General features: G+C 68.1%; 51 protein-coding genes and 1 tRNA gene (2 of these 52 only partly in view). 28 read left to right on the top strand and 24 right to left on the bottom strand.

Annotated features, from left to right (window positions below):
• The 5 genes from BLT73_RS05720 to lpxB all read left to right on the top strand — a co-directional run.
• Positions 1–117, top strand: partial view of a hypothetical protein gene (locus BLT73_RS05720; protein ID WP_090521651.1) — the end only. It extends 2,010 nt beyond the left edge of the window; the window shows 117 of its 2,127 coding nt (coding positions 2,011–2,127); the start codon falls outside the window, past its left edge; the stop codon is at positions 115–117.
• A gap of 78 nt (positions 118–195) precedes the next feature.
• Positions 196–672 (top strand): 3-hydroxyacyl-ACP dehydratase FabZ, encoded by a 477-nt coding sequence (gene fabZ / locus BLT73_RS05715; RefSeq protein ID WP_090521650.1) that lies wholly within the window; start codon positions 196–198, stop codon positions 670–672.
• Complete coding sequence (gene lpxA / locus BLT73_RS05710) at positions 665–1,447, top strand: acyl-ACP--UDP-N-acetylglucosamine O-acyltransferase (protein WP_090521648.1); 783 nt, start codon at positions 665–667, stop codon at positions 1,445–1,447. Before fabZ ends, lpxA begins: the two co-directional genes overlap by 8 nt.
• Positions 1,444–2,238, top strand: a complete 795-nt coding sequence (locus BLT73_RS05705) for an LpxI family protein (RefSeq protein WP_090521646.1) — start codon at positions 1,444–1,446, stop codon at positions 2,236–2,238. Before lpxA ends, BLT73_RS05705 begins: the two co-directional genes overlap by 4 nt.
• Positions 2,239–2,284: 46 nt before the next feature.
• A complete protein-coding gene (lpxB, locus tag BLT73_RS05700) occupies positions 2,285–3,439 on the top strand; it encodes a lipid-A-disaccharide synthase (protein WP_090521644.1) in 1,155 nt (384 codons plus the stop codon).
• Here the strand turns inward: lpxB and mnmA are convergent.
• Positions 3,424–4,578 (bottom strand): tRNA 2-thiouridine(34) synthase MnmA, encoded by a 1,155-nt coding sequence (gene mnmA, locus BLT73_RS05695; RefSeq protein ID WP_281246291.1) that lies wholly within the window; start codon positions 4,576–4,578, stop codon positions 3,424–3,426. The two genes, lpxB and mnmA, sit on opposite strands and share 16 nt — an antisense overlap.
• 135 nt (positions 4,579–4,713) lie before the next feature.
• Between mnmA and sciP the strand changes: the two genes are divergently transcribed.
• The 6 genes from sciP to BLT73_RS05670 all read left to right on the top strand — a co-directional run bounded on the left by sciP (position 4,714) and on the right by BLT73_RS05670 (position 12,330).
• Positions 4,714–4,998, top strand: a complete 285-nt coding sequence (sciP, locus tag BLT73_RS05690; protein ID WP_090521926.1) for a CtrA inhibitor SciP — start codon at positions 4,714–4,716, stop codon at positions 4,996–4,998.
• An 85-nt stretch (positions 4,999–5,083) separates the two neighbouring features.
• Positions 5,084–5,794, top strand: coding sequence for a response regulator transcription factor CtrA (gene ctrA / locus BLT73_RS05685; RefSeq protein WP_090521639.1), 711 nt, complete (start codon positions 5,084–5,086; stop codon positions 5,792–5,794).
• Positions 5,795–6,392: 598 nt separating this feature from the next.
• Positions 6,393–8,786: an NAD-dependent DNA ligase LigA gene (gene ligA / locus BLT73_RS05680; protein ID WP_090521637.1), complete on the top strand. Its 2,394-nt coding sequence runs from the start codon at positions 6,393–6,395 to the stop codon at positions 8,784–8,786.
• Positions 8,765–10,882, top strand: coding sequence for an ATP-dependent DNA helicase RecG (recG, locus tag BLT73_RS05675; protein ID WP_090521636.1), 2,118 nt, complete (start codon positions 8,765–8,767; stop codon positions 10,880–10,882). Before ligA ends, recG begins: the two co-directional genes overlap by 22 nt.
• A 71-nt stretch (positions 10,883–10,953) precedes the next feature.
• Positions 10,954–11,091, top strand: a complete 138-nt coding sequence (locus tag BLT73_RS17235; protein WP_176804937.1) for a hypothetical protein — start codon at positions 10,954–10,956, stop codon at positions 11,089–11,091.
• 147 nt (positions 11,092–11,238) lie between these two features.
• A complete protein-coding gene (locus BLT73_RS05670; RefSeq protein WP_090521925.1) occupies positions 11,239–12,330 on the top strand; it encodes a patatin-like phospholipase family protein in 1,092 nt (363 codons plus the stop codon).
• Here the strand turns inward: BLT73_RS05670 and BLT73_RS05665 are convergent.
• Genes BLT73_RS05665 through BLT73_RS05650 form a run of 4 tightly spaced genes read right to left on the bottom strand, consistent with a single transcriptional unit; the run spans position 12,249 to position 17,399 of the window.
• A complete protein-coding gene (locus BLT73_RS05665) occupies positions 12,249–12,989 on the bottom strand; it encodes a DUF502 domain-containing protein (protein ID WP_090521634.1) in 741 nt (246 codons plus the stop codon). The genes BLT73_RS05670 and BLT73_RS05665 overlap by 82 nt on opposite strands.
• 49 nt (positions 12,990–13,038) lie before the next feature.
• Positions 13,039–13,968 (bottom strand): pseudouridine-5'-phosphate glycosidase, encoded by a 930-nt coding sequence (locus BLT73_RS05660; protein WP_090521632.1) that lies wholly within the window; start codon positions 13,966–13,968, stop codon positions 13,039–13,041.
• Positions 13,965–14,870, bottom strand: a complete 906-nt coding sequence (locus BLT73_RS05655; RefSeq protein WP_090521631.1) for a PfkB family carbohydrate kinase — start codon at positions 14,868–14,870, stop codon at positions 13,965–13,967. Before BLT73_RS05655 ends, BLT73_RS05660 begins: the two co-directional genes overlap by 4 nt.
• 45 nt (positions 14,871–14,915) lie before the next feature.
• A complete protein-coding gene (locus BLT73_RS05650) occupies positions 14,916–17,399 on the bottom strand; it encodes a penicillin acylase family protein (RefSeq protein ID WP_090521629.1) in 2,484 nt (827 codons plus the stop codon).
• Positions 17,400–17,530: 131 nt separating this feature from the next.
• On the opposite strand from BLT73_RS05650, the gene BLT73_RS05645 reads away from it, so the two are divergent.
• The gene (locus tag BLT73_RS05645; RefSeq protein WP_090521627.1) at positions 17,531–18,397 is read left to right on the top strand and encodes an NAD(P)-dependent oxidoreductase; all 867 of its coding nucleotides are present in this window, start codon (positions 17,531–17,533) and stop codon (positions 18,395–18,397) included.
• A gap of 281 nt (positions 18,398–18,678) precedes the next feature.
• On the opposite strand, the gene BLT73_RS05640 is transcribed toward BLT73_RS05645, so the two are convergent.
• Positions 18,679–19,836, bottom strand: a complete 1,158-nt coding sequence (locus BLT73_RS05640; RefSeq protein ID WP_090521626.1) for an LLM class flavin-dependent oxidoreductase — start codon at positions 19,834–19,836, stop codon at positions 18,679–18,681.
• An 84-nt stretch (positions 19,837–19,920) separates the two neighbouring features.
• On the opposite strand from BLT73_RS05640, the gene BLT73_RS05635 reads away from it, so the two are divergent.
• A complete protein-coding gene (locus BLT73_RS05635; protein WP_090521624.1) occupies positions 19,921–20,622 on the top strand; it encodes a GntR family transcriptional regulator in 702 nt (233 codons plus the stop codon).
• 7 nt (positions 20,623–20,629) lie between these two features.
• Positions 20,630–21,760 (top strand): Gfo/Idh/MocA family protein, encoded by a 1,131-nt coding sequence (locus BLT73_RS05630; RefSeq protein WP_090521622.1) that lies wholly within the window; start codon positions 20,630–20,632, stop codon positions 21,758–21,760.
• A gap of 26 nt (positions 21,761–21,786) precedes the next feature.
• Here BLT73_RS05630 and BLT73_RS05625 read toward each other — a convergent pair whose 3' ends face one another.
• Entirely contained in the window at positions 21,787–22,158 is a 372-nt protein-coding gene (locus BLT73_RS05625) for a hypothetical protein (protein WP_090521621.1), read from the bottom strand.
• Positions 22,159–22,469: 311 nt separating this feature from the next.
• Here BLT73_RS05625 and BLT73_RS05620 point away from each other — a divergent pair, with 311 nt between their 5' ends.
• The 4 genes from BLT73_RS05620 (at position 22,470) to BLT73_RS05605 (ending at position 25,153) form a co-directional block, all read left to right on the top strand.
• Positions 22,470–23,060, top strand: coding sequence for an NADPH-dependent FMN reductase (locus tag BLT73_RS05620; protein WP_090521923.1), 591 nt, complete (start codon positions 22,470–22,472; stop codon positions 23,058–23,060).
• A gap of 82 nt (positions 23,061–23,142) precedes the next feature.
• On the top strand, positions 23,143–23,475 hold the full coding sequence (locus BLT73_RS05615) for a GNAT family N-acetyltransferase (RefSeq protein WP_090521619.1): 333 nt from the start codon (positions 23,143–23,145) through the stop codon (positions 23,473–23,475).
• A 3-nt stretch (positions 23,476–23,478) separates the two neighbouring features.
• Complete coding sequence (locus tag BLT73_RS05610; protein ID WP_090521616.1) at positions 23,479–24,126, top strand: isochorismatase family protein; 648 nt, start codon at positions 23,479–23,481, stop codon at positions 24,124–24,126.
• Between the two features lie 52 nt (positions 24,127–24,178).
• Positions 24,179–25,153: a glutathione S-transferase family protein gene (locus tag BLT73_RS05605; protein ID WP_090521614.1), complete on the top strand. Its 975-nt coding sequence runs from the start codon at positions 24,179–24,181 to the stop codon at positions 25,151–25,153.
• Between the two features lie 68 nt (positions 25,154–25,221).
• Here BLT73_RS05605 and BLT73_RS05600 read toward each other — a convergent pair whose 3' ends face one another.
• Genes BLT73_RS05600 through BLT73_RS05590 form a run of 3 tightly spaced genes read right to left on the bottom strand, consistent with a single transcriptional unit; the run spans position 25,222 to position 28,151 of the window.
• Positions 25,222–26,748 carry a tripartite tricarboxylate transporter permease gene (locus BLT73_RS05600; RefSeq protein WP_090521612.1) on the bottom strand — a complete coding sequence of 509 codons (1,527 nt, stop codon included), beginning with the start codon at positions 26,746–26,748 and terminating at the stop codon, positions 25,222–25,224.
• Between the two features lie 3 nt (positions 26,749–26,751).
• Positions 26,752–27,195: a tripartite tricarboxylate transporter TctB family protein gene (locus tag BLT73_RS05595; protein ID WP_218132505.1), complete on the bottom strand. Its 444-nt coding sequence runs from the start codon at positions 27,193–27,195 to the stop codon at positions 26,752–26,754.
• Entirely contained in the window at positions 27,192–28,151 is a 960-nt protein-coding gene (locus BLT73_RS05590; protein ID WP_090521610.1) for a Bug family tripartite tricarboxylate transporter substrate binding protein, read from the bottom strand. Before BLT73_RS05590 ends, BLT73_RS05595 begins: the two co-directional genes overlap by 4 nt.
• Positions 28,152–28,256: 105 nt before the next feature.
• Here BLT73_RS05590 and BLT73_RS05585 point away from each other — a divergent pair, with 105 nt between their 5' ends.
• Genes BLT73_RS05585 through BLT73_RS05575 form a run of 3 tightly spaced genes read left to right on the top strand, consistent with a single transcriptional unit; the run spans position 28,257 to position 31,308 of the window.
• Positions 28,257–28,922, top strand: coding sequence for a response regulator (locus BLT73_RS05585; protein WP_090521608.1), 666 nt, complete (start codon positions 28,257–28,259; stop codon positions 28,920–28,922).
• A complete protein-coding gene (locus BLT73_RS05580; RefSeq protein WP_090521606.1) occupies positions 28,919–30,313 on the top strand; it encodes a sensor histidine kinase in 1,395 nt (464 codons plus the stop codon). Before BLT73_RS05585 ends, BLT73_RS05580 begins: the two co-directional genes overlap by 4 nt.
• The gene (locus BLT73_RS05575; RefSeq protein ID WP_090521604.1) at positions 30,283–31,308 is read left to right on the top strand and encodes an ABC transporter substrate-binding protein; all 1,026 of its coding nucleotides are present in this window, start codon (positions 30,283–30,285) and stop codon (positions 31,306–31,308) included. Before BLT73_RS05580 ends, BLT73_RS05575 begins: the two co-directional genes overlap by 31 nt.
• A gap of 51 nt (positions 31,309–31,359) precedes the next feature.
• On the opposite strand, the gene metE is transcribed toward BLT73_RS05575, so the two are convergent.
• Positions 31,360–33,642 (bottom strand): 5-methyltetrahydropteroyltriglutamate--homocysteine S-methyltransferase, encoded by a 2,283-nt coding sequence (gene metE / locus BLT73_RS05570; RefSeq protein WP_090521919.1) that lies wholly within the window; start codon positions 33,640–33,642, stop codon positions 31,360–31,362.
• Positions 33,643–33,742: 100 nt separating this feature from the next.
• Here metE and BLT73_RS05565 point away from each other — a divergent pair, with 100 nt between their 5' ends.
• A complete protein-coding gene (locus BLT73_RS05565; RefSeq protein ID WP_090521603.1) occupies positions 33,743–34,615 on the top strand; it encodes a LysR family transcriptional regulator in 873 nt (290 codons plus the stop codon).
• Between the two features lie 150 nt (positions 34,616–34,765).
• Here the strand turns inward: BLT73_RS05565 and BLT73_RS05560 are convergent, their stop codons facing one another.
• Positions 34,766–35,707, bottom strand: a complete 942-nt coding sequence (locus BLT73_RS05560) for a ring-cleaving dioxygenase (RefSeq protein WP_090521601.1) — start codon at positions 35,705–35,707, stop codon at positions 34,766–34,768.
• Positions 35,708–35,825: 118 nt separating this feature from the next.
• Between BLT73_RS05560 and BLT73_RS05555 the strand changes: the two genes are divergently transcribed.
• The 4 genes from BLT73_RS05555 (at position 35,826) to BLT73_RS05540 (ending at position 40,063) form a co-directional block, all read left to right on the top strand.
• Positions 35,826–36,767 (top strand): LysR family transcriptional regulator, encoded by a 942-nt coding sequence (locus tag BLT73_RS05555; RefSeq protein ID WP_090521600.1) that lies wholly within the window; start codon positions 35,826–35,828, stop codon positions 36,765–36,767.
• A gap of 47 nt (positions 36,768–36,814) precedes the next feature.
• Complete coding sequence (locus BLT73_RS05550) at positions 36,815–37,099, top strand: hypothetical protein (protein WP_090521598.1); 285 nt, start codon at positions 36,815–36,817, stop codon at positions 37,097–37,099.
• 352 nt (positions 37,100–37,451) lie between these two features.
• On the top strand, positions 37,452–38,444 hold the full coding sequence (locus tag BLT73_RS05545) for a sugar transferase (protein ID WP_090521597.1): 993 nt from the start codon (positions 37,452–37,454) through the stop codon (positions 38,442–38,444).
• A gap of 383 nt (positions 38,445–38,827) precedes the next feature.
• Positions 38,828–40,063 carry a lipid II flippase MurJ gene (locus BLT73_RS05540; RefSeq protein WP_176804935.1) on the top strand — a complete coding sequence of 412 codons (1,236 nt, stop codon included), beginning with the start codon at positions 38,828–38,830 and terminating at the stop codon, positions 40,061–40,063.
• Here BLT73_RS05540 and BLT73_RS05535 read toward each other — a convergent pair.
• The 8 genes from BLT73_RS05535 to BLT73_RS05500 are packed head-to-tail and all read right to left on the bottom strand — an operon-like array spanning position 40,060 to position 50,159.
• A complete protein-coding gene (locus BLT73_RS05535; protein WP_090521593.1) occupies positions 40,060–40,944 on the bottom strand; it encodes a sulfotransferase family protein in 885 nt (294 codons plus the stop codon). The genes BLT73_RS05540 and BLT73_RS05535 overlap by 4 nt on opposite strands.
• Positions 40,941–42,098 carry a glycosyltransferase gene (locus BLT73_RS05530; protein ID WP_245727093.1) on the bottom strand — a complete coding sequence of 386 codons (1,158 nt, stop codon included), beginning with the start codon at positions 42,096–42,098 and terminating at the stop codon, positions 40,941–40,943. The genes BLT73_RS05535 and BLT73_RS05530 overlap by 4 nt, the downstream gene beginning before the upstream one ends.
• Entirely contained in the window at positions 42,095–43,306 is a 1,212-nt protein-coding gene (locus BLT73_RS05525) for a glycosyltransferase (protein WP_090521915.1), read from the bottom strand. The genes BLT73_RS05530 and BLT73_RS05525 overlap by 4 nt, the downstream gene beginning before the upstream one ends.
• Positions 43,303–44,649: an O-antigen ligase family protein gene (locus BLT73_RS05520; protein ID WP_245727091.1), complete on the bottom strand. Its 1,347-nt coding sequence runs from the start codon at positions 44,647–44,649 to the stop codon at positions 43,303–43,305. The genes BLT73_RS05525 and BLT73_RS05520 overlap by 4 nt, the downstream gene beginning before the upstream one ends.
• A gap of 39 nt (positions 44,650–44,688) precedes the next feature.
• A complete protein-coding gene (locus tag BLT73_RS05515) occupies positions 44,689–45,888 on the bottom strand; it encodes a polysaccharide deacetylase family protein (protein WP_090521590.1) in 1,200 nt (399 codons plus the stop codon).
• Positions 45,888–47,459 (bottom strand): GumC domain-containing protein, encoded by a 1,572-nt coding sequence (locus BLT73_RS05510; protein ID WP_176804933.1) that lies wholly within the window; start codon positions 47,457–47,459, stop codon positions 45,888–45,890. Before BLT73_RS05510 ends, BLT73_RS05515 begins: the two co-directional genes overlap by 1 nt.
• A gap of 10 nt (positions 47,460–47,469) precedes the next feature.
• A complete protein-coding gene (locus BLT73_RS05505; RefSeq protein WP_090521587.1) occupies positions 47,470–48,855 on the bottom strand; it encodes a beta-galactosidase in 1,386 nt (461 codons plus the stop codon).
• Positions 48,852–50,159, bottom strand: a complete 1,308-nt coding sequence (locus BLT73_RS05500; RefSeq protein ID WP_176804931.1) for a polysaccharide biosynthesis/export family protein — start codon at positions 50,157–50,159, stop codon at positions 48,852–48,854. Before BLT73_RS05500 ends, BLT73_RS05505 begins: the two co-directional genes overlap by 4 nt.
• A 212-nt stretch (positions 50,160–50,371) precedes the next feature.
• Here BLT73_RS05500 and BLT73_RS05495 point away from each other — a divergent pair, with 212 nt between their 5' ends.
• Positions 50,372–51,487 (top strand): glycosyltransferase, encoded by a 1,116-nt coding sequence (locus BLT73_RS05495; protein ID WP_176804929.1) that lies wholly within the window; start codon positions 50,372–50,374, stop codon positions 51,485–51,487.
• Positions 51,488–51,736: 249 nt separating this feature from the next.
• Here BLT73_RS05495 and BLT73_RS05490 read toward each other — a convergent pair whose 3' ends face one another.
• The 4 genes from BLT73_RS05490 to glpX all read right to left on the bottom strand — a co-directional run bounded on the left by BLT73_RS05490 (position 51,737) and on the right by glpX (position 56,005).
• A complete protein-coding gene (locus BLT73_RS05490) occupies positions 51,737–52,804 on the bottom strand; it encodes a hypothetical protein (RefSeq protein ID WP_090521582.1) in 1,068 nt (355 codons plus the stop codon).
• 212 nt (positions 52,805–53,016) lie between these two features.
• Positions 53,017–53,091: transfer RNA gene (locus tag BLT73_RS05485), tRNA-Glu, on the bottom strand.
• A gap of 102 nt (positions 53,092–53,193) precedes the next feature.
• The gene (gene recJ / locus BLT73_RS05480) at positions 53,194–54,933 is read right to left on the bottom strand and encodes a single-stranded-DNA-specific exonuclease RecJ (RefSeq protein ID WP_090521581.1); all 1,740 of its coding nucleotides are present in this window, start codon (positions 54,931–54,933) and stop codon (positions 53,194–53,196) included.
• Positions 54,934–55,039: 106 nt separating this feature from the next.
• The gene (gene glpX / locus BLT73_RS05475; protein ID WP_090521579.1) at positions 55,040–56,005 is read right to left on the bottom strand and encodes a class II fructose-bisphosphatase; all 966 of its coding nucleotides are present in this window, start codon (positions 56,003–56,005) and stop codon (positions 55,040–55,042) included.
• Positions 56,006–56,231: 226 nt separating this feature from the next.
• Between glpX and cysS the strand changes: the two genes are divergently transcribed.
• On the top strand, positions 56,232–56,695 hold the beginning of the coding sequence (gene cysS / locus BLT73_RS05470) for a cysteine--tRNA ligase (protein WP_090521578.1). The gene runs 901 nt beyond the window's last position; 464 of the gene's 1,365 nt are visible here — the first part of the coding sequence; the start codon lies at positions 56,232–56,234; its stop codon lies beyond the right edge, outside the window.

Below are 56,695 nucleotides of genomic sequence, written 5' to 3'. Positions count from 1 at the left end.
GCAGAGACGGTGACCGGCCTGTCGCGCCGCCCGCTGCTGCCCGGCTGGATCTGGCTGGCGCTGATCGCCGGCACCATGCTCACCGGCTGGCTGGTGGAGGGACGCCGGCGCGGCTGAGCGGCGGCGCGCCGCCTTGCCAATCCGCCCCGCGCTTTGCTAGCAGAGTTTCCAACCCATCTCGAAAGGCAGTCAGACATGGCCGACACCATCCCGACCGACGCCGATATCGGCCTGATCCAGCGGATCATCCCGCATCGCTACCCGTTCCTGCTGATCGACCGGGTGCGCGACATCGTGCCGAACAGCGCGGGCGTTGGGATCAAGAACGTAACCTTCAACGAGCCGCATTTCCAGGGCCATTTCCCCGGCCAGCCGGTCATGCCGGGCGTCACCATCGTCGAGGCGATGGCCCAGACCGCGGCGGTGGTGGTGGGCGTCAGCCTGGATCTCGCCGACAGGGGGATGAAGACCTATTTCATGGCCATCGACAAGGTGAAGTTCCGCCGCATGGTGGTGCCGGGTGACGTGCTGGAACTGCATGTCGAGGTGAAGCGCGGCGGTGGCAAGATCTGGAAATTCGCCGGGCGCGGCACGGTCGATGGCGAGCTGGCCTGCGAGGCCGAATTTACCGCGATGATGGACCGGCCGGCGACAGGCGGCGTGGATGGCTGATGCGCTGATCCACCCTTCTGCCGTGATCGCGGAGGGGGCCGTTCTGGGCCAGGGGGTCCGCATCGGCCCGTTCTGCGTCATCGGGCCGCGGGTCCGTCTGGGCGACGGGGTGGAGCTGAAATCGCATGTGGTGATCGGCGGTGACACGTCCGTCGGCGCTCAGACGGTGATCTATCCCTTCGCCTCGATCGGGCAGGATCCGCAGGACCTGAAATATCGCGGCGAGGACACCCGGCTGGAGATCGGCGCCCGCAACCGGATCCGCGAATACGTGACGATGAATCCCGGCACAGAAGGCGGCGGCGGGGTGACGCGTGTGGGCGATGACGGGCTGTTCATGGCGTCGTGCCATGTCGCGCATGACTGCCGCATCGGGGATCGGGTGGTGCTGGTGAACTCCGTCGCCGTGGCCGGGCATTGCGTGATCGGGGACGACGTGATCGTCGGCGGGCTGTCAGGCATTCATCAATTCGTGCGCATCGGACAGGGCGCCATGATCGGGGCGCTGTCGATGGTCACGGCCGATGTGCTGCCCTTCGGGCTGGTGCAGGGGCCGCGCGCGCATCTTGACGGGCTGAACCTGGTCGGGTTGAAGCGGCGTGGCGCGTCCCGCGCCGAGATCGCCGAGCTGCGCCGTTTGCTGGCTGATCTGAGCCGGGGCGCATTCCGCGAGCAGGCCCGACAGGTGCAGGCCGACGACCACGGCGCGATGGCGCAGGAGATGCTGGATTTCATCCTCGGCCCGTCCGATCGCAGCTTTCTGAAACCGCTATGAGCCGCACCGCCATCATCGCCGGGCAGGGCGCGCTCGCCCCCGCCGTCGCCGCCATGCTGGACGATCCCGTGATCGCCGCGCTTGACGGATTCGCGCCGCCGCTGCCGCATCAGAGCTTCCGGCTGGAGCGGCTGGTGCCGTTCTTCGACTGGCTGTCCGAGCAGGGCGTGGAGCGGGTCACCTTCGCCGGTGCCGTGCGCCGTCCCCGTCTGGACCCCGAGGCGTTCGATCCCCGCACGGCCAGCCTGGTGCCGCGCATCCTGGGCGCGATGCAGTCGGGCGACGACGCCGCGCTGCGCGAGGTGATCGCGCTGTTCGAGGAATGGGGTTTCACGGTCGTCGGCACGCCGGAGATCGCGCCCGACCTGGTCCCCGCGGCAGGGATGCTCTGCGGTGAGCCGACGGCGGGTGACATCTCCGATGCCGATTGCGCGGCGCGGATCGTGGCCGGGCTGGGTGGGCTGGATATTGGCCAGGGGGCAGTGGTGGCGCAGGGTCTGTGCCTGGCGGTGGAGACCCTGCCGGGCACCGCGGCGATGCTGGATTTCGTGGCCCGCCACCGCGACATGCGGCCGCGCCCGAACGGGCCGCGCGGGGTGTTCTGGAAGGCGCCGAAACCCGATCAGGACCGGCGGATCGATCTGCCCTCGCTCGGGCCCGACACGGTGGACGAGGCGGCGCGGGCCGGGCTTGCGGGCATTGCCTGGCAGGCGGGGGGCGTCATTCTGCTGGACCGGGAACAGGCTGTGGAACGCGCGCGCGCCGCGGGTGTTTTCCTGTGGGCGCGCTGAGCACAGGGCGCGCCGGCTTTGCGGCTGCGAAACGGGGGAGAACGCGATGCGCCTCTTCGTGATAGCGGGCGAGATATCCGGCGACCGCCTGGGCGGCGCGCTGATGTCGGGGCTGAACCTGCTTGCACCGGGCATCGCCTATGACGGCATCGGCGGGGCGGAGATGCAGGCACAGGGCCTGTCCAGCCGTTTCGCGATGGAGGAGCTTTCGGTGATGGGCATCGCCGAGATCCTGCCGAAATACCGCCATCTCAAGCGCCGCATCGCCGAGACGGCTGCCGCCGTGGCCGAGACGGCACCCGACGCGCTCATCACCATCGACAGCCCCGATTTCTGCCTGCGCGTGGCGGCTTTGGCGCGGGCGCAGGGCTATCGCGGCCCCGTCATCCATTATGTCGCACCCTCGGTCTGGGCCTGGCGGCCGGGCCGGGCGGCCAAGATGGCGAAAATGGTGGATCACGTCCTGGCGCTGCTGCCCTTTGAGCCGCCCTATATGGAAGAAGCGGGGATGAGCTGCGATTTCGTCGGCCATCCCGTGGTGTCGGAGGCGCGGGCCAGCACATCGGAAGGCGCAGCCTTCCGGCAGCGCCACAGCATCGACGCCGATGCGCCGGTGGTGTTGTGCCTGCCCGGCTCTCGCCGCAGCGAAGTCTCCCGCCTGGCCCCGCGCTTCGACGAGGCGCTGATCCGGGTCCGCGACCGCATCCCGGAACTGCGCGTGGTGATCCCCACCGTGCCGGGCGTGGCGCGGATGGTGCGCGACATGACCCGCCGCTGGCCGACCGCCCCCATCGTGGTCGAGGATGCGGGTGAGAAGCGGGCGGCCTTTGCCGCGTCCGATCTGTCGCTGGCCGCCTCTGGCACGGTCAGCCTGGAGTTGGCGGCGAATGGCGTGCCGATGGTGATCGCCTATGACATGGCGCCGCTGTCCCGCTGGCTGATCGGGATGCTGCTGAAGACCGACACGGTGACTCTGGTCAACCTGGTCAGCGAGACCCGCGCCGTGCCGGAGTTCCTGGGCGCGAATTGCCGCCCCGGCCCGATCGCCGCGGCGCTGCAGGACTTGCTGGAAGATCCCGCGCAACGCGCCGCGCAGGCCGATGCGATGGCGCAGACCATGATCCGGCTGGGGCAGGGCGGCGCGCCGCCCGGCCTGCGCGCCGCGCAATCGGTGCTGGATGTGCTTCAGCGGCGCGGCTGAATCCAGCCGCCCCCGAGGACGCGCGTGCCGCCGGTTTCGTAGAAGACGCAGGCCTGGCCGGGGCTGACGCCCTCCTCGGGATCCAGCAGTTCGACCTCTGCGCTGCGTGGACCGGTCGCACGCAAGATGGCACCGCGCGGCGGGCGGGTCGAGCGGATGCGGACCGAGACCTCGCGGGCGGGCCCCTCGAACGGACCGTCCCCGATCCAGTTCACCTCGCCCACCGGCACGATCCGGGTGGACAGCGCCTCGCGCGGGCCGACGATGACCCGGCGCGTGTCAGGGTCGAGCTTCACCACGTAAAGCGGATCGCCGAGCCCGCCGATGCCCAGCCCGCGTCGCTGGCCGATCGTGTAATGGATCACGCCCTGATGCGTGCCCAGAACATTGCCGTCCATGTCCACGATCTCGCCCGGATCGGCCGCGCCCGGCCGCAGCTTCTCGATCACCGTGGCGTAGTTCCCGTTTGGCACGAAGCAGATGTCCTGGCTGTCCGGCTTGTCCGCCACCGACAGACCGTAACGCGCCGCCATCTCGCGCGTTTCCGCCTTGCTGGCCAGATGACCCAGCGGGAAGCGCAGGAAATCAAGCTGCTCCTGCGTGGTCGAGAACAGGAAATAGCTCTGATCGCGGTTCTGGTCCGTGGCCATGTGCAGCTCGGCCCCGTTCGGGCCCATCTGGCGCTGGATGTAATGGCCCGTCGCCATGCAATCCGCGTCGAGATCGCGCGCGGTGTCCAGCAGGTCACGGAACTTCACCCGCTCGTTGCAGCGGATGCAGGGCACGGGCGTCGCCCCGGCCAGATAGGAATCGGCAAATTCGTCGATCACGGATTCGCGGAACTTGTTCTCGTAATCCAGCACGTAATGCGGGAATCCCACGCGTTCCGCCACGCGGCGCGCGTCATGGATGTCCTGTCCCGCGCAGCAAGCCCCCTTCTTCGCCAGCGCCGCACCATGGTCGTAAAGCTGCAGCGTCACGCCGATCACATCGTAACCCTGTCCGGCCAGATGCGCCGCCACGACAGAGCTGTCCACCCCGCCCGACATGGCCACCACGACGCGGGTCCGGGACGGAGGTTTGGCGAAGCCCAATGAATTCAGCTCCGTATCGGAGCGGATGTCGTTGACAAAGTTCACGTAATGTCCTTTCTGGGCCATCTGGAACTGGCCGAATTTGCAGAAAATTTAAGGAAAGAGCACGCCTTTCTCAAGGGGCAGCTTCATTCCGACTTAAGCTGTGAATGGCAGACATACGGCAGAAAGGAGCCGCCGATGTATCTGCGAAAATCCAACGGGCCGCGCACCGTGACCCTGCCCGATGGCAGCGTGCTGTCCCTGGCTGACCTGCCGCCGCCGGATACGCGATGGGTGGCCAGCCGCAAGGCGGTGGTGGTGCATGCCGTGCTGCACGGGCTGATCTCCGAGGAGGAGGCGCTGAGCCGCTACGGGCTGACGAAGGAGGAGTTTGAAAGCTGGTGCGCCGCCGTCGCGCGGCACGGAATCGGCGCGCTTCGGGTCACCGCGCTCCAGAAATACCGCGGTCCGAAAGACAATTGATTAAAAATCATGCTTTGTGGTAACCCTATGTTAACTATTGCGAACGAAGCTGAATGGCGAAGTGATTAAAGATTGGGGACCGACAATGCGCATACTCATGGTTGAAGACGATCCTTCTACCGCCCGCAGCCTTGAAATGATGCTGAGTCACGCCAGCTACAACGTCTTTCGCACGGATATGGGGGAAGAAGGGGTCGATCTCGCCAAGCTGTATGATTACGACCTGATCCTGCTGGATCTCGACCTGCCGGACATGAGCGGGATCGACGTGCTGCGCCAGATCCGCCGCTCCAAGGTGGACACGCCGATCCTGATCCTGACCGGCTCCGACGATACCGAAATCAAGCTGCGCGGCTTCGGCTTCGGGGCCGATGACTACATGACCAAGCCCTTCCACCGCGAGGAGCTGGTGGCGCGCATCGCCGCGATCATCCGCCGCTCCAAGGGCCACAGCCAGGCAGTGATCCAGACCGGCGACCTGACGGTCAATCTCGACATGCGCTCGGTGGAGGTCAACGGCAAGCCGGTGAACCTGACCGGCAAGGAATACCAGATCCTCGAACTTCTCAGCCTGCGCAAGGGCACGACGCTGACCAAGGAGATGTTCCTGAACCATCTCTATGGCGGAATGGACGAGCCCGAACTGAAGATCATTGACGTCTTCATCTGCAAGCTGCGCAAGAAGCTCTCGCAGGCGCTTGGCGGCGAAAATCACATCGAGACAGTCTGGGGCCGGGGCTATGTGCTGCGCGACCCCGATCCCCGCGACGCCGAGAAATTCGCCATCGGCGCGTGACCCGGCAGATTGAGGGGGCGGGTTGACGGGGCAGGTTGACGGGGCAGGTTTATGCCCCCGCCCGTCGGCCCCTGCGCGCGCAGGCGGGCGCAGCCTTTGACGCTGTCCGCTGAGGTCACGGCACGGGCAGGCGGCCCTCCCGGGGCGCGCGGCGCGCGGGCGGGTGTGGGCCGTCGCGCGGGCGGGCGTGGGTCGTGATGGGCGGCACCGTGTTTTTTCGTCCTGCGACGTGCTTTCAATCGCGGTGCAAGTGAAGATCACTTCGTAGCTGTTCCGGCTTGGATCACCTGTTCGCCGTGCTGGGATTATGTCCTCGCGGCTTTCGGAGGGACCACATCACAACGGCCCCACGGAATACCTTGCAGCCGCCCAAAGGTTCACCTCACAGCCGTCCCAGGGATCACCCGACAGCCGCTGCAAGGACCATGCCTCCACCGCCGCGAAAGGACCATGTCTCCACCGCCGCCGGGACGACCTCTCCACAGCGCAAGGATCACCTCGACGCGGCCGCGGCATCTGGTCAGCAAAACGGTCACGGTCTATCACCTCATGACAGGCCCGGCTTGCGCGCCGGGGCATCGATGTGGGGGTTCACTCTATGACCAAAGCAAAGCGCGGATCGCCGGGATCGGCCGGGCAGGACGGCAAGACGGCGGCGAGCACCCGGAAAAACGCAGCGGGGTCCCGCGCGGCGAGCCAGGAACAGCACCCTGACGCGGCGGAGCATGATCCGCAGGACATCGCGCCGGAACTGACCGACGCGGCGGCGGCGGCGCTTGACGACAGCGAGGCCGCGGACCGCATCGCGGCGCTGAGTGATGCGCTCAACCGGGCCAACACGGAGTATCACGGCCAGGATTCACCCAGCATCACCGATGCCGCGTATGACCGCGCCAAGCGAGAGCTCGCGCGACTGGAACAGGCCTTCCCCGCGCTCGTCCAGCCCGACAGCCCGACCGGCAAGATCGGCGCCGCGCCCTCGGCCGCCTTCGGCAAGATCACCCATGCCATGCGGATGATGTCGCTCGCCAACGCCTTCGACGACAGCGATGTCACGGATTTCGTCGCCCGGATCCGCAGCTTCCTGGGGCTGTCCCCGGACGCACCGCTGGCGTTTACCGCGGAACCCAAGATCGACGGTCTGTCGCTGTCGCTGCGATACGAGAACGGCCGCCTGGTCCATGCCGCGACCCGCGGCGACGGCACCACCGGCGAGAACGTGACGGCAAACGCCCGCACCATCGCCGATATTCCGCAGACCCTGCCGGATGACGCGCCGGAGCTGCTGGAGGTGCGCGGCGAGGTCTATATGTCGCATGACGATTTCGCGGCGCTGAACGCGGGCGAGGGCGCGCGGGTCTTTGCCAATCCGCGCAATGCCGCCGCCGGATCGCTGCGCCAGATCGACCCCGAGGTCACCGCGCAGCGCCCGCTGAAATTCTTCGCCTATGGCTGGGGCGAGCTGAGCGCGCCGCTCTCCGACACGCAACATGGCGCGGTGGCGCGGCTCGCAGCACTGGGGTTTCAGACCAATGCGCTGACCCGGCTCTGCCAGGACACGGGCGAGATGCTGGCCCATTGGGCCGAGATCGAGGCGCAGCGGGCCAGTCTCGGCTATGACATTGACGGGGTGGTCTACAAGGTCAACGACCTGGCCTATCAGGCCCGGCTCGGCCTGCGCTCGACCACGCCGCGTTGGGCGCTGGCGCATAAATTTCCCGCCGAGACCGCCTGGACCCGGCTGAACGGGATCGAGATCCAGGTCGGCCGCACGGGCGCGCTGTCGCCCGTGGCGCGGCTCGACCCGGTGACGGTGGGCGGCGTCACCGTGTCGAACGCCACGCTGCATAACGAGGATTACATCGCCGGGATCAATTCCAGCGGCGAGCGGATCCGGGACACGGATATCCGCGTCGGCGACTGGGTGAAGATCTATCGCGCCGGTGACGTGATCCCGAAGATTTCTGACGTCGATGAGGATAAGCGGCCAGACGGCGCACAGCCCTTCGTTTTCCCCGAAACCTGCCCCGAATGCGGGTCGGATGCGATCCGCGAGCCGGGAGACGCGGTGCGGCGCTGCACCGGCGGGCTGATCTGCCCGGCACAGGCAATTGAAAAGCTGCGTCATTTCGTCTCGCGACCTGCTTTTGACATCGAGGGGCTGGGGAACAAGCAGATCGAGGCGTTCTATCGCGACGACACGCTGCCGGTCCGCACGCCCGCGGATATCTTCACGCTGGAGAGGCGCGATTCCGAAAACCTGTCGCGGCTGAAGAACCGCGATGGGTGGGGCGAGACCTCGGCCCGCAACCTGTTCGCCGCGATCGAGGCGCGGCGGCAGATCCCGCTGGCGCGGCTGATCTTTGCGCTCGGCATCCGGCATGTGGGCGAGGTGGCGGCGGCCGATCTGGCCCGGCACTATGGCGACTGGGACAGTTTCGTGACCGAGATCGACGCGGCGGTCCCGGCAGCGGAGCGCCATGTGGCGGCCGAGGAGGCGGTGCTGCGCGAACGCGCGCAGGCCGAGGCGGAGGGGCGGCGGGCGCGCATCACGGCGACCCGCGATGCGGTGCTCGCGGCGGATCCCGCGCTGCCGGCCGCATCTCTTTCTGCCTATGACGCGCTGACCGGGATCGACGGGATCGGCGCGGTGGTGGCGCAATCGCTCTGCGCGGCCTTCTCGCAGGAGCGGGAGCGGGCCTCGATCGACGCGCTCGTGGCGTTGCTGGAGGTGCAGGACGCCGCACCGCCCGCGACCAAGGACAGCGACATCGCCGGCAAGACCATCGTGTTTACCGGCACGCTGGAAAAGATGACCCGCGCCGAGGCCAAGGCGCGGGCCGAGTCGCTTGGCGCCAAGGTCTCGGGCTCGGTGTCGGCCAAGACCGATCTGCTGGTCGCGGGTCCCGGTGCCGGATCGAAGGCCAGCAAGGCCGCCGAGCTGGGCGTGGAGGTGATCGACGAGGATGCATGGCTGAGCCTGATCGGATAGCGCCGAAAGGCCGGCCGCCGGTGCTGTTCCCGCTGTTTGCGGGGGTGGAGACGCTGCCCGGCATCGGTCCCAAAGCGGCGGAGGCGCTGTCCAATATGGGCGTCACGCGGCCGCGTGACCTGATCTTCACCCTGCCCAATGCCGGGGTGACGCGCCGCGCGGTGGATCGCGTCGCCGATCTGCGCGCGCCGGAAATCGCGACGATTCGGGTCAGCGTCACGCGCCACGCCGCGCCGACCGGGCGGGGGCGGCCCTATCGGGTGATCTGCGCGGACGGGCAGGGCGGGGATCTGGTGCTGGTGTTCTTCCATCCCCGCCGCGACTGGCTGGAACAGCAATTGCCGGTGGGACAGACCCGCATCGTCTCGGGCAAGGTGGAGCTGTTCGACGGCATCGCCCAGATGGTCCATCCCGATCATATCCTGCCAGAGAACGCCGCGCCGCCCGCTGATTACGAGCCGGTCTATCCGCTCAGCGCCGGGATCACGCAGCGCCAGATCGGCAAGGCCGCGGCGGCGGCGCTTGAGCGGGCGCCGGAACTCGGGGAATGGATCGACCCGGAGCTGCTGCGCCGCGAGGGATGGCCGGATTGGCAGACGGCACTGTCGCTGGCCCATGCGCCGCGATCACCTGCCGATCTGTCACCCACCGCGCCGGGGCGCGCAAGGCTAGCTTATGACGAGCTGTTCGCCCATCAGATCACGCTGGCGCTCGCCCGCCGGCAGAGTCGTCGCCGCAAGGGACGCCAAAGCCGGGGCGACGGCGCGTTGCGCGCGCGTGTGCTGGCCGGGTTGCCCTGGCCGCCCACCGGCGCGCAGAGCCGCGCCGTGGCCGAGATCGCGGCCGACATGGCCGAGCCGATGCGCATGAACCGGCTGCTTCAGGGCGATGTCGGGGCTGGCAAGACGCTGGTGGCGATGCTGTCGCTGCTGATCGCGGTAGAGGCGGGCGGGCAGGGGGTGCTGATGGCCCCGACAGAGATCCTGGCGCGTCAGCATCTGCGCGCGCTGATGCCGCTGGCTGAGGCGGCGGGGGTGCGGATCGAGGCGCTGACCGGCCGCGACAAGGGCGATGCCCGGTCCAATATCCTGACCGATCTGGCCGAGGGGCGGATCGACATCCTGGTCGGCACCCATGCGGTGTTCCAGGACGAGGTGCGCTTTGCCGATCTGCGGCTGGCGGTGGTGGATGAGCAGCATCGCTTCGGCGTGGCGCAGCGGGTGAAGCTGGCCGCCAAGGGCGAAGCCGCGCCGCCCGACGTGCTGGTGATGACGGCGACCCCGATCCCGCGCTCGCTGGCGCTGTCGCAATATGGCGATCTGGACGTTTCGGTTCTGGACGAAAAGCCGCCGGGCCGCCAGCCGATCACCACGGTGATGCTGGATGACCGCCGGATGGACGAGATCGTGGACAGGGTTGGCAAGGCCATCGCCAGCGGCGCGCGGGCCTATTGGGTCTGTCCGCTGGTCGAGGAATCCGAGCTTTCGGATCTGACCGCGGCCGAGGCGCGGTTTTCCGCGCTGCGGGCGCGGTTTGGCGACCCAGTGCGGATGGTGCATGGCCAGATGCCGGCCGAGGAACGCGACGCAGCGATGGCGGATTTTGCCGCCGGGCGCGCGCAGATCCTGGTGGCGACCACGGTGATCGAGGTGGGGGTGGATGTGCCCGAGGCGTCGATCATGGTGATCGAGAGGGCCGAGAGTTTCGGGCTGGCGCAGCTTCATCAGTTGCGCGGCCGGGTCGGGCGCGGTCAGGCGGCGTCGAGCTGTGTGCTGATGTATCACGCGCCCTTGTCCGAGACGGGGGCGAAGCGATTGCAGACCCTGCGAGAGACCGAGGACGGGTTCCGCATTGCCGAGGTGGATCTGGAGATGCGCGGCGCGGGCGATCTGATCGGCACGGCGCAATCCGGCCTGCCTCGGTTTCGGGTGGCCGATCTGGAACGGCAGGCCGGGCTGATGCAGATGGCGCAGCGCGATGCCCGCGCCTTCCTGGAGCGCGATCCGGAGATGCAGGGCGAGCGGGGCCGGGCCGTGCGGGTTCTGCTATGGCTGATGGAGCAGGACCAGGCCATCCACCTCATCGCTGCCGGTTAAATGTTCTTAAAAAGTTCTTGCCGAATCGCCGGGAACATGAGAACAAAGGGGCAACTCGAAGGGAGCTTGCCATGACCCGCGCCGTGAAATCCGTTCTGACCGCCGAAGATGCCCCGCTGCGCGAGCTTGTCTCCGATGCGCTTGGCGTCATCGCGATCTGCGTCTCCACGGTCGCGGTGCTGTGGCTTCCTGCGATCCTGTCTGCCTGACCTGTTCCGCACGGGCTTCCCCGGCCCCGGATCAGATCCCCTGCGGGTGGCGCGGCCTCTGGCCCGTCACCCGTTTTTTCATGCGGCGTTGCGGCCTGGCGCTGAATCGCCTACGAGTGCCTGCCGGGACGAGTGCAGGACGGTGACATGGATCAACGCAGGATCAATCTGGCCCTTCAGGGCGGCGGGGCGCATGGCGCCTTCACCTGGGGCGTGCTGGACCGGCTGCTGGACGAGGACTGGCTGGACATCGCCGCGATCACCGGCACCTCTGCCGGGGCGTTGAACGGGGCGGCCTTGCAGGCCGGTCTGGCGGCGGTGCCGGGGCGCAACGGGCGGCGCGCGGCGCGCGAAAACCTGCGCCATATCTGGCGCGAAGTGGGCGAGGTCAGCGATTCCCGCGTCGTGCGCTGGCTGCATTCGCTGTTTCCCGTCCCGCGCAGCTTCGAGCGGCTGACCGAGATGTTTTCGCCCTTCGCCTGGTTCGACAATCTGACCCGGCTGTTCAGCCCCTATGATTACGGGCCGTTCTATTCCAACCCGCTGCGCTCCATCCTGCTGACCATGCCCTACCCGGAGATGGGCAAAAGCTGCGACACACGGCTTTTCGTCAACGCCACCAATGTCCGCACCGGGCAGGCGCGGGTGTTCGGCGGCGAGGAGGTGACGGTGGATGCGGTGCTGGCCTCGGCCTGCCTGCCGACGATCTATCGCGCCATCAAGATCCATGATCCGATCACCGGCGAGATGGAGGAATACTGGGATGGCGGCTATTCCGGCAATCCTTCTCTCTGGCCGCTCTACCGCCCGGATCTGCCGCGCGACATCGTGGTGGTGAACATCAACCCGATGCGCCGCGACGAGGTGCCGCACACCCCGGCGGAGATCGCCGACCGGGTGAACGAGATCAGCTTCAACACCGCGCTGCTGTCAGAACTGCGCGCGATCAACTTCGTCAAGCGGCTGCATAATGAGGGCCGTCTTGAGGGCAAGGTGATGAAGAACGTGCTGCTGCACATGATCCTCGACGACACGCTGATGAACGATCTGAGTGCGCGCACCAAGCTTTTGCCCAATCCGGGCATGCTGGAACGCATGTTCACCGCCGGGCAGGCTTCGGCGCATCGCTTCATCGAGGATCATGCCGATGATCTCGGTCAGCGCGATTCGGTGGATATGTCCGCGCTTTTCCCGCGCGCCGCCGCGGTGGCATTGGTCGAGGAGTTGTCGGACGGGTAGACGAGCCCGCCCGAGATCACCAGCTTGGCGGCCTCCTCCGGCGTCATGTCGAGGATCTGGACATCCTGCTCGGGCACGAACAGCAGAAACCCCGATGTCGGGTTCGGCGTGGTCGGCACGAACACCGCCAGGAACCGCCCCTGGCCGCGGCGCGCTGCCATCTGCGCGACCTCGCCCTTGGCCGGTCCGGCGACAAAACCCAGCCCCCAGACGCCGCGGCGCGGATATTCGATCAGGCAGGCCCGGTCGAACTTGCCGTCGCCCTGGCTGAGGATCGTCTCGGCGATCTGCTTGATGCCGCCATAGATCGCCCCGATGATCGGCATGCGCGCGAAAAGCGATTCACCCGTGCCGATCACCAGCTTGCCGAACCAGCCCCGCGCCATCCAGCCGATCAGCAGCGTCACGATCAGGAACACCACCACGCCCAGCCCGCGCAGGTCGATGCCGATATAGTTCTCCGGCCGCCAGCGGGGCGGGATCAGCGGCAGCACCCAGCTGTCCATCCAGCCGGTCAGCGTCCAGATCAGCCAGACGGTGATCCCGATCGGCGCGATCACGATCAGCCCGGTCAGGAACGAGGCGCGCAAGGCGGCCAGCGGGCCGCTGCGCCGGCGCAGCAGGCGGGCAGGGCGGTTCGGCGGAGGGGTGTCGTTCATCGGCGGCAAAAATCCTTCGGCGCGAAGGTTATACCTGGCCGCGGCGCCGTCAAGATGCCGCGCGCAGACGGGCGGCCTCTGCCGCGATCCGGGCGGCCAACCGGGCGTTGTTCAGCACCAGCTCGATATTGGCCGACAGCGAACGCCCCTCGGTCAGTTCGAAGATGCGTTGCAGCAGGTAAGGGGTCACGGCCTTCGCCCCGATCCGGTGGCGCGCGGCATCGGCGAGCGCCTGATCGACGATCGGCGCGATCTCGGCGCGCGGGATTTCGGCCTCGGGCGGGATCGGGTTGGCGACAAGCTGACCGCCGGGGATGTTCAGTGCCGCACGAACGGCCGCCGCGCGGGCGATCTCGACCGGGTCGTCCATCCGCAGGGGCGCGGTCAGCCCGGACTCGCGCGACCAGAAGGCCGGAAGCTGATCCTGGCCGAAGGCGATGACCGGAACGCCGAGCGTCTCCAACACCTCGAGCGTCTTGGACAGATCCAGGATCGCCTTCGCCCCGGCGCAGATCACCGTGACCGGGGTCTGGGCGAGTTCGTTCAGATCGGCGGAAATATCGAAGCTGGATTCCGCCCCGCGATGCACCCCGCCGATGCCGCCCGTCGCAAACACGCCGATCCCGGCCAGATGCGCACAGATCATCGTCGCCGCCACGGTCGTGGCACCCGTCCGCCCGGTGGCGGCGCAGACCGCCAGATCGGCGCGGGACAGCTTCATCACCTGCGCCTGCGGCATCCGGGCCAGTTGCTCCATCGTGGTCTGGTCGAGCCCGATCTTGATGCGACCCGCGACCACGGCGATGGTGGCGGGGACCGCGCCGCCCGCGCGGATCTCCGCCTCGACCCGGCGCGCCATCTCCAGGTTCTGCGGATAGGGCATGCCGTGGGTGATGATGGTGGATTCGAGCGACACGACCGGATCGCCTGCCTGCAGCGCGGCGGCGACCTCTGGCGTCGTGTCGAGCGGCTGGGTCATGGCATGTCCTTTCCCGAAACATGGGCTGCGGCCGCCTGTGCGGCCTTCTCGAGCGCGGTGGCGCGGTCGGCCCCGCTGCGCTCGGCGGCGATATGGGCGGCGAGGAAACTGTCCCCGGCGCCGGTAACGCGGGCGATGGTCACGGCCGGCGGGGCGGCGGACAGGATCTCCTCGCCGCTCAGCCCGTCTGCGACCGGATAGCCGCCATCGGTGACGATCACCCGCCGCATGCCCAGGTCCAGCATGGCGCGGGCGGCGGATGCGGACTCGGGCAGGTCTCGCCCGGCCAGCACCTCCGCCTCGAAGCGGTTGAGATAGAAACAGCCATGCGCGGCGCCGATCAGCGGGGCCAGCCGCTCCGCCTTGCCGGGGCTTGCGGGCACGATGCGCAGATCCGCGGATTGCAGGCCGGGTTCCTGCGCGATGCGCGAGAGCTGCGTGGTGGTCAGATTGCCGTCGATGACCGCAACCCCCTTCCAGGGCCGGTCGGCCGAGGCCAGCCGCCCGTCACGGATCGGGGCCAGCACCATCTCGCCCGCATCTTCCAGCGAATGCGCATCGGCAATGGCGGCGATCAGCCCGTTGGCATCCTCGATGGCCATATAGACATCGGTCGGGCCGCCGTCGCGGCACAGGAAATCGGTGACGACTCCGCATTGCGCGACCGCCCCGATCAGCGCCTCGCCCTCGGTGTCGCGACCGACGGCCGACAGGATTCCCGGCACCATGCCCCACCGCGCGAGCGCCAGTGCGACATTCAGCGCCACCCCGCCCGGCACATGGGAAATCCGGCCCGGCATGTCATTGCCCTGCGCCATGACCCGGCTGCTGCGGCCGATCACGTCCCACAGCATCGCGCCGATGCACAGAAGATCGAGCCGGTTCGGTTCGCTGTCGCTCATGCCCGGATCTCTACGCAACGGCGCGGGATTTGCAAACCCCGGCGCTCATCGCGCGGCGGGCTCGTCCCCGCCCGCCCGCGGCTGTCCGGCGGGCAGAAGCCGGGTGATGCCGGTGGCCGCCGCGCGCGCCAGCTCCGGGTCGAGCGACATGGTCACGTATTCGCCGCGCCGCCACCGCACCGCCAGATCGTCATAATGGCGCGAGAAGGGATGGCCGGACTGGCCCGAGGCGATGATGAAGACCGAGCTGTCCGGGTCGGCCAGATCATAGACCCCGCGATAGCCGGGGCCGGAGACCGGACGGAAGGGCTGCGCCCCGCTGCCCAGCAGGGGCGCGCGGGCCAGGGTCGAATCCCCGCCCGACAGCGACTGGCGCAGATTGGCGATCCAGCCGAGACGCGGGATCGGGCCGAGCGCGGGGTGGATCTGGATCGCCTCGTGCGAATCCCCCCATCGCCAGCTTGTCACGTCCGGCCCGAAGCGTTCGGTCAGGTTGACGATGGCCGCATCCAATGCCTGCCGCGACAGGGTCGAACAGGTCTCCACCGCCGCCGATTGGCGGATGTCGCACCACGCCGCAGCGCCGTTGCGGTTGCGATAGACACGCTCGATGAAACCGGGTTGCAGCGCGGTGATCCGGTCGGCCAGCGGTCCCAGATCGTCGCGGATCAGCCGGTCCTGAAGGGCCGACAGCCAGGCGGCGTAGATAAGCGGCTCGGGCAGATGCTCGCTCATCGCGCCGTCCCATTCGGCCAGCAGGCGCAGCGCATCCTGGCGCTGCCGTTCGGGCGTGCCGGGCGCGGCGGGCTCTCCGGTGAACCACAGATCGGCGCCGATCAGCGGCAAGAGCGCACGGGCGGCGGGGCTGACAATGTCGAGTTGGGTTTCGATGAAGCTGTCGCGGCTATGGACCTCGCGCCCGTCCAGCAGGCGACGCAGCCGCGCCTCGCGCAGGGCGGAATCGCTGTCGAAGCCGAGTGGCATCTCGCCCTGCAGCGGCGGCAATACCCCGGCGGCGAAATTCACGCCGTTCTCGGTGGCGTCGCTGCGTTCGGCGGGCAGCACGTCCTGCCAGCGATTCGCCGCGATCCAGCCGGGCGTCGGCATCCGGCCCAGCGTGGCGTGTTCCGGGCTACGCTGCGGCAGCGCGCCGACCAGCCGTTCCTCGACCCCGTCGCGATCGGCCAGCGTCAGCGTCACCGCCGGGGCCACCCATTGCCGTGCGGCCGCCATCGCGCCGTCGCGATCCGGCGCCGTCATCACGCCGATCAGCGCGCTCAGCGTGGCGTCCTCGGCCGTGGCCCCGGTCCATCGCAGTGCCGCGGCAAACCCCTCCGGCGTGACCGATCCCAGCCCGAAACTGGCGGCCGACAGAAGCGGACCGTTCGCGGTCTCGCGCAAGATGATGGCGCGGTCGGGGATGTCGCGGATTCGGATGATCTCGCGCCTTATGGCGAAGTCGCGCCAGCCCTGCACCCCGCGATAGCGGTCCTTGTCGCCCGGCTGCACCTCCTCCATGTAGAGATCCGCGTCATCGATCTGGGCCGGCACGATCCCCCAGGCCAAATCATCTGAGCGGCCCGAGAAGATTGCCGGGATGCCGGGAATGGTGGCGCCGATCACGTCACCCGATTGCAGCGCCAGCCGAGCCAGGTACCACAGCGACGGCATGGTCAGCGCCGATTGGGGATCATTGGCCAGAAGCGGCTGACCCGCCGTGGTCCGGCCTGCATCCGCAGCGAAGGCCGTCGCGGAGAGGCCGGAAAACGGCGTCAGATAGCCGGCCAGATCCAGCGGCCAGCCTTCGCCCGACTCTGGCGCCGCACCGGAGATGCGCGCACCGGGAAACAGGCTGGCATAGTCGGGCAGCGCCGGCTCTCCCAGCCCGGCCATCAGATCCTGACCCCGTTCGGGCGCCGCAAGCGAGAGCTGCGCCCGCAGCACCTCGCTGCGCAACTGCCGGCTGCTGGCGGCGGCGTAGAGTTTCAGGATGGCCAGCGAATCCGCCGGCTGCCAGAAGGCAATCTCGTCGGGCAACAGGAAGAATTCCGGCGCGCCGCGGCCAAGCGCGTCGCGATTGACGATGGCGACCCACTGGTTCACCCCGTCCGCATAGGCCTGCAGGGCGGCCCGCGTCTGCGCGTCCTGCGCCGCGAGCGCCTGCCGCGCCGCGCGCGCCAGCCCCAGCCGCCGGGCCAGATCATCCGCCGGGAAGGCGCGCAGGCCATAGATCTCCGCCAGCCGCCCCTGCGCTGCGCGCCGCAGCACGGTCATCTGGAACAGCCGGTCCTGCGCGTGCGCCAGGCCGAGCGCGAAGAACGCATCGCGGTCATTGCCGGCGAAAATATGCGGGACATTCTCGGTCGAGCGCACGATCTCGAGCTCCTCCGCGATGCCTGAGACGACATGGCTCGCATTGTAATCAGGCAGCGAGCGCACGGCGAAATACCACACCAGCACCGCCGCGAGGCACAGCCCGACGATCAGACCGATGGTCAGCCGCAAGGTCCAGCGGAACAGGGTCAGCATCGTCGGGCAGAATCCTTCGCAGCACGGCCTCGCTTGACCGCGGGGCCGGGGGGTGGTGTCTTGGCGGCTGTAGTAGGCCAAGCGGAATTGGCTTTCAACGCGGGATATGTCTTCGACGGGAGGGGGCGAACATGGCCAAGCTGGCATTTCTGGGACTGGGTGTGATGGGGTATCCGATGGCCGGGCATCTGGCGAAGGCGGGCCATGAGGTCACGGTCTATAACCGCAGCGGTGCAAAGGCCGATAAATGGGTCTCGGAGTTCGGCGGCAAGGCCGCGCCCACCCCGCGCGAGGCGGCATCCGGCGCCGAATTCGTCATGGCCTGCGTCGGCAATGACGATGATCTGCGCAGCGTCTGCACCGGGGATGACGGCGCGTTCGCGGGCATGGAGAAGGGCGCGGTCTTCGTCGATCACACCACCGTGTCGGCGCGGGTGACGCGGGAACTGGCGGAGGCGGCGGCGGCTGGCGGGATCGGCTATGTTGATGCGCCGATCTCGGGCGGGCAGGCGGGGGCCGAGAACGGCCAGCTCTCGGTGATGTGCGGCGGCGATCAGGCGGATTTCGACCGCGCCGCGCCGGTGATCGACGCCTATGCCAAGATCTGCCGCCTGATGGGGCCGGTGGGCGCGGGGCAGACCACCAAGATGTGCAACCAGATCGCCATTGCCGGGCTGGTTCAGGGCCTATCGGAATCGCTGCGCTTCGCGGAGGCTTCGGGGCTCAAGATCGAGGATGTGGTCGAGGTCATCAGCCAGGGTGCCGCCGGAAGCTGGCAGATGGAGAACCGCCACAAGACCATGGCGGCGGGCGAGTTCGATCACGGCTTCGCCGTGGACTGGATGCGCAAGGATCTGGGGATCTGCCTGGCCACCGCCGATGATATCGGGGTGAGCCTGCCGGTCACGGCCCTTGTCGATCAGTTCTACAAGGAGGTGCAGGGGATGGGCGGCAATCGCTGGGATACCTCGTCGCTGATCGCGCGGCTGCGGCGGTGAGCGCGGCATCTATTCGCATGCGCTGATCTCGGATCAGGCCGACAAACGACAAGATTGTGCGGACTCACCGGCTGAGATTCAGACCCGGCCCGGAACAAGGCGCATCGCGCCGCCGGGCCAGCGGCCGACCGCCCCGTGGGCGGCCGCTTCTTTGCCGGTCCGCGCCGAACAGCCGTTCGATGTTGCTGCACGATAAAGGTTCCTACCTCAAAGGCCGGATGCGGCCACCCGAGGTCGGCCGCTGGCCCTCTGTCTGGAGTGGGTCATCACTGGCTGTAAGGTTACCGCCGCACTCCATTCCCAAGCGGCGTATCCGGCATCCCGTCCGGCACCCGCCCGTATTCCTGCGGCAAGGAGCAGGTCTTCAGATGCGGCATCACCAGCCGCCCGAAATGCGCGCATTCCTCCAGATGCGGATAGCCCGAGAAGATGAAGGCGCGAATGCCCATCTTCTGATACGCCTCGATCTCGGACAGCACCTGATCGGCGGAGCCAACAAGCGCCGCGCCGCAGCCCGACCGCGCCCGGCCGATCCCGGTCCACAGTTGCGGCTCGATGAACCCCTCCATATCGGCAAGTTCGCGGTTCTTCGCCTGATGCGACACGCCCAGAGAGCCGGAATCCAGCGCCCGTTCCCGGATCGCGCGGCCCTGTTCGTCATCCAGTTTCGAGACCAGCTCGCGCGCGTACTCCTTCGCCTCGGCCTCGGTCTCGCGCACGATGACATGGACGCGCAGGCCGTAATCCAGGGTGCGCCCGTAGCGCTCGGCCACCGCATTGACGGCCCGCATCCGCCCGGCCAGATCCTCCTTCGTCTCCGGCCACATCAGATAGACATCGCAATGCTGCCCGCAGAGTTCGAGCGCGTCGGGCGAATAGCCGCCGAAATACAGCAACGGCCCGCCATTCTGCTGATAGGGTTTCGCCGGATCGGTGGGCACGCCCCGGAACTGATAGACCTCGCCCTCATGGTTGATCTCGTCCTGCGTCCAGGCCTGTTTCAGGATTTCCACCACCTCGCGCGACCGCTGATAGCGAAAGGCGCTCTCGGCCTTCTCGCCCGGAAAATCGCTGCTGATGATGTTGAGCGTCAGCCGGCCTTGCAGCATGTGATCCAGCGTGGCGACGGTGCGGGCCAGCATGATCGGCTGCATCTCGCCGCAGCGCACCGCGGCCAGCAGGTTGATCCGGTCGGTGATCGGCGCGCAGCCCGCCACGAAGCTGAGCGTGTCCTGCCCGACCTGGTAAGATGACGGGCACAGGATATTGCGAAACCCCTGCGCCTCGGCGGTGGTCACGATCTCGGAACAATGATCCCAGCTTGAGCGCAGCGCACCATCAGGCACACCCAGATAGCGGTAATCGTCCGAACACAGCGCGGAGAACCAGGATATCTCGGCGCGCTCCAGATCGGGGGAGGTGATCGGGACAATGCTCATGGCGGCGTCTCCGCTGGGAAGTTTCCCCTTGCGTAGCAGGCCGGTTCAGGTAGATCAATACTGTATCAATTTATCCGGGCGGACATGGACAAGCACAGCGCATTGCCGCGCTATCTTCAGCTCAGCGAGATGCTGGCCCGCGACATCGCCGCAGGCCATCTGCTCGATGGGGAGCGCCTGCCGCCGGAGCGGGTGCTGGCGGCGCGGCTGAAGACCTCGGTCGGCACGCTGCGCAAGGCATTGGCGGAACTGACGCAGCGTGGTCTGCTGGAACGGCGGCAGGGATCGGGCAATTACATCCGCGCCGTCGCGGACCCGCAAGGCGTCTATGCCTTCTTCCGCATCGAGCTGCTGAGCGGCGGCGGGTTGCCCACGGCGCGGCTGCTGTCGCTGGATCTGATGCGCAAACCGGCGGATCTGCCGGATTTCGGCCGGTCCGATCACGCCCATCGCATCCGCCGTCTGCGCTTTCTGAACGATCTGCCCTGCGTGCTGGAGGAGATCTGGCTGGATGCCGGATATGCCCCGCGCCTTGCCGCGAAGGATCTGTCGGAATCGCTCTATCTCTTCTACCGCAGGCGGCTGGATCTGTGGATCAGCCATGTCGAGGACCGCGTCTCGACCGGCGCACTGCCCGGCTGGGTGCCGCCTGCGTTCGGGCTGTCACCGGGCAGCGTCACCGGGCTGGTGCAGCGGGTCGGTTTCGATCAGCAGAATTGTCGTGCGGAATTTTCCCGCAACTGGTTCAACCCGCAGCACTGCCATTACGTGTCACGGATCAGATAGGGGCATCATGTCGGACAGGATCAGCTACGGGATTATCGGCTGCGGGATGATGGGGCAGGAGCATCTGCGCAATATCCAGTTGCTGCCCGATACACGGATCGCCGCGATTTTCGAGCCGGACGGCCGGATGCGGCAGGCGGCGGCGCTGATCGCCCCGGACGCAGCGTTCTGCGACACGCTGGACGATCTGCTGGCGCGGGTCGATCTTGATTGCCTGGTCATCGCGTCGCCCAATCTCGACCATATCGGCCAGCTTGAACGCCTCGCCCAGACCCGCCATCTGCCGGTGCTGATCGAGAAGCCGCTGTTTACCCGGATCGAGGACCGCGCCCGGCTGGAGGCGCTGCACCGAGGCTATCAAGCGCCGATCTGGGTGGCGATGGAATATCGCTACATGCCGCCGATCGCGGTGTTCCTGCAGAAGATGCCTGCGGTGACGGGCGGGCTGCGGATGTTGTCGATCCGCGAGCACCGCTTTCCCTTCCTGCCCAAGGTCGGGGCGTGGAACCGCTTCAACCGCAATTCCGGCGGCACGATGGTCGAGAAATGCTGCCATTTCTTCGACCTGATGCGGCTCGCCACCGGTTCCGAACCGCGGCGGGTCATGGCCAGTGCCGGGCAGGCGGTGAACCATCTGGATGAGCGGTACGGCGACGAAACGCCGGATGTCTGGGATCACGGCTTCGTCATCGTGGATTTCGACAACGGCGTGCGGGCCATGCTGGATCTGTGCATGTTCGCAGAGGGCGCCCGCTTTCAGGAGGAGATCGCGGCCGTCGGCCCGGCGGGCAAGATCGAGGCGCTCGTCCCCGGCCCCGGTCGCTTCTGGCCGGCCCATCTGGGCGATCCGCCCGTCGCCCAGATCGTGGAAAGCCCGCGCCAGCCGCGCGGCCCGGTTATCAGCGGCGTACCGGTGGATCCGGCGCTGCTGGCGGCGGGCGATCATAACGGGGCGACCTTCTATCAGCATCAGCGGTTCAACGCGGTGGTGCGGGGCGCGGCGCAGCCGGAAGTCGGGGTCGAGGACGGGATGAAGGCGGTGCTGATGGGGCTGGCGGCACAGGAATCGGCGCTGTCCGGCCAGGCGGTGACGCTGGATTTCGGCGCGGGCGGCGCGGATCTGGCCCGCCGCGCCTGATCGCGCCTTGCCGCGCCGGTCAGCCGTCAGAGATAGCTGTCCTCCTCGGCCCGCTCCTCGTCATCGCGGATGGCGCGTTCAAAGCCATAGGAGAACAGGATGAAGGCGCAGGGCAGCAGCAGCAGCGCGAACAGCCACGTTTCCAGATGCAGCAGCCGCGCAAGCGCCCAGGAGAAGGGTTGCGGCAGCATCAGAAGATGCGATTGATAGACCCCGAACGGGGTTTCCAGCCCGTCCGGCGCCAAGCCGAGAAGCTGGCCAATCTCATGGCTGTGCCCATCAGAATGGGCAATAACGTGAGCCAGATTATAGATCGCGAGACTGAAGCTTACCAGCACCAGCAGCGCCGAGAGCCCGGCCACGATCCAGAGTTTGCGAAATAGCTTGTTGTCAGTCATCTTACCCAATGTTCCAGGACGGAAACGAGCAAACCGCAGGCGAACACAAGGCAACCGTCTATAGTCGAAAATGATAGTCATGCTTACGAGTTGCTGTAAAGGGCGAAAACCCCGGATTCTAATAACTTAATGATAGGCCGCTCAGGGCTGCATGTGACGCTGCGGCAGATCGGGCGGGGTGGAGTCGGCCGGTGTTCGCCCAGGCCGAATGCCGGTTTTCCCACCGCGTGGCTGGAACGCGGATGCGGCGCTGCGCATTCTTCCGGGAGAGCAACATAAAGGCCGGATTTGGCCCGGATGAGGAATATCACATGAGCACACCGAAAATCGCCGTCATCATCAGCTCCACCCGCGAGGCACGTTTCGCGGACAAGCCCGCCGCCTGGCTGATGGAGCAGGTGAACGGGCGCGACGACATGGAATTTGAACTGCTCGATCTCAGGGATTTCGATCTGCCGTTCTTCGACGAGGCCGCCTCGAATGCCTGGATGCCCAGCGAAGATCCCAAGGCCGTCGCATGGCAGGACCGGATCCGCGAGTTCGACGGCTATGTCTTCCTGACGGCGGAATATAACCACTCGATCACCGGGGCGCTCAAGAACGCGCTCGACCAGGCCTACAAGGAGTGGAACCGCAAGCCGGCCGGTGCGATGGGTTACGGCGGCGTTGGCGCCGCGCGCGCCATCGAGCATCTGCGCAACATCGCGGTGGAACTTCAGATGGTGCCGCTGCGCAACGCGGTTCATCTCGGTGGCGGCGAGTTCATGAAGGTCAGCCCGCTTGGCCAGGACGGCCCGATGTCGGGGGTCACGGAGGTGCTGAAGCCCTCGCTCGACGCGATGCTGGATGAGCTGAAATGGTGGGCCGATGCGACCATGGCGGCACGGGCGAAGGACGACTGACAGGATCCGGCGGCCGGGGGCGGCGTCCGCGCGCCCCCCGGCCGCCCGCAAAGGGTATTTTTGTGAAGAAGAGGTGACTGGAATGAGCGATATTCGGATCACGCGCGAGGATGGCGAGGGCACGGGGCGTTACGTCGCGCGCCTGCCTGGCATCGCCGGCGAGGGGGAAATCACCTTCACCCGGCAAGAGGAGGGCATCATTAGCGCCGATCACACCGGCGTGCCCGACACGATGGAAGGGCAGGGCGTGGCCAAGGCGCTGCTGGAGTTCATGCTCGACGATGCGCGCGAGAGCGGCTTCCGCATCGTGCCGATCTGTCCCTTCATCCGCGGGCAATATGAGAAACACCCGGAATGGGCGGATCTGTTCACCACCCGGCCCGGAGAGAAACCCAAACTGCGCGCGAAAGGATAAGCCATGGCCAAGACCGAAGCCGAACCCGTCCGCGATCCGCAATCGGATCATCTGCTGACGCCGGAGAATTGCGCGGTGGTGCTGATCGACTATCAGCCCGAGCAGTACCGCACGATCAACTCCGCCACGACCGAGGAGATCAATCTGAACGTCATTGCGCTGTGCAAGCTGGTGAAGGCCTATGATTTGCCGGTGATCGTCTCGACCGTCGGCGTTGATATGGGGGTGAACACCGGCACGCCCGAGGAGATCCTGGCCGAGTTGCCGGGTGTCACCGAGATCGACCGGACCGGGGTGAATTCCTGGGAGGACGCGGAGTTTCGCGAGGCGGTGAAGGCCACCGGGCGCAAGAAGATCGTCATGGCCGGTCTGTGGACCGAGGTGTGCCTGGCCTTCCCGACGCTGGACATGATCGAGGACGGCTTCGAGATCTATCCGGTCGCCGACGCGGTGGGCGGGATCTCCATCACCGCGCATCACCAGGGGCTGGAGCGGATGCGCGAGGCGGGGGCCACGCCGGTCACCGCGATCCAGTTCGGCTCGGAGCTGATGCGGAACTGGGCGCGGGAGTCGTCGCAGAAGTTTCGCGAGGTGCTGCAATGGTACTTCCCGAAGAAGAACGAGCTGATGGAACAGGGCAAGATCGGCTGATCTGCCCGCAACGCGCCGGGGCCTCTGCGCCCCGGCCGAGGAAAGGTACCCGATGGGACAGTTGGTGGACGGCGTCTGGAAGGACGAATGGTATGACACGGAGAGCACTGGCGGGCGCTTCAAGCGCACGACGACCGCCTGGCGGAACTGGGTCACGCCGGACGGCACGGCGGGCGAGTCGGGTGAGGGCGGATTTGCCGCCGGGAGCGGGCGCTATCACCTCTATGTCAGCCTCGCCTGTCCCTGGGCGCATCGGGCGCTGATCTTCCGCGCGATCAAGGGGCTGGAGGATCACATCTCGGTCTCGGTGGTCCATCCCGACATGCTGAAGGAGGGCTGGGAGTTCCGCACAGATTTTCCCGGTGCCACGGGCGACGAGCTGTTCGGCGCCGCCTATCTGCGCGACATCTATCTGCGCGCCGACCCCGATGCCTCGGGCCGGGTGACGGTGCCGGTGCTGTGGGACAAGCAGCAGAACACCATCGTCAGCAATGAAAGCGCCGAGATCATCCGCATGTTCAACAGCGCCTTCAACGGGCTGACCGGAAACGCGGATGACTACTACCCCGAGGCGCTGCGGGGCCGCATTCACGAGATCAATGACCGCGTTTACGACACCGTGAATAACGGCGTCTACAAGGCGGGGTTCGCCACTTCGCAGGAGGCCTATGACGAGGCGGTGCGGCCCTTGTTCGACAGTCTCGACTGGCTGGAGGGGATCCTGGCCGAGAACCGCTATCTCACCGGCGAGACGCTGACCGAAGCGGATTGGCGGCTGTTCACCACCGCCGTGCGCTTCGATCCGGTCTATCACACGCATTTCAAATGCAACCGGGCCTGGCTGCGCGAATATCCCAACCTCTGGGGCTGGACGCGGGAACTTTATCAGATGCCGGGCGTGGCCGGGACGGTCGATTTCGACCATATCGGGCGGCATTACCATTACAGCCACGACATGATTAACCCGCATCGCATCATCCCGATCAACCCGCAGATCGACTGGGACGAGCCACACGGGCGCGGCTGAGACACGCGTTCCCAAAGCAAAGGGCCGCCGGGGATGCCGGCGGCCCTTTCTGGCGGACTGACGGAGCTTCAGTCCACGTTCATCGTCGGATCGCTCTCCGGCATGGGCGGCTTTTTCAGCAGCCGGCGCAGGAAGATCGGCGCGACAAAGCCCAGAACCGCGGCGATCCACAGCCCGACCGCGATGGGAGAGCTGAACAGGAACGTCCAGTCCCCGTTCGACAGCACCATGGCGCGGCGGAGGTTGTCCTCCATCGCGTTGCCCAGAAGGATGCCCAGGATCACCGGCACGGTGGGCATGTCCAGCTTGCGCATGACGTAACCCAGCACGCCGAAGCCGACCATCATCAGCATGTCGAAGCTCGACCCGGTGAGCGAATAGATCCCGACAAAGGCGATCATCGTCACCCCCGGCAGCAGCACCCAGGCGGGGACCGACAGGATATGGACGAAGACCTTCACCATCGGCACGTTCATCAGGAGCAGCACGATATTGGCGATCAGAAGTGCCGCGATCAGCGACCAGATCACCTCCGGGCGCTCGGTGAACAGAAGCGGGCCGGGCGTGATGTTCAGCGTCAGAAGGAGCGCCAGAAGAACGGCGGTGGTCCCCGATCCCGGCACGCCGAGCGTCAGCATGGGCACGAGCGCACCGCCGGCGGCGGCGTTGTTGCCGGCCTCGGGTGCGGCCACGCCCTTCGGGTTGCCCTTGCCGAAGCTGTCCTTGTCACGCGCGACGGATTTCTCGGCCATATAGGCGAGGAACGAGCCGAGCGATGCGCCTGCACCGGGCAGCACGCCCGAGACGAACCCGATCCCCGTGCCCCGCGCCATCGCGCCCGAGCTTTGCCGCAGCATCCGCCAAGGCACGGCGATCTTGCCTAGCTTGACGCCGATGGCGCTGTCCTTGCCGTGGGTTTCGATGAAGAAGAACACCTCGGCCACGGCGAACAGGCCGACAATGGCGACGAGGAAATCGACGCCGTCCATCAGATGCAGCTCTCCGTACGTGAAGCGCGGCATGCCGGTGGTCTTGTCCAGCCCGATCATGGCGATGGCCAGACCGATGGCCGCCGCCATGGCCGCCTTGGCCTGGTTGTTCGATCCCATCCCGCCCAAGGTGCAGAAGGCGAGCATGTAGAGCGCGAAATACTCTGCCGGGCCGAATTTGAACGCAACCTGCGCCAGATAGGGGGCGAAGATCATCAGCCCGATCGTGGCCACGAAGGCCCCCACGAAAGAAGCCACGCCCGAGACGACAAGCGCCTCTCCGGCCTGGCCCTGCTTGGCCATGGGATAGCCGTCAAGCGTGGTCATCATCGCCGGTTCATCGCCGGGGATGTTCAGCAGGATCGAGGAGATCCGCCCGCCATACATCGCCCCGTAATAGACCGAGGTCAGCAGCACGAGTGCGGAAATCGCATCGAGCCCCATCGAAAAGGAGATCGGGATCAGCAGCGCCACGCCGTTTGACGGCCCCAGCCCCGGCAGCGCGCCGATGATCGTGCCGACGAAACAGCCGATCACCGCCAGCAGCAGCGTGTAGGGGGAGGCGGCGATTTCAAAGCCCATCGCCAGATTGCCGAGAATATCCATGGCTCAGAACCCCCAGCCGGCAGGCAGGCCGCGAAGGCCCAGACCCAGAACAAGACGGAACAGCACCCACAGCCCGATGCCGAGCCCGACGCCGGTGATCGCGGCGCGGAGCGGACGCCCGCCGATCTGCCAGCTCAGCACGCCGGAGGCGAAGGCGGTCGGGATGATGAAGCCAAGCGGCCCGATCGAGTAGGCATAGGCCACCAGCACGGCAAGCGCGATGCCCAGTTGCAGCACCATCGGCCCGGCGGGCCATTCGGCCTCCGGGTCGGGGCGGAGCACCATCACCAATGCGCAGAGGATCATCACCCCCGCGATCATGTAGGGAAACAGGCGAGGTCCGACCGGATCGGACATGAAGCTGGTCTGAATCGCACTGGCGCTGAGGATATACCCCAACGCCACCACGATCATGACCGCTCCGAAGATTCGGTCGCCGCGCATCATTGCAGCAGCCCGATCTCGCGCGAGACATCCTGGATCTGGGCGATATTGTCGGCCACGAAGGCCTCGAAATCGGCCCCGAAGATGTCATAGGGGGCCAGCCCGTTCTCTTCCATCACGGTCTGCCACTGGTCCGAAGCACCGACCTGCTGCAGCCAGTCGACCCATTTGTCGTAGTCTTCGTCGCTGATCCCCTTGGGCACATAGACGCCGCGCCAGTTCATCGCCACGCTGTCGATGCCCTGTTCCTTGGCAGTCGGCACATCCTCGAAGCCCGGCACGCGCTCTTCGGACAGCACCGCGATGGGGCGCACATCGCCCGAGGAGATGAAGCCGGTGATCTCCGACAGATCGCCGGTCATCGCCTGGGCGAAGCCGCCCACGGTCTGGGTGATCGCATCCGCGCCGCCGTCAAGGCCGATATACTTGACCGCGCGGGCATCCTCGAACCCGGCCGCGTCCAGCATCATCAACACTTTCAGATGGTCGAATCCGCCCACGGCGGAGCCGCCTGCGAACGCCACGGCAGAGGGATCGGCCTTCACCGCCTCGACCAGATCGTTCAGCGTCTGATATTCGCTGTCATTGGCGACCACGATCACGCCCGGATCGCCGCCGATCGTGCCGACCCAGCGGACCTGATCGGCGGTCGCACCGGCAAAGGCGTTCTGCGCCAGCCGCGTGGTGGTGGCGGAGGAGGCCGCGACAAACACATCCGGGTCTTCGTTGCGGTCGCCCACCACATGGGTATAGGCGACGCCGCCACCGGCCCCGGTGATGTTGGTGACCTGCACCATGTTGGGGACCAACCCCAGCTCGGTCATGATCCGGCCGATCTGGCGGCAGGTGAAATCCCAGCCGCCGCCGGGATTGGCCGGGGCGATGCATTCTTCAGCGAATGCGGGAAGGGCGGCGGTGGTGCCGAGCGCGAGAATCGCGGCGCGGGTCAGGTTTCTCATGGTATCCTCCCAGGGAAATGGGCGCCCGGAGGCGCGGTCTTGCGACGGTTAAGATTTGGTGAAAAGCTGACACGAAGCTGTCATCGGGCGAAAAAAGTTAAGAAGATGAGATTCCTGCTGGTCGAGGATAGCGACGCATTGGCCGAGGCGGTCGCGTCCCGGCTGGCGCTTGACGGCCACGGGGTGGACCGCGCGGCGACGCTGGCTGAGGCGGAAATCTTCATGGACTCGGCGCCGTATGATCTGGTTTTGCTGGACATCTCGCTGCCCGATGGCGACGGGCGGACCTTTCTGGCGCAGCAGCGCCGGGCCGGGCGCGAGACCCCGGTCATCATGATGACGGCGAGTGCCTCGGTGACTGACCGGGTGGCGACGCTGGATCAGGGCGCGGATGACTACCTGACCAAGCCCTTCGATTTCGAGGAGTTGCAGGCGCGGTGCCGCGCGGTGCTGCGCCGCCATTCCGGGGTGGCCGACAGCCGGCGGCAGTTTGCCGGCTTCACCTTCGATGCGCTCGGCGCGACGGTCACGGTGGGCGGCGAGGTGCGCGCATTGCGCGCCCGCGAATTGCGGCTGCTGGAGATCCTGCTGTCGCGGCCCGGCCAGACCTATTCCAAGCCGCATCTGATCGACCGGCTGTTTTCCTTTGACGAGGAGGTCAGCGATAACGCGATCGAGGTCTATATCGGCCGGCTTCGCCGCAAGCTCGACGGGTCGGGCGCGCGGCTGGAGACGCTGCGCGGCGTCGGCTACCGGCTGATCCCGGAATGAAGGCGCCGGGATTTCCCGGTCTGGGCGCGCAGGCCTCGCTGCGGCGGCGGCTGGCGGTGCAGTTCATCCTGCTTTCGGCGCTCCTCGTGCTGGCGCTGTTTCTGGCGATCCGCTTCACCTCCGAACGGGCCTCCCGCGCCAGTCAGGACGCGATGCTGGGTGCCGCGGTGATCTCGGTCGGGGACGGGGTGCGCGCGGCGGATGAGGGGCTGGTCTTCGATCTGCCCTATGCCACCTTCTCGATGCTGGGCGCGATGGGAGAGGAGCGGATCTTCTACAGCCTCAGCATCGGCAGCCGCGTCATCACCGGCTATGAGGGGCTGCCGCCCCCGCCCGCGCCGCCGGCCGGGCTGACGCCGGTGTTCTGGGGCGGCGATTACCGTGGCAGCCATTTGCGGCTGGCGGCCATCACCCGGCAGGTGTTGCTGGACGATGCGATGCAGGAAATCACCGTGGTGCTGGGCCAGACCCGCTACGGCCAGGCGGCGATTGCGCGCGACACGGCGCGCAGCGCGCTGTGGATCGGGCTGGTGCTGTTGCTGCTGGCGGGACCGCTGGCCTGGTGGGCGGCGCGCATGGTGATCCGCCCGGTGGACCGGCTGGCCGGCGCGGTGACGCGGCGCGGCCCGCATGACCTGCGCCCGCTGCGCCATCCCGCCCCGCGCGAATTGCAGCCCTTCGTCGCGGCGCTGAACGGCTTCATCGCCCGGCTGCGCGGCGCGCTGCAAATGGCCGAGACCTTCATCTTCGAGGCCGCGCATCGCATCCGCACACCGCTGTCGCTGGTGCGCAGCGAGGCGGAGCTGGCGCTTGCCGAAACCAGCGACGAGGCGACGCGGCAGCGCCTGCGCCGGATGCTGCGGGCGATCGGCGAAAGCAGCCGCTCGGCCAGCCAGATCCTCGATCACGCCATGGTCGTCTATCGCAGCGACCAGTTCGCCGCCGCGCCGCTGGATCTCTCCCAGCTTGTGCAAGCCGCGTTGCGGGCCATGCAGCCCCTGGCCGAGATGCGGGATATCGAGCTCTGCCCGGACGGGCTGGATCGCGCCTGTCCGGTCCTGGGCGATGAGCGGATGCTGGAGGCCGCGATCCGCAATATCCTGGACAATGCGCTGAAATATTCCGATCCCGAGGGGCGCGTGACCGTCACGCTGGCGCAGCGCGACGGGCGGGCCATGCTGGAGGTGCTGGACGAGGGCCGCGGACTGGCGCCGGGCGACCACGATCTCGGCGGGCGGTTCCGGCGCGGATCGAATGTCGGCAATGTCGTCGGCTCCGGCCTGGGCCTGACCATCGTGGGCGAAGTCGCGGACGCCCATGGCGGCGAATTTCACCTCACCTCAAGACCGGAGAAGGGCTCATGCGCCAGATTCTCGCTGCCATTGTCCTGACTGCGCTGCTCGGCGGTGCCGCCGCAGCATTCGAGGTCGAGAAGGAGCAGGTTTTCGGGCCGGAGGGCGGCGAGGAGATCCGGGTGATCTCGACCACCGATCTGGAATCCATTGCGGGCGTGATGCAGGGGTTCGCGGAGGACAATCCGGGGCAGCGCGTCCGCTATCTGCAAGCCTCCAGCATGGAGCTGTTCCGCGCCGTGTCCGAGGAGCTGGCTGAATTCGATTTGGTCATGTCCTCGGCGATGGATCTGCAGATGAAACTGGCCAATGACGGATTCGCCGCCTCGGTCGATCCGCGCCGGAACGGGCTGCCATCCTGGGCGCAATGGCGTGACCAGTTGTTCGGGGTGGCGCTTGAGCCGGTGCTGACGCTTGCCTCGCGCCAGGCGCTCGGCGATCTGCCGGTGCCGCGCACACGGCGCGACCTGATCGCGATGCTGCGCGAATATCCCGATCGCTTCGACCGCCGCATCGCCAGCTATGATCCGCAGACCTCTGGGGTGGGGTATTTCCTGATCTCGCAGGACAGCCAGCAATCGGAAGGGTTCTGGCGGCTGGCAGAGGTGATGGGCCGGCTGAACGCGCGGCTCTTCTGCTGCTCGGGCGAGATGATCGAGGAATTGCGGGCCGGGCAGGTGGCCGTGGCCTATAACGTGGTGGCGAGCTATGCCGCGCGCTACGCCCCCGACGATCCCGATCTGGTGCGCCTCGCGCTCGAGGATTACACCTTCGCGATCATCCGCTCGGCGCTCGTGCCGCGCAACGCACCCAATCCCGAGGGCGGGACGGCGCTGCTCTCCTATCTCCTGTCGGACGAGGCGCAGCGCGTCGTGGCGGCGGCGTCGGGTGTGGCGCTGATCCCCGGCACCGGGGCGGAGCCGTCGGTGCATATGCGCCCGATCCGACTTGATACCGGCCTGCTGGTCTATGATGACAGGCTGCGCCGCGCCGGGCTGCTGGCGGAATGGAATGCCGCCATGGTCCAGCCGTAGCGTGGCGGTGGACCGGGCCATCCCATTGCGCGGCACAGCCCGGCCCATCGTTCAGGCAAGGGCGGGTTCGGCCAAAGCGGTTTCCGCCCGCAACGCCTTCGCGGCCTCGACCATATGGCTCAGCGTCGTCTCGACCTCCGGCCAGCCGCGCGTCTTCAGCCCGCAATCGGGATTGACCCAGAGCCGGTCGGCCGGGATCAGCCGCGCGGCTGCGCGCAGCAACTCGGCCATGTCCGCCGCATCCGGCACGCGCGGGCTGTGGATGTCCCAGATACCGGGGCCGATCTGGTTGGGATAGTCGAAGTCGCGGAACGCCTCGAGCAGATCCATATCGGATCGCGACGCCTCGATGGAGATCACATCGGCATCCATCGCCGCGATGGCAGGCAGGATGTCGTTGAACTCGGAGTAGCACATATGGGTGTGGATCTGGGTCTCGTCCGCCACCACCGAAGCCGCCAGCCGAAACGCCTTCACCGCCCAGTCGAGATACTCCGCCCGCTCGGCCCGGCGCAGCGGCAGGCCCTCGCGCAGCGCCGCCTCGTCAATCTGGATGATGCGCAGACCGGCGCGTTCCAGATCCGCCACCTCGTCGCGGATCGCCAGTCCGATCTGGCGGCAGGTGTCCGCGCGCGGCTGATCGTCGCGCACGAAGGACCATTGCAGGATGGTGACCGGCCCGGTCAGCATTCCCTTCATCGGCCGCTCGGTCTGAGCCTGCGCAAAGCTGGCCCAGCCCACCGTCATCGGCGCCGGGCGCGAGACGTCCCCGAAGATCACCGGCGGCTTCACGCAGCGCGAGCCGTAGGATTGCACCCAGCCATTCGCGGTGAAGAAGACGCCCGACAGGCGTTCCCCGAAATACTCCACCATGTCGTTGCGCTCGAACTCGCCATGCACGAGCACGTCGAGACCGAGCGCCTCCTGGCGCCGGATGCAGTCGCGTGTGCGCTCCTCGAGGAAATCGCGATAGGCATCGTCGCCCATCTGCCCCTTGCGATGGGCCGCCCGCGCGGTGCGGATCTCCGCGGTCTGCGGGAAGGAACCGATGGTGGTGGTCGGAAAGGCCGGCAGCGGCAGCGTTTGACCTTGTCGGGCGATGCGCGTGGCGAAGGGGCTGTGGCGCCGGTGATCGGTCTCGGTGACGGCAGCGGCGCGGGCCTTGACCGCCGGGTCATGGATCCGCGGCGAGGCGGCGCGCGACGCCTTGGCCGCGTCGGCGGCGGCAAAGGCCTCCGCCGCGGCCTGACGGCCTGCCTGCGCGGCCCCGGCAAGGGCCGCCACCTCGTCCAGCTTCTGCGCGGCGAAGGAGAGCCAGCTTCGGGTCTCGTCATCCAGCCCGGTTTCCCGGTCCAGATCGACCGGCACATGCAGAAGCGAGCAGGAGGGCGCGATCTCGACCCGGTCCGGCCCGAGCACGGTGACCGCGCGTTCTGCCGCGTGCAGCGCCCCGCTCAGATCCGCCCGCCAGATATTGCGCCCGTCGATGAGCCCCAGCGACAGCGTCCTGTCCCCGATCCGCGACAGCAGCGGCGCAAGCTGGTCAGGCGCGCGGACGAGGTCGACATGCAGCCCCGCCACCGGCAGGGCGCAGGCCAACTCCAGATTGTCGCCCAGCCCGCCGAAATACGTGGCCAGCATGATCTTCGGACCGCAGCGCGACAGGCGCGCATAGGCCGCGCGCAGCGCCGCGTCCTCCGCCTGTGTCAGATCGCGCACCAGGATCGGCTCGTCGATCTGCACCCATTCGGCGCCCGCCGCATCGAGGCTGCGCAGCACGGCGTCGTAGACCTCCAGCACCTGCGGCAAGAGCGAGAGCGGCGCGAGCCCGTCCGTCCTGGCCTTGGCGAGCGCCAGCCAGGTGACCGGGCCGATCAGCACCGGCCGGGTCTCGATCCCCTGCGCCCGCGCCTCCTGATAGGACAGAAGCGGGGTGTTCCCGGTCAGCGTGAAGCGGGTCTGTGCAGTCAGCTCCGGCACGATATAATGGTAATTCGTGTCGAACCACTTCGTCATCTCCATCGCCGGGGCGTCCTGTGTGCCGCGGGCCATGGCAAAGGCCGCGTCCAGCCCGCTCAGCCCGGAAAAACGCGGCGGGACCGCGCCCAGCATCAGCGTGGTGTCGAGCACCTGGTCGTAGAAGGAAAAATCATTCGACGGGATCCGCGCGATTCCGGCATCGCGCTGACGCGCCCAGTTCCGCGCCCGAAGCGCGGCGCCGGTCTGTGCAAGTGCCTCGGCACCGATCTCTCCTTTCCAGTAGGATTCCAGTGCCGTTTTCAGCTCGCGCCTCGCGCCGATGCGGGGAAAGCCCAGATTGGCGGCCTTGACCATGTCGATCTCCTTCACTGCATGTCGCTGCCTGCTTAGCCGGTGATTGAACATGACCGGAAATGGGAATATCTCACCAAGACATGACAGGGAGTCATGTCTGATGATCGATCTCCAGATCCTGTCCATCCTGCGCGAGGTGGACCGCCTCGGCAGCCTGACGCTGGCCGCGGATCGTTTGTGCCTGACGCAATCCGCGCTGAGCCACGCGGTGCGCCGGTTCGAGCAGCGCCACGACGTGCGGCTGTGGACGCGGGACGGGCGGCGGTTGCGGCTGACGGATGCCGGCGCCTATCTTCTGTCGCTGGCCAACCGGATCCTGCCGCAGCTCGATCACGGCCAGACCGTGCTGGAGGATTTCGCCCGCGGCCGGCGCGGCGCGCTGCGGATCGGGATGGAATGCCATCCGTGCCAGGACTGGCTGATGCGAGTGGTGGACCCGTTTCTGGAGAACTGGCCCGATGTCGATCTGGACGTGACCTCCGCGTTTCAGTTCGGCGGGCTGGCGGCGCTGATCGGCCATGAGATCGACATCCTCGTCACTCCCGATCCGATCGCCCGCGCCGGGTTGGACTACTTGCCGGTGTTCGATTACGAGCTGATGCTGGCGGTGGGCGTCGATCACAGATTGGCGGGACGGGCCCGCGCCCTGCCGGCGGATCTGTCGGCCGAGACGCTGGTGACCTATCCGGTGGCGAAGGAACGGCTGGATATCTATACGCGCTTTCTCGTCCCCGCGGGCGCCCTGCCGCGCCGGCATCGCACGGTGGAAACGACGCAGCTCATGCTGCGGCTGGTGGCCTCGGGGCGGGCGGTCAGCGCCACGCCCGACTGGCTGCTGCGCGAGGTTCCGGGGATCAGCGGGCTGCATCTGGGGGCGGGCATCGGCAAGACCATCCATCTGGGGATGCGCACGGGCCGAAGGCCGGATTTCATGGAGGGCTTCATCGACCTGGCCCGCGCGGCCGAAATCTAGCGCGCGATCGGTCTGCTCGTGCAGGCGGGTTCCGGCGCAACATGGCCGGCTGTGCGCAGGCGGCGCCAAGAAAGCCTTGCCCCGCGGCCTGCGCAGGGCACAAACGGGCCGCCGGGATGATCCGGCGGCCCGTTCAACCGCGGCGCGCGTCTAGTCGAGCGGCTTCAGCCCGGCCTCGATCTGCGCCCGGCGCGGCTCCAGGAACGGGGGCAGGGACAGCCTTTCGCCCATCGTCTCGAACGGCTCGTCCACGGCAAAGCCCGGACCGTCCGTCGCGATCTCGAACAGGTTGCCGCCCGGCTCGCGGAAATAGAGCGAGCGGAAATAATACCGCTCCACCTCGCCCGAGGAGGGCACGCGGAACCCGTTCAGCCGCTCGGCCCATTTGTGGATCGTATCCACATCCGGGGTGCGGAACGCCACGTGATGCACCGCGCCCGCGCCCTGACGCGCCACCGGCAGATCGGGCTGGACGGCCACATGCAGCTCGGCCGCGGGGCCGCCTTCGCCCATCTCGAACACATGCACCTGGCCCTCGCCATCTGGGCTGGCATAGTCGCGGACGCGGCGCATGTTCATCACCCGGCTCAGCACCGCCTCGGTCGGCTCCAGCTCCGGCACCGAGATGGTGATCGGGCCAAGCCCGCGGATCTGGTGCGCGGCCGGGACCGGGCTTTTCTCCCACGGATGCGCCGCGCCGGGCTGATCGGCGGTCAGGCGGAAACGCTGCCCCTCGGGATCCTCGAAATCGAGGCTGGCGCGTGTGTCCAGCGTTCCGATCTCGCCCGTGCTCAGCCCTTCGCCGCGCAGCCGCTCCGCCCAGTAATCCAGGCTCGCCTCATCGACACGCAGCCCGGTGCGGCTGATCGAGCGCGTGCCGCGCCGTTCGCCCGCAACCGGCCAGTCGAAAAAGGTCAAGTCGGTGCCGGGACTGCCTGCGCCATCGGCGAAGAACAGGTGATAGGCGGATGTGTCATCCTGGTTGACCGTCTTCTTGACCCGCCTGAGCCCGAGCGTCTCGGTATAGAAGCGGTTATTGCCGGGGGCGTCGGCGGTGATCGCCGTCAGATGGTGAATGCCTGTCAGGTCCATGTCGGGCCTCCTTTCGTTGACAACCATATTGCCACCCGGTCCGGTTCCCGCCAGCATCGCCGCCGCGAACCCGGCGTTCGCGGATTGCGAACACCGGGCTTGATGCTAACCTGCGGCCATGCGCTACTCGCTCGACGACATCGAAACCTTCCTGACGGTGATGGAGCTGGGCACCGTCACCGCCGCGGCCGCGCGGCTGAACCTGTCGAAATCCGTGGTCAGCAAGCGCATCTCCGAATTCGAGGCGACGCTGGGGGCGGCGCTGTTTCGGCGCAATGCCGGCCGCATCACCCCGACCGATGGCGCGGCGCGTCTGGCCGAACGGCTGCGCCCGGCGCTGTCGGAACTGGTGGCCGCGACCGAAAGTGCGGGCTGGGGCGTGGATGGGGCCGCCAGCCTGCGCGGACGCTTGTCCATCGCCGCCCCGATGAGTTTCGGGACCATGTATCTGGCCCCGGTGCTGGCGCGTTTCGCGGCGCGGTTTCCCGATTTGGATCTGCGGATAGAGTTCGACGACCGGCTGCGCGACCTGGCGCGGGACGGGTTCGACCTGGGGATCCGCATCGGTGCCCCGCGCGACACGGCGCTGATGTCGCGCAAGCTGTGCGAGGATCGCGCGGTGATCGTGGCCAGCCCGGACTACCTCTCCCGGCATGGGCGGCCGGACAGCCCCGCCGCGCTCGGCGCGCACCAGGTGATCGGATACAGCCATGTCGCGCAGGCCGATCACTGGCAATTCGCGCAGGGCGAGGCCGTCGCGCCCACGGCCTTGCCGAGCCGGCTGTCCAGCAATAACGGCGAGATGATCCGCGCCTTCGCCCTGTCGGGGCAGGGTCTGGCGCGGCTGCCTTGCTTCATCGTGGCCGATGGCCTGCGCGACGGATCTCTGGTCGAACTGCTGCCGGATCATCCGACCCCGCCCATGCCGATCACCGCCGTCTGGCCGACTGTGACGCCGATGCCGGCGAAGCTGCGGGTGCTGATCGACCATCTCGCCGCCGAGCTGGCCGGTGGCGCGCCCTGGCAGCGCCACGCGTCAAGTCTTCGTCAACCGGGATGAGCGATCATGACAGGCGCGACCGCAATGCCCCATGCCGGAGATACCTGATGCCGGTCACCGCAAAAGTCCTGTTGCTGGGCTACGGTGCGGCGCTGATCGCCGCCGCCCTCGCCTGGCCGATGGCCGGATTCTGGCCGGCCGTGCTGATCTTCTGGATCGGCGGGGCCGTCGCCACGCTGATCGCCGCGGCGATACTGACCTCGCGCCGCAGGGCAGGGCGCGAGGCCGGCGGTGGATTGGCAAGCTCGCGGCCGGAACGCGGCGGCGCGGCGGCTGATCCGCGTGCCGAGGCGCATGAGGCGGCACAACCCAGGCGTGCAAGCCGGCGCTGATCGTCTGTCATATGCCCGGGCGGCCGCGTCGCGCCATTAACCATCCCCTTGAGAAAGCTGAAAATTCCTCTGGCTGCGGTTCTCTCCGCGCCGCGAATCTGGTAAAAATTAATTAGAATGCTCCGGTTAGTTCGACTTGCCCGCCAGTATGGCGGGCGCTTTTTGGCCCGGCAGAAGCCCCGCCGATCAGCCTGACCAGAATGGCTCAGCCATCGAACGGCCATCAGACAAAATAACGAGACGACCGGGCCGGGGGGCATAGCCTGCACCCCCAAGGCTTCGGCAGCGCATGAGGCGGGCGGTCGGCCCGCGGGTCGTCAATTGTTGAAGAGTGCCGTGCAAGAGGTATGTGATGAAAGGTTTTTCGGGATACCGCATCGGGTTCCAACCGGGTAACGAGTTGTTCTACCGCAGCTATAACTTCCTTCTTGCCGCGATCTGCCTCGTGGCATTCCTGCCGCTGCTGCTGCTGATTTCGCTGCTGCTGTTCTGCACGCAGGGGCCGGAGATCTTCTATCGCGGCGCGCGGCTGGGACGCGATCAGAGACCCTTCCATATCCTGAAGTTCCGCACGCTGTGCAGCCGCCGCGCGCGCGAGGTGACGCGCGACCGCACCCTGCCGAAGGATGCCGGAATCGAGACCCCGCTTGGCGGAATGCTGCGCGAAACCCGGCTGGACGAGCTGCCGCAGCTTTTCAACGTGCTGCGCGGCGACATGAATATCTGCGGACCGCGCCCGGTCCGGGCCGAGATCGCGGAAATCGAGCGGCACCGGATTCCCGATTACGACCGCCGCTTCTCGGTCCGGCCGGGGCTGATCGGCCCGACCCAGGCCTATTTCAGCCACGGCACCAGCAAGCGGGTGCGGGCACGGATGAACAACCGGCTCGTGGCGCGCCCGGTCTCGCTTCTGGCCGAGCTGGGCCTGCTCGGGCGCGTCGCCTCGTCAATGCTGCTGCGGATTCTCGGTCGCGTCGGCGGCTGGACCATCCGCCGCGCCCCGCAGGCCCGGCCCGATATGTGGCTGGTCAGCCGGGGCGGCCAGCGGCTTTGCCTGGTGGAAAAGATCGGCCTGCGCCGGATCACCGCGCCGGGGCTGCCAGATGGCATGATCGGAGAGACCGCGACGCTCTATATCCGGCTGCGCGGCGGCGGGTTGCGCTCGGCCCGGATCGTGATGTCCGGGCCGAATGGCAGCGGCGAATACAGCTATACGGCAGAGAGCGAGTTCGGGGAATTCGTCATCGAGCGCTATGCGCTCGGCCTGGTGGTGGTGCGGCCTGAACTCTCCGTCGCGGCCCCGCAGACCGTGCGGCCGGCCATGCTGGAACGGGTCGGCGCCTGATCGATGACCGGCGTCGCCCCCGATCCGCGCGCCGTGGCTGACCGGCCGTCACCGGTGCAGCGCCGGATCTCGCTCATCCCCTCCGGCCTCGCACAATTCGCGGGCCAGGCGCTCGGTATCGTGATCGCGGTTCTGGTTTCGCATCTGATCGCACGGCGCATGGGCGTCGGGGCAGAGGCGGACGCGTTCCTGCTCGGGCGCCGGCTCGTCACCAGCCTTACCGAGGCGCTGAACCAGGTCGCGGTGATCCTGTTCATCCCGCTGATCGCCGCAGGCATGGCATCCGGCATGCCGGTCGGGCGGATCCTGCGCCGGGTCGGTGGTGCGGCAGCGTTGACGGGGCTGATCCTTGCGATTGGGCTGGCGCTCGCCGCGGGGGCATCGTGGGCAGCGTCGCCCCCGGTTTCGACCCGGACACGGCAGAGCTGGCGCGCAAGGTCATCATCCTGCTGGCCGCCGCCTTGCCCGCCACGGTCGCCACCATCGCCTTTTCCGCCTGCTGCAATGTCTCCGGCCGCTTCGGCGCGCCGGCCAGCATCCGCCAGATCCCCCGCGCCGCAGTGGCCCTGGCGCTGTTGCTGGGCGGCGGATCGGTCCTGGCCTTGCAGGCCGCGGCGGCCTTCAGCGCCGCCTATCTGCTGGTCGCCCTGCTGACCGGGCTTCTGGCCTGGCTGGGCGCCGCATCCGACCCCGCCGCAGCGCGGGGTCAGACACAGCCGGCACCGGATGGCGCGGCGACACTGCTGCGGCGGCGCGGGCTGGCGGCGCTCGTCCTGACCGTCTCGGCCCTGGCGGCGATCTGGATGGAGACCGGCTTTGCCGCGCGGATGGGGCAGGGCGCGGTCGCGGCGCTGGATTTCGGGCAGCGGCTCGGCGCGCTGTGCGGCAACACGCTTGCCACGGCGCTCGGGCTGGTGGCCTTCACCGAGATGGCGCGGCAGGCCGCCGCGGGCCATGCCGCGACACTCGGCCGGCGCTTCTGGCAGGCGATGCTGGTCGGGCTGGCGCTGCTGGTGCCGGTGCAGGTCTATGTCGCCGTCAACGCCGCCGCCATCGTGGATCTCGTCCTCGGCCACGGCAAGATGACCGAGGAGGGCGCGGCGCAGATCACCGCATTGCTGCGCATCATGGCCTTCGCCCCGCTCGGGGCCTTCATCCTGCGCATGCTGATGGTGCGCCTGCTGGTTGCAGAGGCGCTGCCCATGTTGCGCCTGACCCTTGTTGCCTCGATGCTGGATCTGCTGGCGCGGCTGATCCTGTTCATTGTTTTGACGCCGCGGCTGGGTCTGCTGGGCATTCCGGTCGCTCTGGCCATCGCCCCGCTTGCGCCGATCCTCTATCTGGGGCTGGCCCTGAGCCGCCGGAACTGCCTGGATGGCCGGATCTCGCGGCCGGTGATGATCCTGCCCGCCCTGGCATGTCTGCTGGCCGCCCTGGTGATCGCCATGGGCAGCGCCGCCGCGCCGATCATTGCCGATCCCGTGCATGGCGCATTGGGGGGCGCGCTGCGATCCGGCAGCATCGTGCAGCTTGCGGTGTCCGGTCTCGCCGGCGCGGCGGTGATGCTGACCGCGGTCCGGGTGCTCGGGCTGAAGCGGATGCTCAAAGGCGGGGCCTAATCCGGGCGATAGCCGGTCTTCAGCCATACCCAGTCCGGCCAGTCCGCCCCGCGTGCCGCGCGGCGCCGATCCGCCACCCGGCGCAGCGCAGCCGTGGGCAAGACCCGGCTGGCCGCATCGGCGCCGCGGATCAGCCCATGATCGACGCGCGAGAGCGTGCGTGTCCCGCTTCGTCCCGCATGGCTGCTGTTCGGCGCGAAGGCGCTGTCGAGCGCCTCGGGCGTTACGTCCAGATCGAGGAACCGCACCAGCCTGTCGCGCGAACCCTGCGCATCCGACAGCATCTCCTCGTACCGGATCAGCAGCGCATTCTGCCGCCCCGCCGCAAAGCGGCGCAGCGCATCCTGATGGAGCCGGTTCGCCGCCGTGCCCCGGATGATATCCGCGACCCTGCGCCAGCCCCGGCGCGGCTCGCGCCCATAGGCCGCGAGGCGTGACGCGATCAGCGACCGGCTGTCGCGGGTCACGCAGAGGAACCGTGCATCCGGGAATCGCGCCGCCAGCTCCTCGGCCAGCAGGCTGTGATGGGGCGATTTCTCCAGCCAATGCGCGCAGCCCCGACGCCGCGCGAACTCATCCATCACGGCGCGGAACACACCGCCATAATTCACCGAGCGGCGGATCGCGTCGTCCAGGATGCAGGTCTCCAGCCCGGTCAGCAGGAAATAGTCCGATGCCTCGAAGGCCGTGCGGAACCGTGCCCGCGCGCCTGGATCGGCAAACCGCCCGAACGCGCGGGCGAAATGCGAGAAGAACACACTTTCATGCACGCCGCGATGTTCCTCAGCCGTCACCGCCGCCACCGCCCCCGATCCCGCCAGCATATTCGCCAGCCAGGTCGTGCCCGAGCGTTGCAGGCCGAGGATGAAGATCGGCGTCATGGACGCGGCTCCGGCTCCCGCGCCGGGGTCCAGAGCAGGCTCTTGCGCCCGGAGATGTAGCGCCAGAACCCCCGTGCCATGGCCAGATGCGCCATCACGACGAATCCGGCCACCGCCACCGCCTTGATTCGGCGCAGCCGCGGGATGAGCAGACCGGCCAGGGCTGCGAGGTAGAACAGGATCTGCACGGCGGCGATGGCGCTGTAGAAGGCGCCCTGTCCGATCAGCAGCAGGCTGCTGGCGAACAGCAGCGCCAGAAACAGCGGGTTGAGCCGCCGGACCAGCTTGTGCGAGATGAGCTGCCAGGCATAGAGCCCGTGGCGCAGCGGGTTCATCAGCCCGGCCACCCGCATCAGGCTGCGCCAGCCCCGCTCGGAGGAGCGGATGCGGCGGCCCATCTCGGCCCCGGCCTGTTCGGTGACGCGTTCGACGGTTTGCGCATCCGGCTCGAACACCAGCCGGCGGCCGGCCGCCACCGCGCCGGTCGAGATGATGAAATCATCCGTGCAGCCCGGCGCGGGCGCAGCGGCCAGTTCGCGCCGCATCGCATAGACCGAGCCCTGCGCCGACACCGCCCCGCCCAGCCGGGACTCCGCGCGTTTCAGCGCCTGATCGTAGCGCCAGTAGAGCGATTCCGCATAACCCATCCCGCCGGTGCCGCGCGTCGAACGTACGGTGATCCGCCCGCAGACGCCGCCGATCTGCGGGTCGGCGAAATGCCGCAGCAGCGCCGCCAGCGATCCGGGCTCCAGCATGGCATTCGCGTCCGAGAACACCACCACGTCGCCCCCACATTCCAGGAGCCCCAGCCCAAGCGCCTCGGCCTTGCCGAGCCGCGGCGCCGCGATCACCGCGATCCGCCGGTCGCGGACCGATCTGGCGCGGGATACGGTGTCGTCGCTGGATCCGTCCGAGACCAGCACGATCTCGACCTCGGCGCCGCCGCTGTCGAGCGACAGGCAGTTGCGCAGCTTTTCGGCGATGACCGGCGCCTCGTTATAGGCCGCGATCAGGAAACTGACCCGGCGCGGCGGCGGGCCGGATGCGGATCGTCGCGCCGGCAGGCATGCCGCAAGCGCCAGCAGGATCAGCCCGTAACCCGCAACACTGTAGAACAGCATTGCGGCGGACACCCAGAATATCGCCTCGATCATCGCATTTCCTCCATCAGCCGGGCCAGGCGTTCTGCGTTCTCCTCGACCACGTATTCCGCGGCGACGCGGGCGCGACCGCGCGCGCCGATGGCGCTTGCCGCCTCCCAATCCGCAGCGATGGCGGAGATCGCCGCGGCGATGGCGGCGGGATCGCCAGGCGGCACCAGCCAGCCGGTGACGCCGTCCTCGACCAGCTCCGGGATGCCGGACAGCGCGCTGGCGATCAGCGGCAGGCCGTGGGCGAGCGCCTCCATCGCGACGACCGGGATGCCTTCGACCCGCCCCTGCGCGCCCATGACCGAGGGGACCACGGCCAGATGCGAGCTCGCGAAGGCCTGCGCCACCTGCTCGGCGGGCTGCGCGCCCGCAAAGCGGATGCGGGTGGACAGACCCAGCGTGGCGGCCTGCGCGCGCAGCGTCTCCTCCAGCGGGCCGCCGCCGAGGATCCGGGCCTGCCAGTCCAGATCGCGGGGCAGGGCGGCGAGCGCGTCGATCAGATGCCGCACGCCTTTCTTGGGCATCAGCGAGCCGACATAGAGGATGCGCAGCGGCCCGCAGCCGGGCGGGGTCGGCAAGGGACCGGCCAGACGGTCCCGGCTGACCCCGCAGCGCACCAGCTGCAATTTCTCGCGCGGCAGGCCCGGCAGGTTTTCCAGCCGCGCCAGGTTGTGGCGGCTGATCGTGCGCAGAAAGCGCGCCGCCCGCGCCTTCTCCGGAAGCAGCGCCTGCGAGACGATGAAATCATTTGCATGGGCCGAGAAGCTGAAGCCGATCCCCGCGGCCTCGGCCGCGATCATCGCGACCGTCGCCGGATGGCCGGCAAATTCGCCGTGGATGTGATCGACGCGGTTGCGCCGGCACCACCGCCCCAGGGCCAGGGCCTTCGGCAGGCAGGCCAGCACTGCCAGCCCGCGCATCGGCTCGCGCCGGTGACGATCCAGGATCAGCCCCAGAAGCCGCGCCACCCGCCGCGGCGCGCGCCCGGTTTCCATCGCCGCCGCCCCCAGCGTGGCAGGCGCGAGATAGCCGAAGCTGAACGCATCGCGCATCACCTCGGCCATGAAGTCATGGACCACCTCGCGGCTGCGGAACCGCTTGATATGGAACAGCCGTGCGTCATGGCCCATGCGCCGATACGTGACCAGGTTGCGATAGGCGAAGGTTTCGGTCACCTTCGGGAACTCGCTGACGATCACCACGATCTTCATGCGCCCTCCCATGCCAGCCGGTTGCAGCGGTGAAGCGCCGCGGCGATGCCGGGCAGCAACCAGCTGTATTTCGTGTATTCATTGGGCAGGAACAGGCTGACCAGCAGATAGGCGAAGAGCCCGAAGCGCAGCGCCACGGCCTGAACCCGCATCGCCTCGCTGGCGGGGTGGCGGATCACCGCGCCGAGATGGCGCATGGCCGCGATCAGCATGGCGAAATAGGCCGCGCCGCCGATCAGCCCGTACTGGACGAGAACCGAGAGATACATGTTGTGCAGTTCCCGCCCCAGCATGGTGCGGCCGGGCAGGTGGCGATACTCCGGGTCGGTGAAATGATGGACGAAATTGCCCGGCCCCAAGCCAAGCAGCGGATTGCGCGTGAACAGGTCCAGCCCGATGATGTTATAGGTCATCCGCCGCCCCAGCGTGTGATCCGCCGCGCCGCCGAAGAAGGAGGACAGGCGCTGCCAGTACTCCGCCGGGATCAGCGGCAATGCGGCGATCATCATCAGCAGCACCAGCCCCGCCACCGGCACCGCAAAACGCGCATGGCGGTGCCGCCAGCCGATCAGCAGCGCCACAACTGAGAAGCTGAGCGCGGCGGACCGGGCGAAGGACAGGATCAGCGCCCCGGTACCGATCGCCACCGCCATCAGCAGCAGGACGCGGCGCTGCCGCGTCTCCATCGCGTGGGACAGCGCGACCACCACACCGACCAGCATCAGCGATGCGGCAGTGGTCGGGTTGTAATCCGATCCGCCCGAGGAGCGCGAGACGCCTTCCACCGTGCGCGCCGTGGTGGCGGCGTCTGACTGGGCGAACAGCTGCACGCCGAGGGCGAAATCCGCCCCGAGGATCAGCGCCGAGGCCACCGAGGTGGCGACGAGCACACAGATCAGCAGCGCGACCCGGCGCGGCGTATCGGCCAGCACCACGACCAGAAAGGGCAGCAGCAGCAGGCTCAACAGCTTTTGCAGGCTGGACAGCGCCATCGCCTTGTCCTCGGCGAAGATGGCCGAGACGAACCCGATCGCGACGAGGCAGACGCCCGCCACGATCACCGGCTCGCGCAGCGCATCGTGGATATTGCGCCGCAACCGCGGGCCGTTCAGCAGTATCGCCAGCACGGTCAGCCCGCTCAGCAGTTTGAAGGCCGAGACCGGCAGAAAGCCGAACAGCGTCTTTTCGACCGCGTCCAGATGCGCGAACACAGCCAGCGTGGCCAGCCCCAGGAAGGGCTGGGCCAGCAGGGCCACGCATCCCAGCAGCGCGACGCCCAGCCCGATGGCAAGCGGCGCCGTCCCGGCCATCCCGGCCAGCAGGACCGACACAGATCCGGTCATCGCTGCGGTGCCGGTGACAAGGGGCCAGGCGAGGCGCATTCACCCAGCCCCGCCATAGCCGGAGGGACCAAGCCTGCGACGCCGCATCCGCGCCGCGAGCGCCAGCAGCAGATGCCAGCCCAGCCTTCCCGATGCGGAGGAAACCCGTGCGCGCAGCCACAGCCCCTCCAGCCAGATTGGTCCGCCGCCAAACGCCCGGTCCTGCACATGCACCCGGCTGAGCCGGAACGGATCCTCGCCCACCCGGTTGTCGCCGCGCCCGCCGGTCACCGCCTCGTAGCCGCAGCGCCACGCCTCGGCGATGCCGGTCTCGCAGCTTCGGTCGAAGGGCCAGGCGAAGACGCGCGGGGTGCGGCCGATCAGCGCGGCGAAGCGGGCCTGCGACTCCTGCATGGCGGTTCGGATCCGGGCCTGAAACGCAGCCTCGGTTTCCGGCCCGGCGTCGTGCCACCAACGGCCCGACAGGACGGAATCACTCTCCGGCACCGGGCTGCCGATGGCGAGTTGCGGCGGGGGCTTATCCCGCAGAAACCAGTCCGCCTTGTCGCCCGGCGTGACCGCCCAATGCAGCGGAGTGTGCCGGCGCCAGTTCCGGTCGGTGATCCGGTCCACGATGCGATCCGACACCGGAATGCGGCCGTGATCGCACCCATGCGCCTCGATCTCGAACAGCGGGTCGGCATCCATCCCGCGCATCTCTGGCGCCGTCATGTATCCCGCCCAGGGCTGCGGCCCATCCGGGCGGCGCTGCTCCGTTCCGGCGACGAAATCGCAGGAGATGAAGAACATGGCGGGCATGTCGAATTCCCGCAGGAGCGGCGCGGCAAACAGGAGATTATCCAGATAACCATCGTCGAAATGCAGGATGACGCTGCGCCGCGGCAGGCTCTCACCCGCCGCGCGCGCAGCGATCAGGCTTGCGGTCGGGATCACCTGCCAGCCGCCGTGGCGCAGGACCGAGAGATGACGCCGGAACACCTCTGGCCGGACGCTGGTGTTCTGCGCCCAGGGCAGCCAGGACGCATCCGGCGAGACGCTATGATAGACGAGGATCGGGACGCCGCCCGGATGATGCAGCACAAGCGCGGCCGCAATCCCCCCCGCCAGCAAGGCAAGCGCCGCCCCCCAGCCGACACCGGAGAGCGCCATCACCCCCGCGCCGATCCCGCCCAGCCCCAGGGCAAGCGCGGCCAGCCGGAATCTCCGTTGTCGGCGCAGGCGCCGATCCACACCCGCCATCACGTCTGAACCGCCAGAAACACCGGCGCGGCGGTGCCGCCGTCGCGCTTGGCCAGCCGCGCCAGCTCCTCCGCCTCGACGCGGCCGGCGGTGACGCCGATGATCGTGGCCGTGCCATGGCCGTTCGGCCAGTGATCGAGCTGCGCGACCGGCGGCAGGGCGACGATGCGGGGCAGGGGGGGCTGCTCGCTGGCCGAGGGGACGGAGATCTTCACCGCGGCCTCGATCAGACGGGCCAGACGGGCGATCTCCTCCCGCGTGCCGAAGCCGGTCACATGGATGCGCCGATCAGGCCATCGCCCGGCCCCGTCGATCAGGAATTGCCGGCCCAGCTCCTGCGCGAATCCATGCAGCGCGGCCGGGGCGGGGCGGCCGGGCCGCGCCAGGCTGCGCCGCGCCTGCGCGATCAGCCGCCCGGTCACATTCGGCAGCGCCCGCGTGCCCACTGCGCGACGCAGATCGTCGCTTGTGCGGACGCGGCCATCCAGAACATCGAGCGCCATGACCGGCACCAGCGTCAGCACCGCCCCGGCCACGGCTGCAACCACCGTGTTCACCAGCGTTTTCGGGAAGGCCGGATAGAGCGGCGCGCGCGCCGCGCTGACCACGCGGACCTGTTCCATCCGCACCTGCCGCGACAGCGCCGCGCTGACCGCGCGTTCCTGCAACTGCGACAGCGCCGCCTGGGCCTGCCGGATCTGCTGGTCGGTGCGGTCGATCTCTGCCTCGGTCTCGGCATGGCGGGCCAGGGCCGCCTCGGCCGCGTCGAGCGCGGATTGCAGCGCCGCGCTGCGCTCCGCCGAAACACCCGCCCGCGCACTTGCCAGCAGCGCCTGTTCCGCCACGTCGCGCCGCCCCAGCAGGATCGCGCGCACGCTGTCCGATCCGCGCTGATCCGCATCGCCGTCCAGTTCGCGCCGACGGCGCTGCAGATCGGCCAGCAGATCCTGCTGATCGGTCTGCATCTGCGCCAGCGTGGCATCGAAGGCCTCGGCCTGATCGCGGAAATCCCGGCTGGCCGTGTCGATATAGGCCTGCGCGAGCGCATTCGCCGCCCGTGCCGCCAGCTCCGGGTTGTCATGCGAGATCTCGATCAGCAGGATATAGGAGCCCTCGACCACCTCCACCTCGGTCGCGGAAATCAGCTCGTTGACCATCCGCGTGCGCGCGTTGGCGGGGATGAAATAGCCGTAATTCAGCCGCGCCCAGTTCCGCCAGACCGACGCCTTGAACCTGTCCAATGCGCCCGGCGCGGATTCGGGCAATGCGCCGCCGGCCTCTTCCAGCAGGATGTCGATGGCGCGTTCGGCCACTTCGCGGCTCAGGATCCGCTCGATATGGGTCTGCACGATGATCGTCGCCGGGTTGAACTGGCTGACCCCCATGAAGCCCTTGTTGAACATCAGCGCCTCTTCCGAGGGCTGCATGTTCACCGTGACCCGGCTCTTGTAGATCGGCATCGCGCTTTGCAGCAGCAGGCTGAGCGCCAGGGCCATCGCGGCGGCCCCGAGCGCGCCGATCACGATCATCCGGCGATATTGGCGGAGAAGTTCTGAATAATGGTTCAACATCTGCGATCGGTCATCTCGGGTCTGGATTGGGGGAGAGCAGGGCCAGAAGGCCGGGGCCGGACAGGGTCGGCGCCCCATCGGGGCAGGATGCCGCATCGCCGTGCAGAAGGCCGGTGCTGGCCTGGCTGAGACAGAAGCTTTCCGCACCCTCGCGCGCGGCGCTCAGGCGGACCGCCGCCGCGGCCTCACCCCAGCCGATGCGGATGGCCGGGGCCCCGCCGCGCCGCAGCTCGAATTCTTCCGTGCCGCGCCGGACGATCTGCGTGTCAGCCGCGATCAGCCGCGACAGCAGGCGATAGGCGAAGACGCCGGGTTTGGGGCGCGCATCGGCGGAATACAGCGCCGTGCGCGCATTGCCATAGGTCGCGCCCTCGCTCTCTCCCAGCCGGAACCACAGGCAAAATTCAGCCCCCGCGGCGAGCGCGCCGAGATTCCGGGCCAGCACCGCGGTGAAATGCGCCTCGGGGGAGTAGCTGCCGCCGTAATCCAGGCTTGGCCCCCCGCATTCGGAGGAGAGGACCGGCCGCCCCGACAGCTTGCGCAGCAAGGCGAGGCGGGGCGCGTCGCGCGCCTCGGGGCCATAGAGATGCGCATCGGCCAGATCATAGGGCGCCTGCGCCAGCACCGGCCGCACGCGGTCGCGGATGATCGCGCCGATCTCGGGGCCGCGCATCTCTGCCCGCGTCAGCACCGTCTCGGATTCCGCATTCCAGCGCTGCCGCACCTCGATGTCGCGCCCGCTTTCCGCGACCAGAAGCACGTCCAGGTTGAACGCCGCGAGCCCGCCCAGAACGAACAGCGCCGAGGGATCGGCCAGCTTCACCGCATCATGGCTGTCGCGCAGAAATTGCAGCAGCTCCTCCGTGCTGCCGGCCCAGCCACCGGAGCGGTTGGTGTCGCTGATCCATTCATTGGCGGCCTGCCAATACCGGACGCCGCCTTTCAGCCCTGGCATGTCGCGGCGCCCGTCACCGTCATAGCGCTCCACCACGCGCGAGACGAAACGCCGCCAGAGCTGCGGATCGCTGGGGCGGGCGTTCCTGACCTTGCGCGTCTCCGGGTCGGTGCCCCATCCGGCATCCGACTCGAAGGTCAGGAAGGGCGCGATCCCCAGCGATTGCAGCGCCGCGATGCGGCCATCGAGCGCGGAGAAATCGAACTTCCCCGGCGCCGGCTCGACCCGGCTCCAGGACACGGACAGCCGGGTGACACCAATGCCCGCCTGGGCGAGATAGGGGTAGTATGTCGGGTCGCTGCCCGGAAAGGCCAGGCCCAGCCGGGGGTTGGGCGCGGCCGTCAGACGGGACAGCTCAATCTGCGCCGGCTCGGCGGCGGAGGCGGGTGCAGCCGCGCAAAGAAGCGTCGCCGTCAGCAGAAATTTGAAGATTCGGGTCATTCTGGCCTCTCCCCGGCGTTCTCGCCGATCATCACCTGCAGATGATCGCCCGGCCGCAGAAGACTGTCGGACGTGGACGGGATCTGTGTCACCCCGGCGGCATCGCGCCGCCTGATGAGGTAGCGCGGGCCGGGCTCGGACAGATCACGCACGGTCTCCCAGCCGAATTTCGCCAGGAACTGCCGGGCGCGGCGCATCTCGCTGCGGATCTGCAGGATCTCGCTGGCCAGCGATGCCAGCTCTTCCGCGATGGCCGCCCGGCGGGCCATTTGCGCGGCGTTCAGCCCGTTCTGCGCATCCGCCACGCGCTGTCGCGCCTCTGCCGCAAGCGCCACCGCCTCCAGCTCATCGGCCCGGTATCGGTCGGCGCTGACGCGCAGCGCCAATTGCCGCTCGGACAGGGCCAGCCCGCGTTCGGAGAGTTTCTGCTGGCGGTCGAGCTCCTCCAGCGTGGCGTCGAGCTGGCGCCGGATCAATGCCTGGCGGTCGCCGTAAGCCCCGGCTTCCTCGGCGGCGAGATCCTGCTTCGCCCCCGCTTCGCGCGTGCGCTGCGCCTGTTCCGTCGCGCGGAGATCGCGCAGATCCGTCTGCACCGCCAGCAGGGCGGCTGCATCCGGGCCGATCAGTTCCGCGACCTGTTCCGGCACCGCCGCCATCCCCGTCCCGTCCCGCTCCGCCCGCAGCCTGGCCTGCCGCATCAGCCGGTCGGCAAGCTGGACGCGCAGCGTGGCGTATCGCGTGGCCTCTGCCTCGATCCGCATCTGTGCCGCGGTGTCATCGCTTGCGACGCCACCGCCGACGCCGCCGGCCAGGGCAATGGCGGCGGCCGCATCCATATCGGGCAGGAAATCGATCCGCCCCGGCGCGGCCACCGCGCCGCTGACGATGACCGGGCGGTAAGACACCACCTCCGTGGTGACGGAAAGGGGCTGGCCGAACGCCTCAGCCAGCCGGGTCTCGATCAGCGACTCCAGCCCCGCCGCGCTCAGCCCCGCCGCCGTGATGCGGCCAATGACGTGCACGGAGATCGTGCCGTCCGCCGCCACGAGGTAGTCACGCGAGAGATCGTCCCGTGACATCACCGACAGCGCGACGGTGTCGCCGGGCTGAAGGGCAATGGTCGGGGCCGAGTCGCTTTGGCTCGGGTCGGTCTGGCTTGAGTGGGTCTGGGCCGTGTCGGTCTGGGACGCGTCGGGCAGGGTCGGGTCGGGCCGAACCGGCTCGGGCTGACCCGCAACCGGCTGTGCCGCACCCGGCGCGGCAGGCGACAATAAAAGCGCAAGCGCCATTCCGATCAGGCGCACAAACCGTCGTGTCGCGTTAAAGTTCATACTTATTAAATGCTTACATGCGTGACCGAGTCATCTGTGACGTTGGCCGAGACGCGGAGCCATTGCCACCGCCATGTCAGATGATGGTTAATCATAGCCCCGGTTTGAAAATCCGCCCCGGATTAACCCTTTCGCCAGGGTTTTCCGCTAATCGGGGCGGGTCAGTTGCCCCGAAAGCCAGTGCCATGCCCATCGTTCCGGCCTTTTTCCTGCCGCATTTCCGCCATGGCGGGGCGGAGGGTGTGGTGCTGGCGCTGCTTCAGCATCTTGATCGCGCGCGCTTCGTCCCGCTGCTGATCCTGCAGCGGCGGGAGGGGGAGTTGCTGGCGCGGCTGCCGGGCGATGTTGCGGTCCGCGCATTGACCCATCCCAACGGCCCGCGCGGCGTGATCGAACTCGCGCGGCTCTATCGGCGCCACAAGGTCACGGTGGCGGTCACGGTGACGAATGCGGCGAGCCTGTCATCGCTGCTGGCGGCGCGTCTGGCCGGGAATCTCCCGACGCTGGTGACGGAGCACACGCCGCTCTCGGTGTTTCTGGACGAGGCCAAGCGGCCGGCCCTGCGCCGCGCCGCGATCCGGCATCTCTATCCGCGGGCCAGCCTGACCGGCGGCCCGCTGCCCGAGATCGGAACCGATCTGAACACCCTGCTGGGAACCGCGGCGCCCGATTTCGTGACCCTGCCGAACCCGGTGATCCCGCGCGCCGGGGCGATGCGCCCGCTCAATCAACAGCCGCGGCGGATCGTCAGCGTCGGCCGGCTGGCGCCGGAGAAGCGCTTCGATCTGCTGATCGATGCCTTCGCACTGCTGCGGGCCGAATGCCCGGAGGCGGAGCTGGTGATCCATGGCGAGGGATCGGCCCGGCCGGGGCTGGAGGCGCAGATCGCGCGGCTCGGGCTTGTGGGCGCGGCGTCCCTGCCGGGCTATGCCAGCGACATCGCCGCGGTTCACCGCCAGGCCGATCTGTTCGTGTGCAGCTCACGCCGGGAAGGGCTGGGGAATGCGATGATCGAGGCGATGGCGTCCGGGGTGCCGGTGGTCAGCGTCGATTGCCCCTTCGGTCCGCCACGCTTGCTGCGGGACGGGCGGGCCGGGCGGCTGGTGGACGATCACCGGCCGGCTCCGCTCGCTAAGGCCATGCAGCAGATGTTGCAGGACGGCGCGCTGCGGCAGCAATGCGTCACGGAGGCTTTGTCGGTTGCCGCCGCGTATGAGATTGCACCGGCCGTGCGCCGCTACGAGGAGGCAATCGCGCGCGCGATAGGCCGCGCCGGAATGGCAAGGCGCGGGGAGCATTGACCGGCACGAGATGGGACCAATGGCGGGAGTAGCGAGGCCGGTCTTGCGAAGGGCGGAGCACATGACGGGATCGCCGCCCGCCCGCCGGCGTATTCGTGGTGGCGGAGGGGATGCCATCGCGTTGGCCGGGCGCAGCGTTCTCACGCGGCGGCCTGCGACAGAGGCGTCGGCAACGGACAAGGATGTTCGTCGGCGGTTGCGACCCGCATGTCCTCGCCGTGACAGGCGCGGTTGACCGGGCGTCCTGGGCTAATAATCCTCGTCGTGATCGCCACGGCTGAAATGCAGTTTCCGGGCCAGGTCAGGCAGTCTTGCTGACATCTGCGGATCGTCGTGCTGCAGGGCCAGCGGCAAGGTGGCCTTGCCCAGACCGAACCCGGACCGCGCCGCCGCCTCGGCTAGGCCGGTTGTCCCTGCGAGGCTCAACTCAGCGAAGTCGCACCGGTTGTGCCTTGCATCGGCATCCACGGCGCCGAGCAGCAGCGCATAGCTGCGCCGGTCGCCCGCATAGGCAAACACATCCGTCACCTGGCACAGCCTGCCGCGTGCCCCGTCGAGGATCCGCCAGACGACATATCCCGCCAGCTCGTCGCCACGGCACAGCATCGCGCGGCGATATTCCGTCACCGGCATGTCGACATAGCGCCAGTTGAGAAACGCAGCACTCCGGCATTGCGCCAGCGCCAGGCCGGGGCGCGCCACGGCCCAGGCGGCGTCGAACCGCGCATCGAACCGTGCCACCGGCGCAATCCGTTCCGTTGGCGCGGCCGCGATCCGCCGCAGCCCGCCCAGCCCGGTTCCGATCCGCCCGGCCAGATCCAGCACCGGCGCGAGCGGCGCAGCCAGCCGCGTGCGCCGCGCCAGCACCGCGCCGGGGCGATAGAGCCGCCGCCGGATTTCCCGCCCCGCGGCCGTCACCTTGCCGTATCGCTGATAGGCGGTCATCAGCCGGTCGCTGTTCGGCTGGCCGATCGAGAGACCGCCATGCCCGGCCGCCGCAATGGCCTTGATAAGCCGCAGACCCGCACCGAGATGATCGGGATGGACCACGGTCGCCAGCGGCAGGATGGCAGGCGTCTCCACCCCGTCGATCACGAACCGGCTGGGCAACAGGAAGGAGGCGCCCACGACCTCGCCCCCCTTCTCGACACAGAGCAGCCGCGGCGGCAGCGCGGGCGTCGCAAAGGGCGAATCGAACAGCCAGTCCCAGACAGCGCGCTTGCGGGCCACGGCCTCGGCCGGAAAGCTGGCCGCCGCGATCTCGAGATAGCGATCCCGCATCTCCCGCCCGCGATAGGTGACGCTGAGCTGACCCATCCCGACCTCCACGACCTGCCAACACCGGGCCGAACATACGGAAGACCGGGCAGGTGGCGGAGAGAAATCGGAACTCGTGCTTAACAGTGACGGGATTGGCGGTCGGGGGATGACAGTCCCGCATCGTCGGGGATGACGACCAACCGCAGCTTGGGACGACCTGCACGGCGCGGCGCAATGCGCAGATTCGGAGGCGACCAACTAAGGAAAAGTGGCAGCCCGTAGGGGAATCGAACCCCTCTTTCCAGGTTGAAAACCTGGCGTCCTAACCGATAGACGAACGGGCCAGCCTTGGCGTGCTGCGAGCGTCGCTCGCGGCGTGGAGCGGTGTTTAGGTCAGCCGCGCCGGGGCTGCAAGACGAAAAACGGCCTCCCCCAAAAAAACTTGCTCAGATCGCGGCGGCGTCGTCGAGGCGCAGCCGGACCCGGCTGCGGCCGCGCCAATGCGACATTTCCAGCTTTCCGGCGATGTGGAACTGGCGGCCCTTCCGGGACATCAGCGCCGGACCAAGCGGGCCGTCCATTGCCCCCCAGGCCACCGCCTCCAGCGGGGCCTGGCCGGCGGTGCGGAAGGCAGCGCGCAGATGGGTCTCTCCCATGGTCGAGACACTGTCGAGAAGCAGTTCCGCAAAGGCATAACGCGGGGCAGGGGCGGCCTGTCCGAAGGGGCCCGCGGCCTCGATCATCTCCATCAGCTCCGGCGTGGCCGCACCCGGCTCCATCAGCCCGGAGATCCGCAGATCGTCGACGCCGCTGCGCCTGGCCAGTTCCGGCGCGATCAGCGCCGCCAGCCGGTCCATTGCGGCCGCGATCCCCGCCTCGGCCACGGTCAGCCCGGCGGCCATCCGGTGCCCGCCGCCCTTCTCGATCAGCCCTTCCGCCGCCAGGCGCTGCACCGCGCGGCCCAGATCGACGCCCGGAACCGAGCGGGCCGAGCCCTTGCCGGTGCCGTTCTCCACCCCGATCACCACCGAGGGCAGGCCGCTGCGCTCCTTCACCCGCGCCGCGACGATGCCGACGACGCCCGGATGCCAGCCTGCGCCCGCCGCCCAGGACAGGCGGGGATCGGCGCGGGCGGCCACTTGCGACAGCGCCTCTTCGCGCACCGCGGCCTCGATGGCGCGGCGGTCGCGGTTCAACTCGTCCAGGGTCTCGGCCAGGCGGCGCGCCTCGTCGGGGTCGTCGGTGGCCAGGCAGCGCGCGCCCAGATCCGCCTTGCCGACCCGGCCGCCGGCATTGACCCGCGGCCCCAGCATGAAGCCCAGGTGAAAGCTGCTCGGCGCGCTGTCGAGCCGCGAGATATCGGCAAGCGCCACCATGCCCGGCCGCTGGCGCCGCGCCATGATGGCGAGCCCCTGCCGGACGAAGGCGCGGTTGACGCCGATCAGCGGCGCGACATCGGCGACGGTTGCCAGCGCCACCAGATCCAGAAGCGGCAGCAAGGCCGGCTCCGCCCGACCGAGGCCGCGCAGAACCCGCCCGGCCTGCACCAGCGTCAGGAACACCACCCCCGCGGCGCAGAGATGGCCGAGCGCGCCGTCCTCGTCCATCCGGTTGGGGTTCACGACCGCAAGCGCCGGGGGCAGGGTCTCGCCGCCCAGATGGTGGTCCAGCACGATCACATCGGTCCGGCCTGCCGCCGAAAGCGCCTCGTGGGACAGCGTGCCGCAATCGACGCAGACGATGAGGTCGTGATCGGCGGCCAGCCCGGCAATGGCAGGCGGGTTGGGGCCATAGCCCTCGTCGATGCGGTCTGGGATATAGAGCGTCGCGCGATGCCCCTGCTGGCGCAGCCAGTCGATCAGCAGCGCGGCCGAGGCGCCGCCATCGACATCGTAATCTGCGAAGATCGCGATGCGTTCGCCCCCGGTTGCGGCCGCCACCAGCCGTTCCGCCGCGGGCGCCATGTCGCGCAGCGTCAGCGGGTCGGGCAGCATCTCGCGCAAGGTCGGGGCCAGATAGCCCGCCACTTCCTCAGCCGCGACGCCGCGCTCGGCCAGGATCCGCGCCACCGGCAGCGGCAGGGCGGCGCTTTGGGCCAGCCCCTCGGCGCGACGGGTAAGATCGTCATCGGGACCGACCCATCTCCGGCCGGTCAGCGAGGTCTCGACATTCAGGAATGCGTTCATCCCGGCTAGATGCGACAGGCGGGCGCGGCTGGCAAGGGCGGGATGCCGCCGCCCGACATGCAAAAGGGGGCCGAAGTCCCCTTACGCACGCTCGGCGTCCAACCGCTCAGCGGATCGGATTGCGATAGATCATGCGACGCACCGATCCGGTCTTGGAGCGCATCAGGATGGTTTCGGTCTCCAGATATTTCGGCTCGCGCTTCACGCCCCGCACGATGGAGCCGTTGGTGACCCCGGTGGCGGAGAAGATCACATCCGCCGTCACCATCTCGTCGCGCGAATAGATCCGATCTAGATCGGTGATCCCCGCCTTGGCCGCGCGGCCGCGCTCGTCATCATTGCGGAACATCAGCCGGCCCCACATCTGCCCGCCCATGCATTTCAGCGCCGAGGCCGCAAGCACCCCTTCGGGCGCGCCGCCCGCACCCATATACATGTCGATGCCGGTCAGCTCCGGCTCGGCGCAATGCATGACACCCGCCACGTCGCCATCGGTAATCAGCCGGATCGCGGCGCCGGTGGCGCGGACCTCGGCGATCAGATCCTCGTGCCGGGGACGTTCCAGGATGCAGACAGTGATGTCGGAGGGCTTCACGCCGCCCGCCTTGGCAAGCGCCTCGACCCGCTCGGTCGGGGTCATGTCGAGGCTGACCACGTCCGTGTCGTAACCCGGCCCGATCGCCAGCTTGTCCATATAGACATCGGGCGCGTGCAGCAGCGTGCCGCGCGGCGCCATGGCGATCACGGTCAGCGCGTTGGGCATGTCCTTGGCGGTCAGCGTCGTGCCCTCCAGCGGGTCGAGCGCGATATCGACCTCTGGTCCGTTCCCCGCGCCGACCTCCTCGCCGATATAGAGCATCGGCGCCTCGTCCCGCTCGCCCTCGCCGATCACCACCACGCCCTTGATGTCCAGCTTGTTGAGTTGGTCGCGCATCGCGTTCACCGCCGCCTGATCGGCCGCCTTCTCGTCGCCGCGCCCGATCAGCGTGGCCGAGGCATGGGCCGCGGCTTCCGACACGCGGGCCAGGCCCAGAGACAGCATCCGGTCGTTGAAATCCTTGGGCGCGGGCATTCGGCAATCCTCCATAAGATCTGTTTTGACGACTGCATAGGCGGCGCGGGGCAGGGCGGCAAGTGTGACGGCGCTAACGGTGACTGAGCCATGACCGGACTTGGCAGCGTCGCACGGATCGGCTAAGCGAAGGCCATGATCGCAAGCTGCACCATCTGCTGCATTATTCGCTGACGCATTTCATGCGGGGCAAGATGCTGTGAGCAGGTCCCGCAAGGGGGACTTCATGGTCGAGATCCGGCTGACCAACACACGCACCCGCCAGAAGGAACGGTTCGAGCCGATCGATCCGGGCAATATCCGCGTCTATGCCTGCGGGCCGACCGTCTATGACCGCGCGCATCTGGGCAATGCAAGGCCCGTGGTGGTGTTCGACGTGCTGTTCCGGCTGCTGCGCCATGTCTATGGCGCGGATGCCGTGACCTATGTGCGCAATTTCACCGATGTGGATGACAAGATCAACGCGCGGGCTGCGGAGACCGGGCGGGATATCCGCGAGATCACCGAGGAGACCATCGCCTGGTATCACGACGACATGGATGCGCTCGGCGCGCTCAGGCCGACGCAGGAGCCGCGCGCAACTGATTACATCCCGCAGATGCTGGCGATGATCGAGGACCTGATCGCGAAGGGCTTCGCCTATGCCGCCGAGGGGCATGTGCTGTTCGAGGTCCGCAGATTTCCCGAATA

It is taken from the genome of Paracoccus isoporae, assembly GCF_900101865.1.
Taxonomy (GTDB): domain Bacteria; phylum Pseudomonadota; class Alphaproteobacteria; order Rhodobacterales; family Rhodobacteraceae; genus Paracoccus; species Paracoccus isoporae.
Note: the sequence above shows the minus strand (reverse complement) of the source record. Positions and strands in the feature narration are given on the sequence as shown.

Coding starts and splice junctions, on each gene's coding strand:
- fabZ (WP_090521650.1), top strand. CDS start 196: ATGGCCGACACCATCCCGACCGACGCCGATATCGGCCTGATCCAGCGG.
- lpxA (WP_090521648.1), top strand. CDS start 665: ATGGCTGATGCGCTGATCCACCCTTCTGCCGTGATCGCGGAGGGGGCC.
- BLT73_RS05705 (WP_090521646.1), top strand. CDS start 1,444: ATGAGCCGCACCGCCATCATCGCCGGGCAGGGCGCGCTCGCCCCCGCC.
- lpxB (WP_090521644.1), top strand. CDS start 2,285: ATGCGCCTCTTCGTGATAGCGGGCGAGATATCCGGCGACCGCCTGGGC.
- sciP (WP_090521926.1), top strand. CDS start 4,714: ATGTATCTGCGAAAATCCAACGGGCCGCGCACCGTGACCCTGCCCGAT.
- ctrA (WP_090521639.1), top strand. CDS start 5,084: ATGCGCATACTCATGGTTGAAGACGATCCTTCTACCGCCCGCAGCCTT.
- ligA (WP_090521637.1), top strand. CDS start 6,393: ATGACCAAAGCAAAGCGCGGATCGCCGGGATCGGCCGGGCAGGACGGC.
- recG (WP_090521636.1), top strand. CDS start 8,765: ATGGCTGAGCCTGATCGGATAGCGCCGAAAGGCCGGCCGCCGGTGCTG.
- BLT73_RS17235 (WP_176804937.1), top strand. CDS start 10,954: ATGACCCGCGCCGTGAAATCCGTTCTGACCGCCGAAGATGCCCCGCTG.
- BLT73_RS05670 (WP_090521925.1), top strand. CDS start 11,239: ATGGATCAACGCAGGATCAATCTGGCCCTTCAGGGCGGCGGGGCGCAT.
- BLT73_RS05665 (WP_090521634.1), bottom strand. CDS start 12,989: ATGAACGACACCCCTCCGCCGAACCGCCCTGCCCGCCTGCTGCGCCGG.
- BLT73_RS05660 (WP_090521632.1), bottom strand. CDS start 13,968: ATGACCCAGCCGCTCGACACGACGCCAGAGGTCGCCGCCGCGCTGCAG.
- BLT73_RS05655 (WP_090521631.1), bottom strand. CDS start 14,870: ATGAGCGACAGCGAACCGAACCGGCTCGATCTTCTGTGCATCGGCGCG.
- BLT73_RS05650 (WP_090521629.1), bottom strand. CDS start 17,399: ATGCTGACCCTGTTCCGCTGGACCTTGCGGCTGACCATCGGTCTGATC.
- BLT73_RS05645 (WP_090521627.1), top strand. CDS start 17,531: ATGGCCAAGCTGGCATTTCTGGGACTGGGTGTGATGGGGTATCCGATG.
- BLT73_RS05640 (WP_090521626.1), bottom strand. CDS start 19,836: ATGAGCATTGTCCCGATCACCTCCCCCGATCTGGAGCGCGCCGAGATA.
- BLT73_RS05635 (WP_090521624.1), top strand. CDS start 19,921: ATGGACAAGCACAGCGCATTGCCGCGCTATCTTCAGCTCAGCGAGATG.
- BLT73_RS05630 (WP_090521622.1), top strand. CDS start 20,630: ATGTCGGACAGGATCAGCTACGGGATTATCGGCTGCGGGATGATGGGG.
- BLT73_RS05625 (WP_090521621.1), bottom strand. CDS start 22,158: ATGACTGACAACAAGCTATTTCGCAAACTCTGGATCGTGGCCGGGCTC.
- BLT73_RS05620 (WP_090521923.1), top strand. CDS start 22,470: ATGAGCACACCGAAAATCGCCGTCATCATCAGCTCCACCCGCGAGGCA.
- BLT73_RS05615 (WP_090521619.1), top strand. CDS start 23,143: ATGAGCGATATTCGGATCACGCGCGAGGATGGCGAGGGCACGGGGCGT.
- BLT73_RS05610 (WP_090521616.1), top strand. CDS start 23,479: ATGGCCAAGACCGAAGCCGAACCCGTCCGCGATCCGCAATCGGATCAT.
- BLT73_RS05605 (WP_090521614.1), top strand. CDS start 24,179: ATGGGACAGTTGGTGGACGGCGTCTGGAAGGACGAATGGTATGACACG.
- BLT73_RS05600 (WP_090521612.1), bottom strand. CDS start 26,748: ATGGATATTCTCGGCAATCTGGCGATGGGCTTTGAAATCGCCGCCTCC.
- BLT73_RS05595 (WP_218132505.1), bottom strand. CDS start 27,195: ATGATGCGCGGCGACCGAATCTTCGGAGCGGTCATGATCGTGGTGGCG.
- BLT73_RS05590 (WP_090521610.1), bottom strand. CDS start 28,151: ATGAGAAACCTGACCCGCGCCGCGATTCTCGCGCTCGGCACCACCGCC.
- BLT73_RS05585 (WP_090521608.1), top strand. CDS start 28,257: ATGAGATTCCTGCTGGTCGAGGATAGCGACGCATTGGCCGAGGCGGTC.
- BLT73_RS05580 (WP_090521606.1), top strand. CDS start 28,919: ATGAAGGCGCCGGGATTTCCCGGTCTGGGCGCGCAGGCCTCGCTGCGG.
- BLT73_RS05575 (WP_090521604.1), top strand. CDS start 30,283: ATGCGCCAGATTCTCGCTGCCATTGTCCTGACTGCGCTGCTCGGCGGT.
- metE (WP_090521919.1), bottom strand. CDS start 33,642: ATGGTCAAGGCCGCCAATCTGGGCTTTCCCCGCATCGGCGCGAGGCGC.
- BLT73_RS05565 (WP_090521603.1), top strand. CDS start 33,743: ATGATCGATCTCCAGATCCTGTCCATCCTGCGCGAGGTGGACCGCCTC.
- BLT73_RS05560 (WP_090521601.1), bottom strand. CDS start 35,707: ATGGACCTGACAGGCATTCACCATCTGACGGCGATCACCGCCGACGCC.
- BLT73_RS05555 (WP_090521600.1), top strand. CDS start 35,826: ATGCGCTACTCGCTCGACGACATCGAAACCTTCCTGACGGTGATGGAG.
- BLT73_RS05550 (WP_090521598.1), top strand. CDS start 36,815: ATGCCGGTCACCGCAAAAGTCCTGTTGCTGGGCTACGGTGCGGCGCTG.
- BLT73_RS05545 (WP_090521597.1), top strand. CDS start 37,452: ATGAAAGGTTTTTCGGGATACCGCATCGGGTTCCAACCGGGTAACGAG.
- BLT73_RS05535 (WP_090521593.1), bottom strand. CDS start 40,944: ATGACGCCGATCTTCATCCTCGGCCTGCAACGCTCGGGCACGACCTGG.
- BLT73_RS05530 (WP_245727093.1), bottom strand. CDS start 42,098: ATGATCGAGGCGATATTCTGGGTGTCCGCCGCAATGCTGTTCTACAGT.
- BLT73_RS05525 (WP_090521915.1), bottom strand. CDS start 43,306: ATGAAGATCGTGGTGATCGTCAGCGAGTTCCCGAAGGTGACCGAAACC.
- BLT73_RS05520 (WP_245727091.1), bottom strand. CDS start 44,649: ATGACCGGATCTGTGTCGGTCCTGCTGGCCGGGATGGCCGGGACGGCG.
- BLT73_RS05515 (WP_090521590.1), bottom strand. CDS start 45,888: ATGGCGGGTGTGGATCGGCGCCTGCGCCGACAACGGAGATTCCGGCTG.
- BLT73_RS05510 (WP_176804933.1), bottom strand. CDS start 47,459: ATGTTGAACCATTATTCAGAACTTCTCCGCCAATATCGCCGGATGATC.
- BLT73_RS05505 (WP_090521587.1), bottom strand. CDS start 48,855: ATGACCCGAATCTTCAAATTTCTGCTGACGGCGACGCTTCTTTGCGCG.
- BLT73_RS05495 (WP_176804929.1), top strand. CDS start 50,372: ATGCCCATCGTTCCGGCCTTTTTCCTGCCGCATTTCCGCCATGGCGGG.
- BLT73_RS05490 (WP_090521582.1), bottom strand. CDS start 52,804: ATGGGTCAGCTCAGCGTCACCTATCGCGGGCGGGAGATGCGGGATCGC.
- recJ (WP_090521581.1), bottom strand. CDS start 54,933: ATGAACGCATTCCTGAATGTCGAGACCTCGCTGACCGGCCGGAGATGG.
- glpX (WP_090521579.1), bottom strand. CDS start 56,005: ATGCCCGCGCCCAAGGATTTCAACGACCGGATGCTGTCTCTGGGCCTG.